Source organism: Zunongwangia atlantica 22II14-10F7, assembly GCF_002094855.1.
GTDB classification, from domain to species: Bacteria; Bacteroidota; Bacteroidia; order Flavobacteriales; family Flavobacteriaceae; genus Zunongwangia; species Zunongwangia atlantica.
The window spans coordinates 1-57,671 of sequence record NZ_ARYN01000016.1; the positions used below are offsets into that span (position 1 = coordinate 1).

Here is a 57,671-nt window from a genome sequence, read left to right on the forward strand (position 1 = left end):
AATAAATCCAGCGTATGTTTTTGACGTACGTGTGCTTCTTCGTGTTTTAATATTTCCTGCGGAATGCTTTGCGATTTAAAAGCTTCTTTTTCTACAAAAATATACCTGAAATATGAATACGGAATTTGTTGAAATGGCAGTAAAATCTTTGTGCTTAGTGGTTCTTTTACTTTTTCGTATTGCTGAATAAGTTTTTTTAAATGCTGAAGGTTTTTTAAAAATCTTATCAAAAAAACTACAAAACCAATACTATAAATAGTCCATAAGATTTCCGGAAGATGATCTTTCCAGGAAGTTGTTTTAACTTCTTCGACATTAGTGATAGTCTCTGGCAATAAAATACCAGTTTGCTGGATGGCCTGCGCTTCTATCTTATAAGTTATGGTAATTAGCGGAATAATCACAGAGGCTAACAGCGCAAACAATAAGTAAAATCGCTTAAACCCGTGATTTTTTTCGTTTTCTAAGAATAATCTATAAAACGAATATAGAACCAAAAGACAACCGGTAAATTTTAGAATATAAAAAAGCATAGGCTATTACTGATTTTTGATTCTTTCGTCTATAATTTTTCTGAGTTCTTTTAACTCATCTTCAGATAGATCTGTTTCTTCAGTAAAGAAAGAAGCAAACTGCGCAGCCGAATTATTAAAGAAATTTTTTATTAGTCCGTTCATTTGTTTCGAAAAATAATCTGTCTTTTTCACCAAAGGAAAATATTCTCTGGAACGCCCATATTGCACAAAATCTACAAAGTTTTTATCGCGCATTCTTTTTAATAAGGTTGCTACGGTGGTACTTGCCGGTTTTGGCTCTGGATAAGCATCAATTAGATCTTTCATAAAAGCTTTTTTCTGCTTCCATAAAATTTGCATCAATTCTTCTTCGGCGTTTGAAAGTTTCATTTCTCTACAATATTAGAATTACCTCTACAAATGTAGAATTATATTTTAATTCTACAAACATAGAACTCATATTTAACAAAAAACCGCCATAATTTTATGACGGTTTAGACTTGAATGAAATTATGGCTTATTATTTCTTTTTAAAAGACTGTATAAATTCTGGTAACTGCTTAATGTAAGCTTGCTCTTTTAGAAAAGAGCGCACCTCTCTTGCAGGTGTTCCCCAATAAACATTCTGGTTTAAAGTCTTCGTAACACCCGTTTGTGCCATTAGCACCGTTCCTTTTTTGACTACTAGATCACTAACAATACCAACCTGTCCCCAAATGGTAACTTCATCTTCAATAACCACACAACCGGCAATACCAACCTGAGAAGCGATAAGACATTTTTTGCCAATTACCGTATCGTGCCCAATTTGGATAAGGTTATCTAATTTAGCGCCTTCTTTTATTGTTGTATCCCCGCTAACACCACGATCGATAGTACAATTACAACCAATTTCAACGTTATTTTCTATCACCACGCGCCCGCTGGAAAGTAAACGATCAAAACCTTCTGGCCTGTTTTTGTAGTAAAATGCATCGCCACCAATTACGGTTCCCGACTGGATAATTACATCATCTCCAATCACAGTATAATCATTAATGGTTACATTTGCACCAATTATACAGTTTTCACCAATACTTACATGATTTCCAATAAAAGCAGTAGGTTGAACATGACTTCCTTTTCCTATTACTGCGGAATCTGAAATTGATTTTTCGGCTTTTAGAAATGGCTTAAAATATTTTGCAAGCTTATTAAAATCTCTAAAAGGATCGTCTGAAATTAAAAGTGCTTTACCTTCAGGACATTCAACTTCTTTATTAATTAAAATAATTGTTGCTGCAGATTTTAATGCTTTATCATAATATTTTGGATGGTCTACAAATACAACATCTCCCGGTGTAACTACATGAATTTCATTAATCCCTTCAACCGGAAAATTTTTATCTCCTACAAAATCGCAGGAAATAATTGTCGCAATTTGTTCTAATGTATGAGTTTGTGGAAATTTCATTTTAAAAATATCTATGTAAACTACCCCGGGACAAGCCTTGGAGGTATTCGTTGGAAACAAATTTTTAATTTCAAGGCAAGCCTTGGGGTATTATACCCTTTGGCGGTGCCAATAAAAAAAGGAAAGATAAATTTACCTTTCCTTTTTCAATTATTCAATATAAATCTTATTCTTTAATTCGTTCTTTATAGGTACCTTTTTCGGTCTCTATTCGAATTTTATCCCCCTCGTTAATAAAAAGTGGCACATTTACCTCAGCTCCTGTTTCTACTGTTGCAGGCTTTGTAGCATTAGTAGCAGTATTTCCCTTTACACCAGGCTCTGTATGTGTTACTTCTAATACCACACTTGCAGGCATCTCTGTAGAAAGTGGCATATTATCTTCAGTATTAATAATTACGGTAAGTACCTCTCCTTCTTTTAATAATTGTGGCATATCTAATGCACTCTCTAAAAGACGAATTTGGGTGTAATCTTCTACATGCATAAAGTGATAAAACTCACCATCCTGATACAAAAACTGGTATTTATGAGTTTCTACACGAACATCTTCGATTTTATGCCCTGCTGAAAAGGTATTATCGATTACTTTACCTGTAGTAACACTTTTAAGTTTTGTTCTAACAAAAGCAGGACCTTTTCCTGGTTTTACATGAAGAAATTCAATAATCTTAAAAATATCGTGGTTGTATCTTATACAAAGTCCGTTTCTAATATCACTTGTATTTGCCATTTTTAATTATTTAGTTTGAACTGAAGTATCCCTTCATGATACCTCGCTGAGAGTTTTTAATAAATTCTAATATTTCGTCACGCTCTGCTGTTGCCTGCATTTCTGCTTCAATAATCGCAACGGCCTGAGAGTTATTTAAATTTTTCTGATATAAAATTCTGTAGATATCCTGAATCTCCCTGATCTTTTCAGTAGTAAAACCTCTACGTCTTAGACCAATAGAATTAATACCTACATAAGATAATGGCTCACGCCCAGCTTTTACAAATGGCGGTACATCTTTTCTAACCAAAGATCCTCCGGTCACAAAAGCATGCTTACCAATACTACAAAACTGTTGTATGGCTGCCATCCCTGCTAAAACTACATGATCACCAACATTAATATGTCCTGCAAGCGTACTGTTATTTGAAAAAATACAGTTATCCCCTACAATGCAATCGTGGGCGATATGGCAATACGCCATAATCCAGCAATTTTGACCAATAACTGTTTTCATACGATCTGTAGTTCCTCTATTAATGGTTACACACTCTCTAATGGTTGTGTTATCACCAATAATGGTTACTGTATCCTCATCATCAAATTTTTTATCCTGCGGAATAGCAGAAATTACCGCACCGGGAAAAATACTACAATTTTTACCAATACGTGCACCTTCCATAATGGTAACGTTTGAACCTATCCAGGTTCCCTCACCAATCACCACATTATTATGAATCGTTGCAAACGGCTCGATCACTACATTTTTTGCGATTTTCGCTCCTGGATGCACATATGCTAAAGGTTGATTCATTCTTCTTTATTTTGATTTTACAATTTGTGCCATAAGCACCGCTTCTGTCGCCAATTTTCCGTTTGCATAAGCATAGGCCTGCATTTGGCAAATTCCTCTTCGTATTGGCGCCAAAAGTTCTAATTTAAAAATTAAAGTATCTCCTGGTACTACCTGTTGCTTAAACCTTACATTATCGATTTTCATAAAAAACGTAAGATAATTTTCTGGATCTGGTACAGATTTTAAGGCTAAGATCCCGCCGGTTTGGGCCATTGCCTCAACCTGCAATACTCCTGGCATCACTGGTTTTCCTGGAAAGTGTCCTACAAAGAATGGCTCATTCATTGTTACATTCTTTACACCTACCACAGTAGAATCTGTAAGCTCATAAATCTTATCTACTAATAAGAACGGAGAACGATGCGGAAGCGTATCCATAATATCGTTAACATCCATGATTGGTTTGGCACTAAGGTCTATTTTAGGAACTTTATTACGCTTCTCTTCCTTTATAAATTTAGACAGTTTTTTTGCAAACTGAGTATTAACGTAGTGTCCTGGTTTTGTAGCGATTACTTTACCACGAATTCTTGTTCCTACCAAGGCAAGATCTCCTAAAACATCTAACAATTTATGTCTTGCCGCCTCATTAGGATAATGCAAGGTAAGATTATCTAAAATTCCGTTTGGTTTTACAGAAATTTCTTCCCTGTTAAAAGCTACTCTTAACTTTTTTAAAGTCTCTTCACCAATTTCTTTATCTACATAAACAATTGCATTGTTTAGATCACCACCTTTTATAAGTCCGTGTTCTAAAAGTGCTTCAATTTCGTGAAGAAAACTAAAGGTTCGGGAATTTGCAATATTGTCTTTAAATTCTGAAACGTGTTCTATAGAAGCGTTTTGTGTTCCTAAAACTTTTGTTCCAAAATCGACCATTGTGGTCACTTTATAGGTATCTGCAGGCATTACGACGATCTCGCTACCAGATTCTTCATCGCGGTAACAAATCACTTCGTTAATTACATATTCTTCCTTTTCAGCTTCCTGTTCTTTAATTCCTGCTTCTTCTAAGGCCTGAACGAAATACTTTGAAGACCCATCCATAATTGGAGGTTCTGAAGCATTTAATTCAATAATGACATTATCGATTTCTAAACCTACACAAGCTGCAAGAACATGCTCTGAAGTTTGAATTTTAACTCCGTTTTTCTCAAGGTTTGTCCCTCTTTTAGTATCGGTAACATAACTTACATCAGCCTCGATAATTGGCTCTCCTTCAAGATCTACACGTTTAAAAACATAACCAGTATTTTCGGGCGCTGGTTTAAAGGTAAGTTTTACTTGTTTCCCGGTATGAAGCCCTACTCCCTCTAAGGAAACTTCATTCTGAATAGTTTGCTGCTTCAATACTTTTTCAGCCATTCTTATTTACTTTTTTATCCAACTGATGCAATAAATCAACAGTTTTTGGTAAGTTTTTAAAATGAATAAAAGATTTGTTATAATCTGAATATCCTATCGCTGGTGAGCCTTGTAAAACTTCATCGTCTTTTACATTTCGGCCAATACCACTTTGTGCCTGTATCTTTACACGATCACCAATAGTGATATGCCCTACAATTCCAACCTGGCCACCAATAATACAGTTTTTGCCAATTTTTGTAGAACCTGCAACACCAGTTTGCGCTGCAATAACAGTATTTTCACCTATTTCTACATTGTGAGCTATCTGGATATGATTATCTAATTTTACACCTTTTCTAATAATCGTAGAACCTAAAGTAGCTCTATCGATTGTGGTACCAGCACCAACATCTACATTATCTTCTATAATAACATTTCCTATTTGTGGTACTTTAGAATATTCTCCTTTTTCGTTGGGACTAAACCCAAAACCATCTGCCCCAATAATCGCACCGCCATGCAAAGTTACATTCTCCCCTATCACAGTTTCTGAATATACTTTTACTCCCGCAAAAAGTGTTGAATTATCACCTATTACAGTATTATCACCAACATAGGCATAAGGGTAAATCTTTACATTTTTACCAATCTTAACATTTTCTCCCAAATAAGTAAATGCTCCTAGATAAATATCTTCTTCATATTTTGCAGAATCTGAGATATAGCTTGGTTGCTCTATTCCGCTTTTGCGAAGTTTTACCTGATTGTAATATTCTAATAAAGTAGAAAAGGCTTTGTAGGCATCTTTTACTTTAATTAGTGTAGTACTTACAGGTTGATCTGCCTCAAAACTATCATTAACGATAGTGATTGATGCCTGGGTGCTATAGATATATGATGTATATTTAGGATTACTTAAAAATGTAAGTGATCCTTCTTTTCCTTCTTCGATCTTAGCCAATTCTGAAACCTCTGCATCGGGATTTCCTTCTATGGTTCCCTCGAGAATTTCGGCTATTTGTGATGCTTTAAATTTCATTCTGGCAAAAGTAAAAAAAATGCGCTAATGTTTAGACTTGGGGTAACAGATATAATATTTAGTCACTGTTTTAGACAATGCTTTTAAATTTAATTGGTCTGAAACCTTTATAACATCATTTATCTTTCCGTTTTTGTGAAGAATATTGATATTATTTTTTTCTCTTGTATACGCTAAGTTTGAAATCTCTCCTGTAAAAACAAAATAGGATGCCTCTTTATCACTAAGCTTATGTTTTTGTTTTAGCTGATCTAAATGCTTTTCTATTTTAGCTTTTGCAGGTTTCTTTTTCTTGATCTTTACCTTTAAAAGATCACGATTAATCACCATTTTACATAAACTGCTTAAAACATAATCTTCATGATTTGCCCATTCTTTCATAGCCAAAACAATATCGTAATCATCCAGGCAGGAAAATACCTTTAGGGTTTCAGCATTAAAACTTTCTTCGGTTACCTTATTATTTAAAAAATAGCTTAATGCCGTACTTGCCCTAAGTTTGGTTCCTGCAGCAATTAATTCTTTTGCTCTTTTTAAAACCCTTATTAAAAGCTGCTCGGCCACCATACTGGTTTTATGCAAATACACCTGCCAATACATTAACCTTCTAGCTACAAGAAATTTTTCTACAGAATAAATAGCTTTTTCTTCAATAACCAACTCGTTATCCACCACGTTTAACATGGTAATTAAGCGGTCGCTATTTACATTCCCCTCTGTAGTTCCTGTATAAAAACTATCACGCTTTAGATAATCTAACCTATCCATGTCGAGCTGACTGGTAATTAGCTGATGCATGAACTTTCTTGGGTATTTCCCGGTAAAGATCTCGATAGCCAGCGTTAAACTTTGGTTAAAAACAGCATTCAATTCTTTCATAAAAAGAAGTGAAATCGACTCGTGATCTACACCTTCTACAATGCTATGTTCCATCGCATGAGAAAAAGGCCCATGCCCAATATCGTGCAATAAAATAGCGATCTGTAAAGCTTCTTCTTCATCTTCACTTATCTCAACTCCCTTGTAACGAAGCACTCGCACTGCTTTCTGCATTAAATGAACGCAACCAACAGCGTGATGAAATCTTGTATGATGAGCCCCAGGATAAACCAGATACGACAATCCCATTTGTGAAATTCTTCGTAATCTTTGAAAGTACGGGTGCTCTATTATGTTAAAGATACGCTGACTAGGTATGGTAATAAATCCGTAAATTGGATCGTTTAAAATATTGAGTTTGTTTTGTGAAGCCAAGCTTTATTAAATTAATGATACAACAAATGTAAACATTGATTGCCTTTTGAAAATTTTTATCGTCAAAAGAATCAATTTTTATTAAAAATATAAATTTTTAACCGAACATGAATAAGATCAAAATATTATGGGTAGATGATGAAATCGACCTTTTAAAACCACATATTATATTTCTTGAATCTAAAAACTACGAGGTTTCTACCTGCCAAAGCGGAACTGAAGCTATCGAAAAGATAGACGAAGAACGATTTGATATTGTGTTTTTAGATGAAAATATGCCCGGCTTAACAGGTTTAGAGACTCTATCTGAAATTAAAGAAAAGCAGGCTAATATTCCTATAGTAATGATCACTAAAAGTGAAGAGGAATATATTATGGAAGAAGCCATAGGCTCTAAAATTGCCGATTATCTTATAAAACCGGTAAATCCAAACCAAATCCTGCTTTCAATAAAAAAGAACTTAGATCACTCCAGGCTTATTTCTGAAAAGACTACATCTAACTATCAGCAGGAATTTAGAAAAATCGCGATGGATTTGATGAACGTGAATACCTACGAAGATTGGGTAGAAATGTATCAGCGTCTTATCTATTGGGAACTGCAGCTAGAAAATATTGAAGACAGCAGTATGTTTGAGATCCTGGAAACTCAAAAACAGGAAGCAAATACTCAGTTTTGTAAGTTTATTGATAAAAATTACCCTGCATGGTTTGAAGATGGCGAAGATGCTCCTACCATGTCGCATACTTTGTTCAAGAGAAAAATTATTCCTGAAATTAGCAAAGATCAGCCTACATTATTAGTGGTAGTAGATAATTTACGTTACGACCAGTGGAAAGCTTTCGAGCCTATTGTTTCTAATTATTATAAGAAGGAAAAAGAATATCCTTATTGTAGTATTTTACCAACCGCTACGCAATATGCCCGTAACGCCATCTTTTCTGGACTTATGCCGAGTGAAATGGAAAAACTATATCCTCAATACTGGAAAAATGACACTGATGAGGGTGGAAAAAATAATTATGAAGCTGAATTTTTAGCCGAACAATTAAAAAGGTTAGGTAAAGATATTAAGCACGAATATCATAAAATTAGTAACCTAAAAGCCGGAAAAAAACTTGTTGAAAACTTCAAAACTCAGAAGAATAACGATCTTACTGTGGTAGTTTACAACTTTGTAGATATGCTTTCGCATTCTAAAACTGAAATGGAAGTTATTAAAGAACTGGCATCAAATGATAAATCTTATCGTTCCCTTACTGAAAGTTGGTTTAAAAACTCTCCATTATTAGAAATTATTCAGCAGGCACAACAATTGGGCTTCAAACTTATTATCACTACAGATCACGGAACGATCAATGTAAAAAATCCTAGTAAAGTTATTGGTGATAAAAACACCAGCTTAAACCTAAGGTACAAAACTGGTAAAAGTTTAACCTATGATAAGAAAGATGTACTAGCGGCTACGAAACCCAAATCTTTACATCTTCCAACTATTAATATGAGTAGTTCGTTTATATTCGCCAAAAGCGACCTTTTCTTTGCATATCCTAATAATTACAACCACTACGTAAGTTATTATCGTAACACTTATCAGCATGGTGGTGTGTCTTTGGAAGAGATGATAATTCCGTTTAGCGTACTTTCTCCTAAATAGGGAAAATTCCGCAAGAATTTTCTTTCACGATAATTCCTACAAGCCTTTGAAACTAAACCTGATAGTCATATCAGGTTTTTTTTTGGTATATTTGTACATTAAATTTTTTGTTAATCATGGAGTTTGAATACCGTTTATCGAATATCGATGAAGCTATTGAATTCATTTTAAAGAATGCCAAAAGTAAAACTATTCTTTTCTACGGAGAGATGGGTGCAGGCAAAACTACCCTAATTAAGAATCTTGTAAAAAAATTAAATATTGAAGATCGAGTAGCAAGCCCAACTTTTTCGCTTGTAAATGAATACAGATCTGAAAATGAAAATATATTTCACTTTGATTTTTATAGAATTGAAGATGAAACTGAAGCTTACGACATAGGATTTGAAGATTATATAGACCAAGATGGATGGAAATTTATAGAATGGCCTCAAAAAATCCATAATCTAATTCCTTTGGATCATCAAAAATTGGAATTAGAGAAGAAAGATTCGGAAACAAGAATGTTAAAGTTAAGTTAAAGAAATGTGAAAACTAACGTTTTTAGTCTAAAAAAATCAAGATTTTAAGTTAGAAATATCGTAATTTTACTAACAAAAAAAAGCATTTTACAGCTTAAAACTTTTAAATTTTAAACATAACAGTTAAAATAGTACACTTTATTGAAAAAATTACGGAAATAAGTGCATTCTCCCAAGGGAGCGCAAAAGTACAATTAATGTCTTTACTAATAGCAGGTTATCTCGTAGTACGTTTGTATCAGAAAACAAAACGAAATACGATTTAAAAATATTAATAAGAACAAAACAAAACCTACTATTATGAAATTAAAAGCATTATTATTCGGAGCAGCTATTTTTGGAGCATCTTTTTTCGTAACTTCAACATCTGATGACAATGGACAAGACCCAATTAAAAAGCAAGCTGTCGAAAAATCAAAGATCAAAATACCTATTAACGGGTAGTATAATAGCTATTATTGTAGCTTTTTCACCATACATATTTTATTTATACGAAATTTTCCCAAGCGGTCCTGTTTGGGAAAATTCGTTATTTACATACGAGAGTAAATATTATGAAGATGTCGCTACGGCTGCATGGACCTATTTTGGAAAAATCACCCCTCTATTACTATTACTTATCTGGTTTTTCACCTGTAAACATTGGTGGTACCACGCAATTTTAGTACCTACAATCATGTATGGATATCAATTGGTAACAGCAGTTTATCAGGATATATATATGAATATTGATGTTATTGATACTGACCAGCTCATTTACTTAGCACCTTTTTTTATCATTATTATTTCATTTGTATATCTAATTCGAATCAAAATATTCGATAAGATTTATGGTATCGATTTAAGTGAGATCGAAGAAACAAATATTTCGGTTTTTTCTAATATTTCAGATAAAGAGTTAGAAGAAATGGAAGACCTAAAAGAGTCCAATACAACCGAGGAAGATTATTACGCTAAACTTTAGAAAATCCTTTCTTGCCTTTTCAAAAATAATTGTAATTTACCTTTTCTAATCAGCTGAAAAGATAGTTATGACCAAACAGGTTTCTCCTTTTACTAAAGAAGAGCTTATTCCGCAGGAAGAAAAACTTGAAATTTTTAAAAATAAAGGAGAACTTTTTATAGGTATTCCTAAAGAAACCTCATACCAGGAAAAGCGAATTTGCTTAAGTCCAGATGCAGTTGGAGCCATAACTGCACATGGTCACCGGGTAATGATTGAATCTGGTGCCGGGAATTATGCGAATTTCAGCGATAAAGATTATTCAGATGCTGGTGCTGAAGTCACCAAAAATACTCAAAAGGTATTTTCCTGTCCTACAATTTTAAAGGTTGAGCCGCCATCCATCTCTGAATTGGAGATGATGAACCCACAAACTATATTAATCTCTGCGCTTCAAATTAAAACGCAGAGTAAAGCTTATTTTCAAAAACTGGCTTCTAAAAGAATTACTGCATTAGGATTCGAATTTATAAAAGACGATGATGGCAGTTACCCCATAGTTAGGGCTTTAAGCGAAATTACCGGAACCGCTTCTGTGCTTATTGCTTCTGAAATTATGAGTAATAATGGTGATGGAAACGGACTATTATTTGGGAATATTAGTGGCGTTCCACCGGTAGAAGTTGTTATTCTTGGTGCTGGTACAGTTGGCCAATTTGCTGCAAGATCGGCTATTGGTCTTGGCGCAAATATCAAAGTGTTTGATAGCTCAATCACTAAGCTAAGAAACCTTCAATCTTCATTAGGACGAACTTTTTACACCAGTACAATTCAGCCTAAAAACCTTACAAAAGCCCTTAAACGTTGTGATGTGCTGATTGGTGCGGTGCGTGGGAATAACCGTTCACCGGTTTTAGTGACCGAAGAAATGGTCGCCTCAATGAAACGAGGTGCGGTTGCTATCGATGTAAGTATTGATGTTGGTGGCTGTATTGAAACCAGCGAAATTACGAGCCATGAAAATCCGATATTTACCAAACATGATGTAATTCATTATTGTGTTCCAAATATTCCTTCACGTTACGCGAGATCGAGTTCGTTATCCTTAAGTAATATTTTCACTCCATATTTATTACATATTGGCGAAGAAGGCGGATTAGAAAACACGCTTCGTTTTGATCGCGGATTGCGAAATGGTTTGTATTTTTACCACGGAGTTTTAACCAACAAATCTATTGCAGACTGGTTTGATCTTACTTATCGAGATATTAACCTCTTGATTTTCTGATCTCCAGACTCGATTTTAGCTATTTTCTATGAATATTTTTCAGCGTCTTGGATATTTTTCAGTGGGACTTTTTATGGGAATTATTATTCTCATTTTCTTTTTAAGTGGTAAAAAAACGAGTTGTTCCTATTTTCCGAACGCCCGAACTTTAAAAAGTATTCGAGTTAAAGAGCGCCATTTTGATGCTAATGCGATGAAGTTTTTTACTGAAAATAAGATCGATACCAGCAATATCTCTTCAATTTTAGAAAATGGTGAAGTTCACTTTGGTGAAAGTATTACCGATAGGGATTCCTGTAATGTTTACCTGATTTCAGGAGAAACCACAACAAAACCAATTCAATTTAAAGTTGAAAACTGCGACAGTATCGCTACTATCCAGGAAGTTGATTTTTATTCTGAAAATTAAAGAACCTCGGGGTTTATTCCCTTTAGCGCTGCCAACAAAAAAGCCCGCCAAAATTATATAATTTCAGCAGGCATTATTTTCAAGTTCTTCAGAATTAATTCCGAAGAAAAAAACTTATTCAGAATTTATAGAATCTGGGCAGCGTGATCTTTGGTTTTTACTTTACCGATCACCTCCTCTATTTTACCATCTTCATCGATTACAAAAGTTGTACGGTGAATCCCATCATATTCTTTTCCCATAAACTTTTTAGGTCCCCAAACACCATAAGCGTTTATCACTTCTTTTTCTTCATCGGCTAAAAGCGGAAAAGGAAGTTCATTCTTTGCCTTAAAATTGGTTTGTCTACGCTTAGAATCTGCGCTTACTCCCAAAATTGCGTAACCTTTTTCCTTAAAAACCTCCCAGTTATCTCTAAGATTACAAGCTTCTGCCGTGCATCCAGGCGTGCTTGCTTTTGGATAGAAAAATAAAACCAGTTTCTTTCCTTTAAAATCTGAAAGTTTTACTTCGTTGCCATCCTGATCTTCTACCGTAAAATCTGGCGCTTTATCTCCTGCTTTTAATGTCGTCATAATTCTTATTTTTGCCTAAAATTAAAGCTTTATGGACAAACAGCAAAAAGTGCAATTTGTAATTGATACTTTACAAAATATTTATCCTGAAATTCCTATTCCGTTAGATCATAAAGATCCATACACATTATTAATTGCTGTTTTACTTTCTGCCCAAAGTACCGATGTTAAGGTGAATCAAATTACTCCACTTCTATTTGAAGTTGCCGATACGTCACAAAAAATGGTAAAACTAAGTGTTGAAGAAATTAGAGAAATAATAAAACCTTGCGGATTATCACCAATGAAATCTAAAGGAATACACGGACTTTCTGAAATTCTCCTCGAAAAATATAATGGGCAAGTCCCTGCAGATTTTGAAGCTTTAGAAAGTCTGCCGGCTGTTGGCCATAAAACGGCAAGTGTAGTGATGGCACAGGCGTTTAATGTTCCTGCATTCCCGGTTGATACTCATATTCACCGATTAATGTATCGTTGGAATCTCTCTAACGGAAAAAACGTTGATCAGACTGAAAAAGATGCTAAAAGATTATTCCCAAAGGATCTTTGGAATGATCTTCATTTACAAATCATTTGGTATGGCAGGCAATATTCACCAGCCAGAGGATGGAATCTTGAAAAGGATATTATTACAAAAACAATTGGTCGAAAATCGGTTATCAAAGAATACGAAGCAAAATTGGCTAAAAAGAAAAAGTAATTTTTCGATTCAGTTTCAATTTCTAAAAAACTAAAAAGCTCCGAATTATCGGAGCTTTTTAGTTTATCAATATTGGTTATTTTAAGCCTTTATTTTTTCAGCAACACTTAATGTTCGCTTTACCTGTGCTTTAATGGCTTTTTTGTCTTTTTCGTCTAATTCTTTTCCTGCTACAACACTAAAGCCATATGGATTTCCTCCTGTTTCAAAAATAATAGGATCTGTAAATGCAGGATTTGCAACAATTGCTCCCCAGTGCATCATCGCTTTATAAATAGAGTGTAATGTTCCTTCTTGTCCGGCGTGTGGATTTGCCGCGCTGGTCATTGCACTTACCACCTTGTCTACTAACTTCCCTTCTTGCCAAAGTGGCCCGGTGGTATCCATTAAACTATTAAATTGTGATGGTAAATTACCATAACGTGTTGGTGCAGAAAAGATAATTGCATCTGCCCAATCTAAATCATCGGCTGAAGCAACGGGAATTTCTTTCGTAGCATTATAATGCTTTAACCAATCTTCATTGGTTTTAATAATATCTTCTGGAACGGTCTCTTCTACCCTTAAAAATTTGATCTCCTTAACTCCGAGATCTTTCGCTGCTTCTTCAGCTGCTTTAGATAATTGATAGTTGGTGCCGGTTGAGCTATAATAGATTATAGCAAGTTTTACATTTTCCATAATTCATTTTTTTCTAATTTAAACTTATTAGAAGAGAGCTACAGAAAAACAAATTTTAAAATTTTTATAATTCTGTCTAAAATGAATAATGGCAATAAAAAAGCCTGCTTTTCAGCAGGCTTAAGTTTTTAATTTAGAAGCATCTCAAAGTCTTCCTTTTCACCAGGTAAGACCTTTAAGGCTTTTGAATAATCTAATAGAAACTTTATTGTTTCTTCTTTAGGATTCAAGTTTTTAAGTTTTTCTTCTTTCGAAGTTTTTTCAAAGTAAAGGTTCCCCATTAATTACACTATTATGATTTATATCTTAATAACGCAGGATTAAAGGGAATAGTATAAACTTAATTTGTTAAAACTAAATTATGCTTTTCGATGATCTTTCTTAAATTGATAAGCGCATATCTCATGCGGCCTAAAGCCGTATTTATACTAACTCCTGTTCTATCTGAAATTTCTTTAAAACTCATCTCTTTATAGATTCGCATTGTTAAAACTTCTAATTGATCTTCAGGAAGTTCTCTAATTACCTCACGCAAATCACTTTCGATCTGGTCTTTTATAATTTGCTTTTCAGCATTTAAACCAGAATCACTTAACACTGAAAAAATATTAAAATCTCCACTATTATCGAATTTGGGCATTCTTTTATTTTTTCTGAAATGATCGATTACAAGATTATGGGCTATTCGCATTACCCACGGTAAAAATTTACCTTCTTCGTTATACTTTCCTCGTTTTAATGTATTGATGACTTTGATGAATGTGTCCTGAAAGATGTCTTCAGCAATATCTTTGTCAAATACCTTGGAATAAATGAAACTGTAAATTCTGTGTTGATGACGGCGAATAAGTTCTGAGAGAGCAAGCTCGTTTCCGTTAATGTAATCTTTAACCAAAACGGCATCTGTTACCTTAGTTTTTTCCATACAGTTACTTTTAAAGGGCAAGGCCCTGTCTTAGATTAGGTTATTTAGATATAAAAGTAACAGTATACTATAGGCAATTCTATTTTTGAGTTCGGTTCCAAATATAGTAAACTAAATCTGAGAAATACAAATAAAAGCTTAAAATTTTAACAATACTATAGGATTTTAATGGCTTTTTGCACTGCTTTAGATTGAGTACCTTTGCATACTTATTGCTAGAAAGTGAACATGAACATCGATTTAGAAAAGATAAACCCAAAGGAAAACATTATCATTAAAGGTGCAAAATTGCACAATCTTAAAGATATAAATGTTGTAATACCTCGTAACAAACTGGTAGTAATTACAGGACTTTCTGGGTCTGGTAAATCAAGTTTGGCTTTTGATACACTTTATGCTGAAGGACAGCGTAGATACGTAGAAAGTCTTTCTTCTTATGCTCGCCAGTTTTTGGGCAGATTAAATAAACCCAAAGTAGATTATATTAAAGGAATTGCTCCAGCCATTGCAATCGAGCAAAAGGTTAATTCTACAAACCCAAGATCAACAGTAGGAACTTCTACCGAAATTTATGATTACCTAAAATTACTATATGCAAGAATTGGTAAAACCTTTTCTCCTGTTTCAGGCAGAGAAGTAAAAAAAGATTCGGTTACCGATGTTGTAAATTTTGTAAAGGAATTTCCAGATCGTACCAAATTGCTTCTCCTCGCTCCTATTTATGTTGAAGAAGGTCGAGATCTCGATGAAAAAATTAAGATTCTTGCCCAGCAGGGATATAGCCGAATTAAAGTTGACGATGAAGTTTTACGTATCGATGAAGCAGATCTAACCAAAGCGAAGCCAGAAAACACATCTTTGGTTGTAGATCGTGTGATCACAAAAGATGATGAAGATTTCTTTAATCGCTTAGCCGATGCTATTGAAGCTGCATTTTTTGAAGGAAAAGGAGAACTTTACATAGAAACACTTGCAGATAACAAATTACATCACTTCAGTAATAAATTTGAATTGGATGGGATGAGTTTCCTGGAACCCAATGTGCATTTATTCAGTTTCAATAATCCTTATGGTGCATGCCCAAAATGTGAAGGATACGGTGATGTTATTGGTATAGATGAAGATTTGGTGATTCCTAACACCGGACTTTCAATTTACGACAACGCAATTTATCCATGGCGTGGCGAGAGCATGAGCTGGTATCGCGATCAACTGGTAAATAATTCGCATAAATTCGATTTTCCTATTCATAAACCCTATTTCGAATTAACTCAGGACCAAAAGGATTTAGTTTGGAATGGTAACAAATATTTCGAAGGCTTAAATCAGTTTTTCGAATTTCTGGAAAGTAAAGCTTATAAAATTCAGAATCGAGTAATGCTTTCTCGTTATCGTGGTAAAACAAAATGTTCGGCCTGCCAGGGAAAAAGGCTTCGTAAAGAAGCAGAATACGTTAAAATAAACGGCACAAGTATTACCGAGCTTGTTGTTAAACCTTTGGATAAAGTAAGAGCTTTCTTTGCAGATCTTGAGTTAAACGAACACGACGCACAGATCGCTAAACGATTACTTACTGAAATTAATAACCGACTTAAATTTTTATCTGAAGTTGGTTTAGATTATCTAACGCTTAATAGAAAATCGAATACACTTTCTGGTGGGGAATCGCAACGTATAAACCTTGCCACATCTTTGGGAAGTAGTCTTGTGGGATCGATGTATATTTTAGATGAACCTTCTATTGGTTTGCATCCAAGAGATGGTGAACGTTTAATCGGCGTGCTTAAAAATCTTCGTGATCTGGGTAATACGGTTATCGTGGTAGAACATGATGAGGAGATCATGAAAGAGGCAGATGAAATCATCGATATTGGTCCAGAAGCAGGTACTAACGGCGGCCATGTGGTAGCGACAGGAACTTTAAAAGAGATTTTAAAATCAGATTCGCTTACCTCGCAATATCTAAATGATAGAAAACGTATCGAAGTTCCTAGCAAACGGCGAAAATGGACAAAGGAAATAAACATTCTTGGGGCCAGAGAAAATAACCTTAAGAATATCGATGTGATGTTTCCGCTGGGAATATTTACAGCGATCACAGGAGTTTCAGGTAGTGGTAAAAGTACATTAGTTAAAAAATTACTTTATCCCGCCGTACAAAAACAACTGGGTGGTTATGGCGAGAAAGTGGGCCAATTTAGCGATATAAAAGGAGATTTTAAAAATCTAGGTTCGGTTGAATTTGTAGATCAAAATCCTATTGGTCGTTCTTCCAGATCTAATCCTGTAACCTACATCAAAGCTTATGACGATATCAGAAATTTATTTTCTTCTCAGAAATTATCCAAAATTAGAGGATATAAGCCAAAACATTTTTCTTTTAATGTAGATGGCGGTCGTTGCGAAGTTTGTAAAGGTGAAGGCGAAGTAACCATTGAGATGCAGTTTATGGCAGATGTCCATTTGCAATGTGAAGCTTGTGATGGTAAACGATTCAAGAAAGAGATTCTGGAAGTTAAGTTTAAAGAAAATAATATCGATGACATTCTGAATATGACGATCGACGATGCGATTATATTCTTTGACGAACATAGCGAAGATAAAATTGCAAATAAGCTACAACCTTTACAGGATGTAGGTTTAGGCTATGTGCAGTTAGGACAAAGCTCTTCAACGCTCTCCGGTGGTGAAGCGCAGCGTATAAAACTTGCTTCATTTTTAGTGAAAGGAAACACTAAAGATAAGGCCTTATTCATTTTTGATGAACCTACCACCGGACTTCATTTTCATGATATTCAGAAATTATTAAAATCATTTAATGCATTAATCGACAAAGGCCATAGCGTAATTGTAATCGAACATAACATGGATTTAGTGAAATGTGCAGATTATGTGATCGATTTGGGTGCTGAAGGTGGTGAAAATGGTGGATACCTGGTTACTCAGGGAACACCAGAGCAAGTGGCTAAAAACAAAGATTCTTATACCGCGATTTATTTAAAACCAAAATTGAAATAAAAACTATTTATTTTAAATCATTTAATTTCAATTTATTAACTCGTTTTAGCAAATCTTAGAAAATTACTTACAGGAGCCTCTAAAAGGCTCCTTTTTCTTTTTTGGCATACGCTTTGTTTCTGTAAAGGTGTAGATAGCTACTACTTCAGTATTAATTTAAAAATAAAGCCATGAAAAAATTTTCCCTAATATTTTCGATTTTGTTTCTAAGCTTGGTCAATGTTGCCAAAGCAGACGAAACAACCAGCAGATATGGCTATAATGATTCTTTCATCTTCATCGAAGGTGGCGTTGAATTTTCAGTTTATCCTAATGGGGAATTCGACTTTTATTATAACCCCGCATTTAGAAGATCTAGTGTTGTAAATATATCTGTACCACACGTAAACATAAGTTTTAACTCTGGTTATAACTATGATCCTTATATTCAGTACGATGACTATGGTGCTGTTATTCAGGTAGAAGATGTTCCAATTTATTATGATTATTATGGTAGAATTACCCAGGCAGGTAATATCATAATTAACTACGATAGATATGGCTACGTGGTAAACATAGGTAACTTATTTGTAAATTATGATCCTTACCACAGAATTGCAGGATATAGAGGATATATCAACTCTTATAATAGAAGTTATGTTTATCGCCCATGGCACAGATATTATAGAAGACCAAGAGCTAATTTCAGCATTGTTTTTAATAGACCTTACAGAGCCTATTATCAACCAACACGTGTTACTTATGTAAATCATGTTACCTATTATAACACACATCATAATCAAAAGGCATATAAAAATTTTTATAGACCTGGCCAAAGGGTGAAAAGTTATAATCGCGGACAAAGAGTTGCACAAAAAAGAGATATTAGATCAAATAACACTAGTGCAAGACGTAGCAATGTCGCTACCAGAGGCAGAAGCACTACAAATTCTAATAGTAGAAGAAGCGTAAATAGAGCTACTAGTGGGCGTAAAAGAGATAATGTAGTTATTGGGGCTAGAAACGCAAGAAGTTCTAATTCTAGAGATGGCGTTATAAATACCAGAAATAGCCGTTCTTCTAATAACGCGGTAATATCGAATAGAAAAGCGGTGGAGCGAAGTAGAAATACCAGGGCCACTACAAACAATAATAGAACACAAAGAGCAAAAAGCAGAGTTTCATCTAGCAATAGAAATACAACTTCTGCAAATCAAAGAAAGGCAGCGGTTCAAACTTCTAGAGCACAGAATAATGCCAGAACGCAGAGAACAGTAAAAACTCAGCGTCCTACACAAAGTAAGCAGGTAAAAAGAACTGCTCCAAGCAGAAGTCAAAATAGTGCTGCAAGAAGCTCTAGATCAAACAATAACGCTAAGAAATCTACAAGATCACAAAATTCGGCACGAAATGTGAGAAGTAGAGATTAGAGTTCATAATTTAATTTTTTGGTTGGTTAGTTGGAAAACCCCCAGCGGCGAAAGCCCGGGGGTTTTCTTTTTTAAAATTCTTCAATTTATACTGAAAAAATCTTATCTGAATTTAGCTAAAATCGACTTTAGCATTGCATTTATTTCTTCGGAAAAATTTAAATAGTAAATAGCAGAAATATATAAGATTGAAGTAATTCCGCCCTTTAAAGCAATACTTAAAATCGGATGAAACGGGAACTCCCAAAAATAAAATACAAGTGTAAACAAAAGACTTAAACCAAATAACAGAAAGCTTTGTTTCGCAAAAGGATTCATTTTAAATTTCTTCTGAACCAAGATAAGTTTTGAAGTGTTGTAGATAAAAAAAGCGATAAAAGTAGCCATCGCTGCGCCTTCTATTCCAAATCTTGGAATAAAAAATAAGTTCAGTAAAAAGGCCAAAATCACTAGTAAAACTCCAATAGCCAACACCAATCTATAATAATCTGAATTAAAAAGAATACTATTATTTATCGCTAAAACATTGTCGTAAAGCTTTACCAGAGAAATTAAAAGAACAATTAAAATACTTAACGAATATTCTTCAGGAATTAGTTTGTACAGCGTATGCACGTTGGTAATGATCAGGACAAAAATAAGCGCACTAACAATCGATAAATTGATCGAGCTTTTTTTATATAAGTCTTCAAGTTTTTCGAAATTTCGGGTATTTAAATATTCGGCAGTTATGGGATTAGTGATTTGATGCATCGCTTTTTGCGGCACCGAAATTACAGTAGCAATATAAATTCCTATTCCATAGATCGCCACATTCTCGATAGGCAAATAAGATTCGATCATCACCTTATCTAAATCTAGCAAAGCGGTAGCGACCGATGCTGCGATTAGAATTAGAGCGGTATATTTTAAAACTCTGCTTAAATTAGAAGGAAAGCTAAATTTAAAAGAAGGTCTGTGTAATTTAAAAGCGTATGCGCCCATCACCAATAATCGAAAAAGGAACACCACTCCTACCCCATACATAAAATTATCGGCTTCCAGCACTTCAAAATAAACTAGAAATAGCAAAATTGTAGTACCCAATCGATGCACTACTTCTTTCATAAAATTTCCAAAAACGCTTTTGTAATAGATCTTTGCCCAGGCAAAAAAGATTTCGAAATACGCCGTTGCAATCGCCAACAGATAGATTAACCACACATAAGGTTTTACCAGTTCATTTCCGTCAGAAAAATAATCCAGTAAAAATTCATACGTAAAATGACCAATTACACCAAGAATAAGTGAAATCGCCAAGGGAAGAATCAACGCAAGATTCAGTAATTTATCCTTTTCTTCTCTCGTTTTGTAGCTGGAAAAAAACTTTACGATAGTGCTATGAACGCCAAAGGCCATAAATGGCCACATCAAATTTGCGGCAGAAAGCAGAAAGCTTACCAATCCATAATACTGCTGATCTAGAAAATAGGTATACAAAAAAAGCGTATTCAATGCACCAAGCCCAAACCCTGCATAAGTGGTCATCATATTTTTGACCGACTGGTTAATAATCACGCCCATAAACTAATTTTTGATCAATTCCGCTAGCTTTTTTGTGAGGTTTTTGCGGTGATAATCCTCGATATTTTTGCTATCCGAAATTAGTTTGTTTTCCCGATATTTTTGATAAGAACTCAAAATATATTCTTTTAGCGCCAATTCTTCCTGATACTGAAAACTTTCTCCAGAATTTGTTTCTTCTATAATTTTCGCTACATCCCACTCTGATGGTCCAATAGCTAATATTGGACGTTTTGCGGCTAAATATTCGAATAGTTTCCCGGCGATTATGCCTTTGGTTTCTTCGGAATTTATTTCAATTAACAATAATAATTGAGATGATTTTTGAATAATTAAAGCTTCAGAATGACCTATATAACCTCCTAAAAGCAAATTCTTGTCCAAACCGGCTTCTTTTATACTTTGCACCACTTCATCACTAACCGCTCCGTATAATTTCAATTTAAGCACATTTCTGAAATCTTTATTTTCTGCGGAAATTTCAGCTATAACCTTCCAAAGTGAGTTAGGATTTCTACCTGAAAGCAACGAACCGATATGAGAAATACTGAAGTTTTCATCTAATTTAGATATTACAGAAGGTTCATTAAAATCCGAATCAAAACCATTAGTGATAACTTCAATAGGTTTCGATGTTTTTGAAGCAAATTCTTTTTTCGTGGTAAAACTTGTGGTAATGATCTTATCGGCCGAGTTCAAAACTTCCTTTTCTAATCTTTGATGTTTTTTAGCTGAATTTTTAGTGAGTTTCAGCTCTTTTTGATAACCAATCTGAGTCCATGGATCCCTAAAATCGGCTATCCACTGCAATTGAAGTTCTCTTTTTAGTCCTAAACCAATAAGATGCAAACTATGCGGCGGCCCTGTTGTGATCACAGTATCGATATTGGCAGATTTAAGGTATGATTTTAGAAATTTTACCGATGGTTTTATCCAAAACTTTCTGGCATCCGGAATAAAAAAATTCCCCCGAATATAAAGCATAAGCTTTTGCATAAAACTTTGCTTATCCTTCTGCTTGATAATTCCAGAACTTATGGTTTTTGTATCCTTTTTGGATAAAAAAGAAGCTAATTTATAAGGTTCAAAAATTGATCGCTTAATGATCTCGATATCCTCTGGGACTTCATTTAAAAAAGATTCATCTACCAGCGGATAGTTAGGATCATCAGGAATATAAACCACAGGCTCGATTCCAAAATCCCTAAGATATTTAACGAATTTCAACCAGCGCTGAACACCGGGACCACCAGCCGGCGGCCAGTAATAGGTAATAATCAGCACTTTTTTCATAAACTAGGCTTTTTTGCGATAGGCAAAAACAAATCCGCCCACGATAAGAATCACCAAAACAAGCGTACTTGCTAAAGCAATAGTTCCACCAGTTTGAATTACTTCTGGCTCAAACTTAAAAGTTACCGTATGTTCTCCCTGCGGAATATTCATCGCTCTAAGTACGTAATCTGCCCGAACGTGATCTACTTTTTCACCGTCGATGTAAGCATGCCATCCTGGTTGATAGTACATTTCAGAAAAAACAGCTAATTGCCTGATAGAAGCTTTTGTTTTATAAACCAACTCGTTTGGTTGCTCACTTACCAGTTCGATCGTTCCCACTTCATCATAAACAAAGTCCATTTTTATAACGTCCTTAAAACTATTATCGATAATGGCAGCATCTTTTAGATCTGTTTCTTTAATGGCTAATATTTCAGCATTTGCATCGTCTACCCATTCTACATCTCTAACAAACCACGCATTACCATAAACTCCCGGGTTTTGCTGTGCCTGCACACCTTTTTCAGTAGGGATAATAAAGTACTTCACGTTTAACATGTTTAAAACCTTCATGTTATTTTGTGAAATATAGAAATCGTATAAGTCCTGTAATCTACCTGGCTTAGCACCGTGATAACCACCAATACTATTGTGAAAATAAGAAGCTCGAGAACTTGTTAAAGGATCACCACTAAGATCGAAAACGCGATATCTTGAAGTGTCCTGCATAATTTGCTGATCGGCCGAATTTGGTTGATAAGGCTGCTCCATTTTACGAGCATTCACAAAATCGTCTCCGTTTACATAACGTCTGGCCACCGGAACTAGATCCGCTAAAAATAGGAGCGCAAAACCTCCAATAATAAGTTTTTTAGATATTTTTTCCTGAAGATAAAACCAGATAAGAAAAACACTTAATGCAACAAAAATAAAACTTCGAATAGCGTCACCAACAAGCATCGACTGGCGATCTTCTTTTAGGGCATTCATTAGATCCATCCCTAATTGCTGGCGTAATTGTGCATCTCGAAGACCACTAAAATCAAATAGCACCGAATTGAAGAGGATTAAAATCAAAGCCAATCCTGCAGTTACGATAGAACTCCATTTAAGAGCTTCGATCTTCTCTTCTTTGGTATGTTTATTAGCAAAAAGACACGATAATCCAACGATCGCTAATAACGGAACACAAAGTTCTACAATCACCTGAATAGAAGATACCGCTCTAAACTTGTTGTAAAGTGGTACATAATCGATAAAGAATTCAGTAAAAAACCCAAAATTCTTACCCCAGGAAAGTAAAAGTGTAAGTACAGTTCCGCCAACAACCCACCATTTTAATCGCCCTCTAATTAAGAATAGCGCAAAAACGAATAGAAATATAATGGTGGCACCAATGTATGCCGGGCCGGCAACAATAGGTTGTTGTCCCCAATACGTTGGTGCATTTTGAGTAAAATTCTTTGCCTGAACAGGAGAAGCTCCCATTTTTTGCAATTCAGAATACAATTCAGAATCCTCGCCTACATCTTCAGCACCGCTTCCTCCCATAAAGCCCGGAATAAAAAGATCTAAAGTCTCTGATATTCCGTAGCTATATTCGGTAATATAATCATAGGTTAAACCAACTTCAGGTTTATCGTTACCATCTGGTTTAATGGTTAAACCGGTATCACCACGGGTACTGTGGCTGGTATATTCTTGTGTCGCAATAAGATTAGTTGCATTTGTTCCTATCGCCAGGATAACTGCAACAACCATCACGCCTAAAGCTTTAAAATACTGCGGAAGTTTTTTCCTTTTAAAAGCATCAATTAGATAAACAATTCCAAGAACGATGACCAATAACAAAAGATAATATGTCATCTGAAAATGGTTTGCCTGAATTTCTAAAGCCATCGCAATAGCAAGCAAACTAAAACCGCCAATAAGTTTTTGTCTAAATGTGAGGATAATTCCGCCTAAAACCATTGGCATATAAGCAATAGCATGTGCTTTGGCATTATGACCCACACCAAGTATAATGATAAAATAAGTCGAAAACCCAAAGGCAATCGCACCAAGAAAGGCTAATTTATAATCTATTTTTAAACATAACAGCAGGATATAAAATCCTATAAAATAAAGAAACAGGTAATCTGCCGGCCTTGGTAAAAATCGTAAAACAGAATCTAATTTTTTGATGTAATTATGAGGATAATAAGCTCCTAATTGATAGGTAGGCATTCCACCAAAAGCAGCATCTGTCCAATATGGTTCCTCCCCAGTTTCTGCTCTAAAGTCAGATTGTTCTTTCGCCATCCCGATATACTGAACAATATCACTTTGAAAGATTTCTTTTCCCTTTAAAACCGGATTAAAATAAAAAAGAGCGATAACCACAAATCCCAGTAAAACCAGAATATGAGGAAGAAACTGTTTTAATTTAGCCATTTACAGATTATTTTTTGTTTCCTGAATAAGGAAACGCACATATTTAAGAATCCCGAAATTAATCAATTTCTTCGTAATCGATATACTCACCAACCTCTTTGTTTGATTTTCTACGATTTCGTGGCTTTTTATTTATGCTAACGTTAGCTTCTTTTGTGGTATTTTTATTTTGCGCACCTTGTTGTGCTGCGTTGAATTGCTGATTAAACTGCTGTTCAAACTTCCTACCCATTTTTTTCATTGCATATTTCAGCAACATAGGACCAAAGTATCGAAGTAATATTTTGAAACCGAAGTATACTAATAAAACAATAAGGATCGTTTTTATTACTCCGGAAAAATCTGCCTGAATCATAAAATTCTAATTTCAGCAAAAATAAAAATTAAGGTTCAGAATCGGAATCTATGTATCTTAAATAAACAATAAATTCAATTATATTTGAATAGAAAAACCCATAATCTATGCTTAAATTAAAGGTCTTTGCTTTTGTATTCATTACAGGTACTATTATCGCAAACGCTCAGTTTACTGAAACGATCAATTCTAACCGGCCAGGACAATCTCAGGGAGCTTTTGCAGTTGGAACTGGTGTTTATCAACTTGAAGCAGGTGGGTTTTATGGTAACGATACCCATGAACTTAGGCAAACAGATACCGATCTTTATGGTGCTAATTATATGATTAGAGCAGGACTTCTAACAGATATCCTGGAGTTAAGTATTAAAGGAAGATATCAGGTTGAAGAAACTATGATCTATCAGGGAGGCCAAAATCGAACTTACGAGAGGAAAAACTTCCCATTTAATACCATAGGAGCAAAAGTACTGTTGTACGATCCTAATAAAAATGGCGATAACCGCCGCGAAATAAATATTAGAAGTTGGGACGCTAACCAAAAATTTGACTGGAAAAGACTAATCCCTGCTGTTTCTCTTTATGGTGGAGCTAATGTTACCATACAAGATGAAAATCCTTATCGTTTTGAAGGAGAAAGTAAGTATACGCCACAAGTTACGCTTATCACCCAGCACAATTGGGGACGATTTGTTTGGGTAATGAATTTTACTGCTGAAAAGTTTACTGAAACTTATGATAACTACGAATTTATAGGCACGTTAACCCATGCTTTCAATCCTAAATTTGCAATATTTGGCGAATACCAGGCAATTATTGGTGACTTGTATGCTGATGATATTTTTAGAGCTGGTGGTGCCTATCTTATAACAGATTATTTGCAGGTAGATGTTGCAGGATTAGCTAATGTTAAGGATACACCATCAAGATGGCAGGTACAAGCAGGATTATCTGTTCGATTAAATTTTCATAAGGATACCGAATTTAAAAATCTTTCTAAAGAAGGCGACCAAAGAAGAGCCAGAACAGACCAGCAATATAATTTCTAAAATTCGGTAAAATATAATTGCATAAAAAAGCCGCTAAAAAATTAGCGGCTTTTTTATGCAATATTGATATTTACTACTTAAGCTTTATTAGCCATCGCAGCAGCTACAGAAGCTGATAATCTTTTATATGTTCCGTTCTCTAAACGCTCTCTAATTGAAGAGAAAGCTACTAAAGTTTCTTCTACATCCTCTAAAGTATGAGAAGCCGTAGGGATCATTCTTAATAATATTAATCCTTTTGGAATTACCGGATACACCACGATCGAACAGAAAACTCCATAATTTTCACGAAGATCTTTTACTAGCGCCATTGCTTCAGGAATACTTCCCTTTAAGTAAACCGGAGTTACACAGCTTTGTGTTGTTCCAATATCAAAACCACGATCTTTTAATCCGTTTTGAAGTGCATTCACATTCTCCCATAGCTTATTTTTAAGCTCTGGTCTAGTTCTTAGCATTTCAAGACGTTTAAGTGCGCCCACTACCAATTGCATTTGTAGCGACTTCGCAAACATTTGTGATCTTAAGTTATATTTTAAGTAATCGATAATTTCTTTATCTCCGGCGATAAATGCACCTGTACTTGCCATAGATTTAGCAAAAGTAGCAAAGTACACATCAATATCGTCCTGTACTCCCTGCTCTTCTCCTGCTCCTGCTCCTGTTTTTCCTAAAGTTCCAAAACCATGAGCATCATCTACGAATAAACGGAATTTATATTTTTTCTTAAGCTCTACAATTTCCTTAAGTTTTCCCTGCTCACCACGCATTCCAAAAACACCTTCAGAAATCAAAAGAATTCCTCCTCCGGTTTGCTCAGCAATTTTAGTTGCTCTTTGCAGGTTTTTTTCGATACTTTCCATATCGTTGTGCTTGTAGGTAAAGCGCTGTCCTAAATGAAGACGAACACCATCAATAATACAAGCATGAGCATCTACATCGTATACAATCACATCTTGTTTAGATACTAAAGCATCGATAGTAGATACCATTCCTTGATATCCAAAATTTAAAAGATAAGCGGCCTGCTTGTGTACAAAAGAAGCCAACTCGTCCTGAAGTTTTTCGTGTAGACTTGTATGACCACTCATCATTCTTGCGCCCATTGGATAAGCAGAACCCCACTCGGCTGCAGCCTCGGCATCTACTTTTCTAACCTCTGGGTGATTAGCAAGACCTAAATAGTCGTTCACACTCCACGTGATCACATCTCTCCCTCTAAACTTCATTCTATTAGAAATAGGTCCTTCCAGCTTTGGGAATACGAAGTATCCTTCTGCCTGCTCTGCCCATTTTCCTAAAGGCCCTTTATCTTTGTATATTTTGTCAAACAGATCTCTCATTGAATATTTTTTATACGAACCGCAAAAATACTGAAATTCGGTTCAATTCTACAAAGTATTTTGTATAGCTTTTAAAAAAGAAAGCATCCTTAGCTAAGGATGCTTTAAATTATTATTTATTTAAAAAACAATGCAAAATATTATTTTATAAATTCTATAGCTTTAACCTCAGCTTCATTTTTGGTATCAAAAAAGCCTTGCTCTTCCATCCAATCGTCGCTATAAATCTTACTCATATATCGGCTTCCGTGATCTGGGAACATAATAACAACCTTAGAATTTTCATCAAACTCTCCTTCTTCAGCCAATTGTTTTACTCCCTGAGTTGCTGCACCACTTGTATAACCTACAAACATTCCTTCAGTCTTTGCAAGCTCTCTAGCAGTGTGCGCACTTTCTTCATCAGTAACCTTAACAAAGCGATCTATTGCATCAAAATCTGTAGCTGTAGGAATTAAATTCTTTCCTAAACCTTCTATTCTGTATGGATAGATTTCTTCAGAATCAAATTCTCTGGTTTCGTGGTATTTTTTTAATACTGAACCATAAGCATCGATCCCAATAATATTTACGTCTGGATTTTGTTCTTTTAGATATCTTGCAGTTCCAGAAATTGTTCCTCCGGTACCACTACAAGCAATAAGGTGGGTGATTTTACCTTCTGTCTGGTTCCAAATCTCTGGCCCAGTAGATCTATAATGAGCCTCTGTATTTAAATCGTTGAAATACTGATTAATATATACAGAACCTTTAATCTCTCTATGAAGTCTTTTGGCAACCTCGTAATAAGATCTTGGATCGTCTGCTGCAACGTGAGCCGGGCAAACATAAACCTTAGCCCCCATAGTTCTTAGCATATCGATCTTATCTTTCGATGCTTTAGAACTTACAGCAAGGATACATTCGTAACCTTTTACCTGGCTAACCATTGCGATACTAAATCCTGTGTTTCCAGAAGTTGTTTCGATAATGGTATCTCCAGGTTTTAATATTCCTTTTCTTTCTGCTTCTTCAATAATATATAAAGCAATTCGATCTTTAGAGGAGTGCCCCGGATTAAAAGCTTCTACTTTAGCGTAGAAATCTCCTTTGAAACCTTCAGTGATCTTATTAAGCTGTACTAGCGGTGTCTTTCCTATAAGTTGTAGAACATTATCGTACACCTGCAAATCTTCTTTCATAAATGAAGTTCTTTACGTTTTAAGGTTGGCCTTTTGAAAGCCGGGAAAAATGTTTCAAAACCGTTCAAAGTTAAGGCAAATTTTTTTAATTATTCCTTAATTCCAACTAAATCGAATAAAAATGCATATTCTTCTGCCACTTCTTTTATAGCTTCAAACCTTCCTGAAGCCCCACCATGACCGGTATCCATATTTGTATGTAATAATAAAAGATTATTATCTGTTTTTAATTCACGTAATTTGGCTACCCATTTTGCTGGTTCCCAATACTGTACCTGAGAATCATGTAAACCTGTAGTTACCAACATATTAGGATAATCCTGAGCAACTACATTATCGTATGGCGAATAGGATAACATATACTCATAATAATCTTTTTCATTAGGATTTCCCCACTCATCATATTCACCAGTTGTTAATGGAATGCTATCATCTAACATGGTTGTTACTACATCTACAAAAGGAACTGCAGCAATTACTCCTTTGTAAAGCTGTGGCGCCATATTAATTACCGCTCCCATTAATAAACCTCCTGCAGATCCTCCCATAGCGAATAATTTTTCTTCGGAAGTATAATTTTCTGCAATAAGATGTTTAGAAACGTCTATAAAATCTGTAAACGTATTTCGTTTGGTAAAAAGTTTACCGTCTTCGTACCAGTTTCGCCCCAAATATTCACCGCCTCGAATATGTGCGATCGCGTAAACAAAACCACGATCCAATAAACTTAATCTTACTGTTGAAAAATAAGGATCGATTGTAGAACCATACGATCCATAAGCATACTGAAGTAAAGGATTAGTTCCGTCCTTTTTAATTCCTTTTCTGTATACTAAAGAAACTGGAACTTTTGTTCCATCTTCAGCTGTGGCCCAAATACGTTCTGAAGTATAATTCTCTTTATCAAATTTTCCGCCTAAAACTTCCTGTTCTTTTAACACGGTTTTTTCTTTAGTAACCATATTAAAATCTACTACTGAAGTTGGCGTCGTCATCGAGTTATAGGTATAACGAAGCACCTCTGTATCAAAATCTGGATTTATAGAGGTATATGCCGTATAAGTTTCATTATCGAACGGAATAAAATAATTGTCACTTTCGTCCCAACGAATAATTCTTATTTCATTAAGTCCGTTTTTGCGTTCTCCAATCACCAGAAAATCTTTAAAAATATCGATATCCTCTAAAAGAACATCCTCTCGATGTGCAATCACATCTTCCCAATTTTCCATTTCTGTTGCTGAAGTTGGTGTTTTCATCAACTTAAAATTCTGGGCTTCATCTTTATTGGTAAGAATATAGAAATACTTCCCAAAATGAGAAATACTGTATTCTAATCCGCGTAGCCTTGGCTGAATCACTTTAAATTCACCTTCAGGCTTATCGGCTTCCAACACACGATATTCTGTAGTTAATGTACTATGTGAGCCAATTACGATATATTTTTTAGATTTCGATTTATACACATAAGTATTAAAAGTTTCGTCATCTTCCTGAAAAACCAGCTCATCCTGTGCAGGATCTGTACCTAAAATATGCTTATAGATCTGAAAGCTTCGCAAAGTCTGCTCGTCTTTCTTCGTATAATATAAAGTCTTATTGTCGTTAGCCCAGGTAGAACCACCGGTGGTATTTTCAATTTTTTCCGGATACAATTCCCCGGTTTCCAAATTCTTGATCTGGATAGTATATTTTCTTCGGCTTACCGTATCGGTTCCAAAAGCCACCATTTTATTATCGGGGCTCACATTTAAACCGCCTAAACGATAATATTCGAAACCTTCAGCCATAATGTTTACATTAAACATCACTTCTTCCGGCGCTTCCTGAGTTCCTTTTTTTCTTGAAAATATTGGATAATCTCCACCTTTTTCAAATCTCGTGATATACCAGTAACCATTTAAACGATAAGGAACAGATTGATCGTCTTCTTTGATCCTTGCTTTCATTTCTTCAAACAAACTCGCCTGAAACTCTTTGGTATGCGCAGTTTGTATATCATTATATTCATTCTCAGCATTTAAATAAGCAATTACCTCGGGATCTTCACGATCGTTCATCCAATAATAATTGTCGATTCTTACATCGCCATGAATTTCTAATTCCTTCGGTATTTTTTTTGCCTTTGGTGGCTGCACTTCTTTATTCAAAATCAATTCAATTTTTTAACGTGCGCAAAGGTAAGGCTTCAAATCTAAAATCGTAATTACAGATTCACAATTTCTTAGAACAACTTCAACTTAGATTTTACTAATTTTGCAATTCTAACTAAAAAAGAAACCGACTATGTTTGGAGATATGATGGGTATGATGAATAAGATCAAAGAAGCCCAGGACAATGTAGAAAAAACTAAAGAACGCCTAAAAACGGTGCTTATTGATGAGCAATCTAGTGACGGACTATTAAAAGTGACCGTTTCTGCTGCACGCGAAGTGAAAAGTATCGATATCGCAGATGAGCTTTTAGAGGACAAAGAGCAACTAGAAGATTATTTAGTGCTTACACTTAATAAAGCTATCGCAAAAGCTTCAGATATCAACGAAAGAGAGCTTGGAGCAGCTGCAAAAGACGGAATGCCAGATATTCCTGGTCTTGGTGATATGTTTAAGTAAGATTTTAGAGATTAGATCTGAGAAACTAGATTTTAGATTTGAGCCATTAGATTTTTGATCATTTTTAAAAATCATATAAAAAAACCTGCAATATCGATATTGCAGGTTTTTTGTTTCTATTTTTTATGAATCTATAAACTAATATTCGTTAAAACTGAAAGGAATTTTTGGTGCATCTCTTTAGTATAATCTAAATGCGTTACGATTCTTAACTTTCCTTTTCCTAAGGCACTAATTCTTATATTATTTTCCTGAAGCATTTTATTGAATTTCTCTTCATTTGAAGCATCCTTCAAACTAAAAATAATTATATTGGTTTCAACCGGCTCTACTTCACCAATATAAGATTGCGCATTAAGGGTTTCAGCAATTTCAGCAGCTCTTTTATGATCTTCGGCTAAACGATCTACATGATTGTCTAATGCATAAATTGCGGCTGCAGCCATAAAACCTACCTGCCGCATTCCGCCTCCTAAAACTTTACGAACGCGCATCGCATTTTTCATAACATCTTTGTTGCCGATCAAAACTGATCCCATTGGCGTTCCCAATCCTTTAGAAAGACATACCGAAATCGTATCGAAAAGCTTTCCATAATCTTTTGGTGATTCTCCTTTTGCCACCAGCGCATTAAATAATCTTGCGCCATCTAAATGCAAACCAAGACCATGCGAATTACAAACTTTTCTAATCTTTTTAATCTCTTCGATATCGTAACAAGCGCCGCCGCCTTTGTTGGTCGTGTTTTCTAAGCAAACTAAAGTTGTAAGCGGACTATGATAAAAATCTGGCGGATTTATATTTTCTTCTACCTGCGCAGCAGTGATCATCCCGCGATGTCCATCTACCAGCTTACAACTTACGCCACTATTAAAACTGGCGCCACCACCTTCGTAATTATAAACATGCGCCCATTTATCACAAATTAATTGATCGGCTGGTTGTGTATGCAACTTTATCGCTGCCTGGTTGGCCATACTTCCGGTAGGAAAAAATAAAGCCTCGTCTTTCCCAAAAAGTTTGGCTAATTTTTCTTCTAATGCATTAACCGAAGGATCTTCTTTATAAACATCGTCACCAACCTGGGCATTCATCATCGCCTTTAGCATTCCTTTGGTTGGCTTGGTTACCGTGTCACTTCTTAAATCTATTTCGCTCATAAAATCTATGTGGTTTTTCTATAATCCTGTACACATAAAACTCCCAATTGGGGAACCATCTGGAATTTTAGGTGCATCTGGCATTGGTTCAAATTCGCCCGGTTTATCAAAAAACAGTTCTATTTCTTCTAACATTTGCTCATAAATAGCATCGTCCTGCTCGTCTAACCAGTCTTCTAATTCGGCTAACTGGTAATTAACCTCAGCTTTCACCAATGGCGTACTCTTTTTACTTGCGGCTAAGTTAAATAAATGCTGTAGCACATTATAATTTATAGTGTATTGTGCTGCAAGCAAATAAGAATCTTTAGGCTGATATTGGATAGTTTCAGCGATTAATTTTTCAAGTAGATCCTCTAAGCCTAGTTGCTTTTTATCTAATGATTTTTGCTGAACCAATCTGGCCATACGCTCCGGGTTCAGTAATAATCCTAAGGTCATATCGCTTGCTGTGGCCGGTGCTCCCAAAGCATCGAACGCCACTCCCGTATTACTTTTGAAGGATTCGCGCGATCTCCCGTAACCAAAAGCTCTTGGTGGGAAAAGCGCTAATTTTTCCTGCGGAATAGCTAAGGTTTCTGCTTTTAAAGTTTTGATCAAAGCATCCAAAGCTGATTTTTGACGTTTTGGCGATAAAGTTTCTACCACTTTTTCAGAACCACCTTTCACGGCAAAATTATAATCTAAACCACCAACTAATTTGCTTACCGCTTCAGTTTGATATCGATGGAAGAAGTATAAAGGCACAAAAACATCTTCTAAAACCGAATAAGGTTCGTTAGTTCTAAAATTATCTTCAGAAAAATTTGCTATCGCTTTTTCACGAATTTCAAGAACATCATTTAATTCTGCTGTTACATCTTTTCCATTATCCCATAAATGTGCATTTACATGAGCTCCACTTTGCGCGCGTGCATCACTATCACTTATAAATTGAATTCCCTGATCGTAAGTTTCCTGAATAACAGCATTTAAATAGGCTCTTTCTGAAGCTTCCTTCGGAATATCAGAATATGCATATTTTACGATCAATTTATCCCATTCTCCAATATTGGTGTCGTAAGCATTTGCAGTGGTAATTTCTCCGTTTTCGATGCTAAATTGCGGATGAGGATAATCCATTACTGAAGCTCTATCGCTAACGCTGGCCGCAAAATTATGCGCAAAACCTAAAGTGTGACCAACCTCGTGAGCCGAAAGCTGTCGGATTCTGGCAATCGCCATTTCCATCATTTCCTCATGATTTTCGTCACTTTCAGCAAAAGGTTTATTAAGCAAAGCCTGGGCGATCATAAAATCCTGGCGAATTCTTAAACTTCCTAAACTAACATGCCCTTTAATAATCTCTCCCGTTCTTGGATCGACAACGCTGGCACCATAGCTCCAACCACGTGTAGAACGGTGCACCCATTGGATCACATTATAACGAACATCCAAAGGATCTGCATCTGCTGGTAACATTTTTACCTGGAAAGCATCCTTGTAACCTATACTTTCGTAAGCCTGGTTCCACCAACTTGCTCCTTCTAACAAAGCTGATCGAACAGGTTCTGGCGTACCAGGATCTAAATAATAAATTATTGGCGCTACTGCTTCACTAGCTTCGGCTTCCGGGTTTTTCTTTTCTAATCGGTGACGAACAGCATATCTTTTTAAAATTGGTTCGTAAACCGGTGATGCATAATCGTAATACGAAATTGAATTTACTCCGCTACGAGGATCAAAAAGTCGTTTTTCATAATTATCATCTGGTAATTCTACAAAAGAATAATGCTGAATTACGCTAATGTTAGCTGCATCTGGAACTACACTTCTTACTGTTCCGCTTTGCGGAGAACCTTCAAACGTCAACAAACTTTCAAACTCAACATTCTTAGGAAATGCTTTGGTTCTGTCTAATTGTAAGGCGCTCTTATTTTTACTTATTTTATAACTTCCGTAGTTACCACGTTTTAAACGCTCTGCAACACCATGCGCGTCTTCCATAATAAAAGGCGTAAGATCGATAATAAACTTATCATCTTTTTCCTCTTTAATTTCGAAACCATAGATCACAGATTTTGCAAAAGCTTCTTCGATACTTTGTTTTTCCAGTTCGTTATCGGTAACTGCACGATATCTTTGGTTAGGTTCAACCAATAATAATTTATCACCGGCACGTTGAAATTTTACTACTGAAGCGCCTCCTAACTGGCCACGATCCAAACCTATATCGTTACTCCCTACTCCGCTTCTCAGCGCGTGATTGTAAAGAAATAATTCATCGATTTTATCAACTTCAAGGTAGATTTCATCGGTCTTTTGATTATAATAGAAATCAAAATAACCTTCGTATTTCTTTAGATCTTCTTTTTTCTCCAGGAACTGGCAAAATATATTCTGTGAAAACAGTAAAATAAGTAGTAGTAATTTTTTCATAAGGGTAGTTTAGATGTTGCTCAAATTTATAGAATTTCTGCTACGGAAGCTATTTTAGATAAATTTGAAGCCTATTTCTTTTAAATACGGAGTATAAACCGAGTTGAACTATCAATTTATCAAAAGAAACAGCCTAAAAAGCCAAATTTTTCTACAGAATATTAATCTAAAGACCTTTGTAAAAGAATATTTTGTATCGATACTGGATATTTTTTGGATGTATTTTTTAAACCAAAAGATCGATAAGTTTATTTACAATTGCTCTAACTTCTTGTTTAAGCCTAGGATTGTTTAAATTTGTCTATTCTAATAAAAACAGTGACAACCGACTAAAATTTTTACTGGATTCTGTTTAAAACAATTAACAAATCCTTCAAATTTTAATTACACAAAAAGAAGTATACTGCACTAAATTAAGATATATGATTACTACCGATCAGGTAAAAGATATAACATCCAGAATTGATAGTTTAAAAGTTCATTTAAATATTGAGCAAAAGCTGATTGAGATTCAGAATGAAGAGGAAAAAACCTTCGATCCTAACTTTTGGGATAACCCATCTGAAGCTGAAGTTTTTATGAAAACCCTTAAAGGTAAAAAGAAATGGGTAAATGATTACAAGGCATCTAAAAGCGGATTGGAAGAATTACAGGTATTACTAGAATTCTATAACGAAGGTGAAGCTGAAGAAGAAGACGTTGTAAAACAATACGAAAAAATATTAAGTATTGTTGAAGAACTGGAGTTTAAAAATATGCTTTCTGAAGAAGGAGATGATTTAAGCGCTGTTTTACAAATTACTGCCGGTGCTGGTGGTACAGAAAGCTGCGATTGGGCGCAAATGCTAATGCGTATGTATTTAATGTGGGCAGAAAAGCAAGGCTATAAAATTAAAGAGTTAAACTACCAGGAAGGTGACGTCGCAGGAATAAAAACGGTCACCTTAGAGATTGAAGGTGATTATGCTTTTGGATGGCTTAAAGGCGAAAATGGGGTACATCGATTAGTGCGTATTTCACCATTTGATAGTAATGCCAAAAGACATACTTCTTTTGCTTCAGTTTACGTATATCCATTAGTAGATGATACGATAGAGATAGAAATTAATCCTGCAGATATCGAAATTACCACTGCAAGGTCTAGTGGTGCCGGTGGACAAAATGTAAATAAGGTAGAAACAAAAGTGCAATTAGTTCACCATCCTACCGGGATTCAGATTTCCTGTTCAGAAACACGTTCGCAACATGATAACCGTGAGCGTGCCATGCAAATGCTTAGATCGCAATTGTATGAAATAGAACTGGAAAAACAACGTGAACAACGTGAAGACATTGAAGCCAGTAAGAAAAAAATTGAATGGGGATCGCAAATACGAAATTATGTAATGCATCCTTACAAACTGGTTAAAGATGTAAGAACTGCTGAAGAAACCGGAAACGTGGATAGCGTAATGGACGGGCATATAGACCAGTTTTTAAAAGCCTATTTAATGATGATGGGACAAAAAAATGAAGATTAATATTGTATAAAATTAGATTATATTTTTTCAGATTTTGATAAAACTCAATCTTGAAGTTATCAAAAAATGTTGCTTAAACAGCTTTTCAAAGCTTTAAAGGATAGCATAAAGTTGACTAATAACAAATATCTGAGATTTAAAATCTGGATTATCGAATAAAATTTGTTTATCTTAAAGAAAAAGGAGAAAAAATGATTACGATTTATCATAATACTCGATGTACAAAATCGAGACAAGGATTAGAAATTGTAGAAAACTCGGGCAAAGAATTTCAGGTAAGACAGTATCTAAAAGAACCTTTATCTGAAGAAGAATTAAAAGCTTTATTAACCAAACTGAACATGACGGCTATTCAGTTAGTTAGAAAAAATGAGAAAATATGGAAAGAGAACTTTAAAGATAAAGATCTTAGTGAAAACGAATTGGTACGAATTATGGTAGAAAACCCTAAGTTGATAGAACGACCAATCGTAGAAAATGAAACTGAAGCTGTTGTAGGAAGACCTCCACAGGATATCAATAAAGTAATCTAAAGAGTACTTTCTTACTAAAAACCAAAAACATGAAACTTACACTAAACCAAAGAATATCATTAATAAGTCTGGCAGGAATGCTAGTAACAGGATTTGTGGTCTCACAAATTTATATGAATAGGAAAAGTCGTGAAGAAATAAAAGATATTGCTGAAGAACTGGCACTTTTATGGAGAGATCGATTATTTCTTGACGACGAGCAAACCAGTAAAATGGAAGATCTTATTATCGAATATACACTTAAGAAAAACGAGATTATTAATAGCAGCATGAATCCTATTGCACAGGTTAGAAAGCTTAAAGGCATACAAAAGTCTGAGCATCGAAACCTTGCAAAGTTGCTATCTAAAGATCAATTTGAAAAATATCTTAACATAAATAAAGAAATTCGAAAAAAATCTTAGCAACTAAGGTTCAATGGGTAAAGCTTCAATTTAACAGGTTTTACGGGCTTCTTTAACGCAAGTTTAACCAATAGGCTTTAAACCTTTTCGATTAAGGGCGGTCATAGAAGAAAAAGTTTTAATGACCGCCAAATTTAATTTTAGACAGAGTTTAGCGCTTTTATTTTTTCTAAGCCTAAATATCACTCTATTCGCGCAGAGTGCAGATTATACCGTATCGGGTAAAGTTATTGATAATGATTTAAAAGTTCCGTTAGAATACGCTACGGTAAGTATTATTGATGCCAACAATCCCAGCAAAGTAACAGGAGGAGTTACCGATATAGATGGTAATTTTGCTATTGAAGTTGCTGAAGGGACTTACAATATCAAAGTAGAGTTTATCTCCTACGAAAGCAAAAATTTTAATAATAGAAAAGTAAATTCAGATCTTAATCTTGGTACTATTGCCTTAGGAGTAAGTTCTGCAAGTCTTGATGAAGTTGTTGTAAGAGCAGAAACCACTCAGGTTGATGTAAGATTAGACAAAAAAGTATATAATATTGGTAAAGACCTTACCACTGCCGGTGGAACTGTAAGTGATGCATTAAACAATGTACCTTCGGTTTCTGTAGATGTAGAAGGAGGAATTAGTTTAAGAGGTAACGAAAATGTTAGAATCTTAATTAATGGCAAACCTTCAGCAATGGCCGGTTTTGGTTCTACAGACGTATTAAGCCAGCTTCCTGCAGATGCTATAGAACGTGTAGAAGTAATTACCTCTCCTTCTGCAAGATATGATGCTGAAGGTACTGCGGGTATCTTAAACATCATTTTAAGAAAAGACAAAACCTTAGGATTTAACGGTTCTCTTACGCTTACTGGTGGTGATCCTGCAAATGCTGGTGCTTCAGCAAATATTAACTACCGTACAGAAAAATTCAACCTTTTTAATACTACAGGTTATCGTTATCGCAAAAGCCCAGGTAATGGTTTTAATGATACCGAGTATTTTGAAGACAGAGAAATTCCACTTTTAGAAGATATTTTTTACGATCGCAATATCGAAGATCGTGATATGGATCGTGAGAATAAAGGTTTTAATACCAACTTAGGTTTAGAATATTACATAAACGACCAATCATCTATTACAGGGTCTATTTTTTATAGAAACGGAGACGATGAAGATCTAACAACAAATATTAGTCAGTATTTCCTAGATGGAGCAGAAAGCCTAGGGACTACAAGAAGTGAGTTAGAAACTGAAGATGACGAAAGTTACCAGTTTGCCGTTAACTACATTAATAAGTTTAATGACGAAGGGCATCAGCTTACTGCAGATTTTCAGTACGATATTAATAAAGAAACACAGGCAGCTTATATTTCAGAACTTGTAGATTATAACAATACAGGTGTAGACGATATTAGCATTCCTAGAGAAGAAACAAATACTTTAGAAGATAGAACTGAATATTTACTACAGGCTGATTATGTTCTTCCTCTTGGTGAAAATTCTCAATTTGAAGCTGGATACCGTGGTAACTTCGAAAATACAGTTACAGATTACGAATTACGCCAGGAAAACGATAATGGAGTGCTTGCTATAAACGAAAATCAAACCAATATTTTTGATTATACTGAAAATGTACAGGCGCTATATACTCAGTATGGCTCTAAATTTGGTGATTTTAGCTTCCTTTTAGGTTTACGTTTAGAAAACACTAATCTTAAAGGAAATATCGATTCTCAACTTACTGAAGAAGAGTTACGTGAAGAATTTGGTTTTCAAATCAACACAAACTTCGATAATAACTACTTAGGATTATTCCCAACGGTAAACCTTATTTTCGAACTTGGTGAAGAAGAAAACATTACTTTAGGATACAACCGTAGGATTAACCGCCCACGTGGATGGTTTATCAATCCATTCCCTTCAAGAAACAGTAGAACTAATATCTTTCAGGGGAACCCTAACCTACAACCTGCGTTCTCTAATGCATTCGATATTGGTTATCTAAAGAGATGGAAAAAATTAACTTTCACTTCTTCTGTGTATTTCCAAAGAGAAACAGACGCTTTCCAAAGAGTACAGGATAACATTACTATTTCTGGCCCTAACGATACCGAAGTTGATGTTATTAGAACTTTACCTATTAACCTTGGTACTAACGATCGTTTAGGTGCTGAACTTGGTTTCTTATACAATCCTGCATCATGGTTAAGATTAAACGGTAGCTTTAACTTCTTCCAGTTTAATATTGAAGGAGAATTTGAAGGTACAGATTACAGCCAGGAAAACAACAGCTGGTTTGGTAGATTTAGTTCTAAAGTAAGTTTACCACTAGGGGTAGATTGGCAAACAAATGCGTTCTACATGGGACCTTCAGACGAGATCCAGGGACAAAGAGACGGGATGCTTTCTATCGACCTTGCACTTAGTAAAGATATCTTTAACGATAACGCAACGATCTCGGCTAACGTAAGTGACCTTTTAAACTCTAGAAGAAGACAGGGAACTACAACTACAGATATGTTTACTCAGTATAGCGAATTTCAGTGGAGACAACGCCAAATTAATGTTTCTTTAATTTACAGATTCAACCAACAAAAGAATCAGCAAAGAAGAGAAAATAGAAATATGGAAGATAATGATATGGAAGGAGATTTTTAATCTCCTTCTTTCCTATTTTTAGATAAAATAGGGCATAAAAAAAGGGACTTTTAAAAGTCCCTTTTTTTATGCTTTTTGTTCTTTGGCAGCTTTTCTTTTTGCTTTTTTCTCCTTAAGAAGATCCATTATAGAACCACCTAACCAATAAGGAACGATCACCGCTGTAAGGAAGATCATTAACCAAAATCCCATTGTTAGAATAGTTAAAAACGCCAAAAAACCCAGAAATTGATCGAAATCGAACATCATAATTTTTAGTATTTGGATTACAAAGATAAAATTTATAAAGCGCCCGCCACAATTAAATTGCTAATTTTTGAACAATCCTATTAACAATAAATATTATCGCTCATTTTCAACCAATTTTAAAGCTTTTTTATACCGTAAAAGTTAGTGAAACCTTAAATTTGTGTAACAATCAATATTTAAATTATGGACTTTAGAATAGAGAAAGATACCATGGGGGAAGTTAAAGTTCCTTCAGATAAACTTTGGGGTGCACAAACCGAGCGCTCACGTAATAATTTTAAAATAGGTCCTGCGGCTAGCATGCCTCTAGAAATTGTTTATGGCTTTGCTTACCTTAAAAAAGCTGCTGCGTATACCAACTGCGAATTAGGTGTTCTTGCTGAAGAGAAAAGAGACCTTATTGGTAAAGTTTGTGATGAAATTTTAGAAGGAAAACACGACGATCAATTTCCTTTGGTAATATGGCAAACTGGTAGTGGTACGCAATCTAACATGAACGTTAATGAGGTAATCGCTAATCGCGCTCATCAAATTGCAGGAAAAACTATAGGAGAAGGTGATAAAACCCTTCAGCCAAATGACGATGTAAACAAATCACAATCATCTAATGATACCTTCCCTACCGGAATGCATATCGCTGCTTACAAGAAAGTGATCGAAGTTACACTTCCGGGAGTAAAACAATTAAGGGATACTTTAAAGAAAAAATCTGAAGATTTTAGAGAAGTAGTAAAAATTGGCCGTACTCACTTTATGGACGCTACTCCGCTTACTTTAGGGCAGGAATTTAGTGGTTATGCCACGCAATTAGACTACGGAATTAAAGCACTGGAAAATACATTACCTCACCTTGGAGAATTAGCTTTAGGTGGAACAGCTGTTGGAACCGGACTGAACACTCCTGAAGGCTACGCCGTAAAAGTTGCTGAAAAGATTGCTGAATTTACCGGCTTACCTTTTACCTCTGCTGCCAATAAATTTGAAGCTCTTGCTGCTCACGATGCATTAGTAGAAACTCACTCTGCTTTAAAGCAACTAGCCGTTTCGTTAAATAAAATTGGTAATGACATTAGAATGATTGCCAGTGGTCCTCGTTCAGGAATCGGAGAAATTAATATTCCAGCTAACGAACCTGGTTCTTCTATTATGCCAGGAAAAGTAAATCCTACACAATGCGAAGCCTTAACAATGGTTTGTGCACAGGTAATTGGTAACGATGTTGCTATTAGTGCCGGTGGAATGCAGGGACAGTTTGAGCTTAACGTTTTTAAACCTGTAATGGCTGCTAATTTGTTACAAAGTGCAGAATTAATTGGTGATGCCTGTGTTTCTTTTGATGTAAATTGTGCTCAGGGAATCGAGCCAAATCATGCCAGAATTCAGGAGCATTTAAATAATTCATTAATGCTGGTTACTGCTTTAAATACTAAGATTGGATATTATAAAGCTGCCGAGATTGCAAATACCGCACATAAAAACGGTACTACACTAAAAGAAGAGGCCGTTAATCTTGGTTACCTAACCGCCGAAGAATTCGACGAATGGGTACAACCAAAAGATATGGTAGGAAGCTTAAAATAAGTTTTTATAAAAATTAGCTTCAATTTTATACAAAATCAAAAGGCTGTCTAATTTAGACAGCCTTTTTTATATTCAATTCCTAAGAAATAAGGAAAAAATAAGAATGTTTAGATTCGTTCTTCTTTTTTCTCTTTGATCTCTTTCTTAGCTTTTTTCTTGTAGTAAATACTATATCTCCAATAAGAAACAGCTCCTAATATCGCAACTACAAGCAAGGCGTAATAAACAAATGTTGGAGTAATTACTTTATCACCACTGGCATAAGAGTGTAAACCTGTTAGGTAGAAATTCACTCCAAAATACGTCATCATAATCGAAGCATACGCCACAACTGCCATAAAGTTAAAAGTCCATCGACCTCTTAAACCAGGTACCAAACGCATGTGAATTACAAAAGCATAGACCATAATACTAATCAGCGCCCAGGTTTCTTTTGGATCCCAGCCCCAATAACGTCCCCAACTCTCGTTAGCCCATTGTCCACCCAAAAAGTTACCAATAGTAAGCATCACCAATCCTACGGTAAGTGCCATTTCTGTCACTATGGTAATTTCTCGAATGCTTAGTTCAATTCGCTTTTTGCTCTTTTCTGTGGTCATTATCATTAAAAGTAGCGAAACTACTCCCAGGATCATTCCTAAGGTAAACGGCCCGTAACTTCCTACGATAACCGAAACGTGGATCATTAACCAATAAGAATTTAATACAGGAACAAGATTTGCAATTGCAGGATCCATCCAGTTCCAATGTGCAACCATAAGAATCATTGAAGCTACAAAAGCGGTTGAAGCAATCGTTAAATTACTTTTTCTACCAAAAGCCAATCCAAAGAACATGGTTGCCCATCCTACATAGATCATCGATTCGTAAGCATCACTCCACGGTGCATGGCCAGAAATGTACCATCTAAATCCTAATCCAGCTGTATGCAGTGCAAAGAGTATAATAATGGCTGCCGTACAAACATTAATAACCATTCTAATGGCTTTGCGATCCTTTAATATTTGTGCCACTACAAGCACCAACATTACCAAACCTGCAAGCATGTACATCCAGAAAAGGTTTCTAAAAATATCGTATTTATTATACAGAATTTCAGCATTTATTTTGTCTTCAGAAGGCAATACATCAGATCCAAATTTTTGCTGATAGTCTTTTATACTTTGTAGATATTTATTGGCCTGCTCGTAATCATCTGTTTGCCTAGCCAGCTTAAGTGCATTCATGTACAACGGAATGATTTGTTGTGTATACACTGAATCCATTCCTTTTAACAAACCAGAATCCTGAGCTTCTTTATGAGAAATCCATTTGTTATTCTCGTCTCCCGGTACAGGAAAAACTCTTAGAATATTCCCATCCAAAGCCTGCCATAAAAGATTTACACGCTTATCTGCTTCTATAAAATCTTTCTGAAACTGGTTTGGTACCGGTGCTCTATAGGCTTCCTGTAAATAAGGTGAAAGTTTATAACTTCCCTCATCATCCATAAAATCAAGCAGACTCAAATATTTTTTCTCTTCTGGTACCCCGGCAATGTGACGAATACTATCATTGTATTTTTTCACATAAATAAGCGGAATATCGTACCAGTAAAATGGACTTTCAGACATTGATAAAAATACCTGATCTGAATTCAAACCTTTATAATCGTCCTTTTTACTAAGCTTTCTTAATAATTCCGAAGAAAAAGTATTAGCAGGTTTCATTCGTCCACCAGCGTCCTGAATGATCAGTCTTCCAAATTTTGCTGCATGTTCTTTGCTTACGGCATTTGCAAGAATTACAGAATCCAGTTGCTCTTGCGTGGTTTGGATGTGTGAATGATCATCCTGAGTTTCCTGAGCGAAAGCGCCAAAAGTAGTACCGAAAATCGCTAAAATTAGCCCTAAAGTTTTTTGCTTAGCTTTTACTTTATCCAGCATTACTTTTACTTTTCCGAATCGAGAACCTTTAGCAAACATAATCCACATTAAACCAATATATAATAAGAAATAACCAATGTAAGTGATCCAGGTTCCCCAAAAATCATGGTTTACAGAAAGTACAGTTCCGCTTTCATCTGGCATAAAACTAGACTGAAAAAAACGATAGCCCTGCAAATCTAAAACGTGGTTCATAAAAATCTCGTAAGGTCTTGGCTCTTTGCCATCTTCGATAATTTCGATCTTACTTTTAAAAGAAGAATAACTATTCTCGGTTCCGGGATATTTTTCAGCAATAAAATCGTCCAGTTTTAAAGAAAAAGGAAGCTCCATTTCTTTAGAACCATAATTAAGATAAATATCAATCCCTCCTACCGAGATTTTCTCTGGCTCGTTGGCAATTCCTTTTGCGCCCATTAAGGTCACATTTTCTGATTCGCCATTACTGCTAATTTTTAAACTCACCGCGTCTGGCTGATTCTTTTCTTTCTGCGGTGTTGCCATAACATCGTAACTTCCTCTTACTACAGGATCTGGGATTACAAATTGCATATTCCCCATGGTGTAAAGCGATCTTAGCATTAAAGGTTGAATAGAATCTGCTACTAAATTCCCTTGTTTTTGATCTGCCATTCGCATATAATCGGCCTCAAAAGGAGAATCGATTAAATATTCACCATCTTCTGTAAGTTGAATATTAATGGCACCTTCGGTTTCATTATTTAAAGAGAATAAAACATTATGGATGCTACTAACTTCTCCTTCTTTTAAATAGTGCTCGTGACGCGAACCACCACCAGCTTCAACTATTTTTAAATAGTTATCGCCATTAGGGTTTTCAATCAATTTTTCTTCAGCTCCGTAGATAAAATTAGTAAGCTCAAATTTTACCGGCTGGCCGTTATAATCTGTATTCAGGATATATTCATTATCATACTCTGGCCCAAAAAGCACAGGCTCTTGCAAAACTCTACGTCTTGGCTCGCCATTTATTTCACCATCCAGAAAAAAGGTAAAATAAGTCTTTTCTGAAAGGAATTTATTGGTGGTTTCGCCTTCCTGAATTGGCATTACACCTTCGTAACTAATATATCTTGTAACAAAAGCACCAATTAAAATAAGAATAAAGGAAAGGTGCAATAAAAGTGAAGACCACTTTTCTTTTTTGTGTAGATTGTATCGTTTAATATTTCCTAAAAAGTTAATAAGGAAAAATACCATTATGGCTTCGAACCACCAGGTATTATAAATCATTAAACGTGCTGTTTCTATACTGTACCAGTTTTCGATAAATGTTCCTAACGCCATTGCGATTGCAAAAACGACGAACAACACTGCCATTATACGAGTGGAAAATATGACAGAAGCAATTTTTTTCTGCATGAAAAGATAATCTTTGAAATGGCTGCAAATTTAAGGATTTTGTATTAGTTAATAAGTCTTAAATCCAAGCAATATCCCGATTCAAATGTTAATTTTGCCCGAGTTATTTTTTTAATAATTTAGCGAAATGATGAAAGTCGTACTTCTTGGCGCCGGAAACCTTGCTTATCACCTGTTTAGGGTTTTTGAAGCCAGTGTAGGTGTAGAAATCGTTCAGGTTTTTAATCATCGCCAGGAAAAATTAACTGACTTTGCAGATAAAGTTGCTACCACGACATTAATTGCTGAAATAAAAGAAGCCGATTTTTATCTAATATCAGTAAAAGATGATGCTATTGCTGAAGTTTCTTCAAGATTAAGACCGAAAAACGGAATTGTTTTACATACTTCAGGCGCTATAGAAATTAATGTTCTAGCTGAACATCACAATTTTGGTGTTTTTTATCCTTTACAGAGCTTTTCCAGAGAAAAAGAAGTCGATTTTCAGCAAATTCCGATTTGCATTGAGGCAAATTCCGAAGAAAACTTAGAGAAGATTAGACAGCTGGCTTTACAAATTTCAGCTTCAGTTCATAAAATTTCATCTGAACAACGTAGAATATCGCATGTAGCCGCGGTTTTTGCAAATAACTTCAGTAATTTTATGTTCTCAACTGCTTCTGAAATTTGCGAGAAGCATCAAATCCCATTTGATATTTTAAAGCCTTTGATAGCAGAAACTTTTCAGAAGATCGAAAAAGTTTCTCCTAAAGAAGCACAAACTGGCCCTGCCCGAAGAAACGATAAAGAAACGATGGCAGCGCATTTAAAATATTTAGACGAAGACCAACAAAAATTATATAAAACAATATCTGAAGCAATACTAAAAAGCTATGGAAAAGAGTTATAAAGAATATCTAAACGACATCACTACTTTTGTTTTCGACGTAGACGGCGTGTTAACCAATGGATCTGTGCAAGTAACCACGGAAGGGGACTTAATACGAACCATGAGCGTTAAAGATGGTTATGCGCTTAAACAGGCGGTAAAAGCTGGTTATACCGTTTGTATTATTTCCGGAGGAAAAAATGAAGGTGTTCGCACCAGATTAAGAGAACTGGGAATCACCGATATTTATCTTGGTATCGATGATAAAGTAGAACAACTAGACGAGTTTTTTGATATTTACGATATCAAAGCAGAAAATGTACTTTATATGGGAGACGATATTCCAGATATGTATCCCATGAAATTAATTGCTTTACCAACCTGCCCACAAGATGCCGTACCAGAGGTTAAAGAAGTTTCTAAATATATTTCTCACAAAAATGGTGGCGATGGTTGCGCTCGCGATGTAATCGAACAGGTGATGAAAGTACAGGGTAAATGGATAGAACAATAAACCTAAACAACGTTAAAGATATTTTATGCCATATTTAAAACTGGTACGATATGGCAATTTGCTGTTTATAGCTTTGTGCCTTTTGCTTATTCGGTTTGGTTTTTTCAACCAGTTCGATGCCAGTACAGCGCTAAGTAATACCCAATTTATTTTACTGATCATTGCGGTAGTTTGTATCGCAGCATCGGGTTATGTGATTAATAATATTCTGGATTACGAGGCAGATCGTATTAACGCTCCCAAGCGACTGGTAATACGAGAAAAGATAAGTGAAAAATCGGCTTACAATCTGTTTTTTGCACTCAATATTATTGGTGTGGGGATTGGTTTTTATATCGCAAACACTATACAATCGCCGGCATTTTCTGCGATTTTCATCTTTACTTCTGCCCTGCTCTATCTTTATGCCACGTATTTAAAACATATCGCAATTGTAGGTAATTTAGTGATCAGTTTTCTAGTAGGGCTGGTGGTTTTACTGCCTGTTATCTTTGATCTTTATCCAAAAATCACTTCCCAAAACATCCAAAATCAGCGCCTATTATTTGATATTTTAGTCTATTATTCACTTTATGCGATGTTGCTGAATTTTGTACGAGAGATTATAAAAGATCAGGAAGATATTAATGGTGATTACAAAACGCAAAGCAACACCTTACCATTGCTTATTGGGCAAAAAAGAACAAACATGTTCGTTTTTATCTTTTGCGTTTTTTTATTAATTTTTAGCGTCATTTTTTTAGGCGAAGACCTTTACAGTAATACAAAAGCCGTAGTTTATGCACTGGTATTTATTATTGCTCCTCTACTCGCTTTAATCGCCGGAATCTTAAAAGCAGACTCTAAAAAAGATTATTCAAAATTTAGTCTTATTTTAAAATGCATGCTGTTTTTTGGATTGCTTTCTTTAGGATTTCCAGAATATTTAATGTCCTGATTTTTTTATGCTGAATGAAATTTTAAAAAATAAACAGATCATTTTGGCTTCGGGTTCTCCGCGAAGACAAGAGTTTTTTAAAGATCTACACATCCCTTTTATTGCTGATGTTAGACCGGTAAATGAAGTTTACCCAGAACATTTAAAAGGTACAGAAATCACCGATTATCTGGCCAAACTAAAGGCTGAAGCTTTTGATGATCTTAGCAAAGATCAAATCTTAATTACCAGCGACACGATTGTTAGTAACGATGGTGTTGCCATGGGAAAGCCTAAAGATGCAACAGAAGCTAAGCAAATGATCGCATCGCTTTCAGGAAAAACACATAGCGTTGAAACTTCGGTTTGTTTTACGACTTTAAAAAACCAGGAAAAAGTTCAGGAAATTGTTCATTCTTCAACCAAAGTGACCTTTAAAGATCTTACCGAAGAAGAGATCGATTTTTATGTTTCTAATTACAAACCTTTTGATAAAGCTGGTGCTTACGCCATTCAGGAATGGATTGGTTTTATTGGCATTACGCATATCGAAGGGAGTTATTTTAATGTTGTTGGCCTACCAACGCATTTGGTTTACGAAACTCTAACTAAACTGGCTTCTATTTAAAACTTTTACACGATTATCAAATTTTAATAATCTGAAGTTTATCTTGATTGAATTACCTTGGGGCAAGCCCAAGAAGCATTCATTGAAAACAATTTTTTAATTTCTAGGCAGGCTTCAGTGTTTTTATACCTTTTAAAGGTGCCCAATAAAACTTGTTTTGCTTTTAAAAAACTGAAAGTGAATATTAAAGTTGTTTATTTTTAAAAGAAAAAAAAGATGCTTAAAATATCCAAATTCGCCATAATACTCTTCTTGATTTTTATTGGATGTGATAAAATTCCAGATCCGCCACAAGACCGAAAATTATCTTCGGAATTTAAAGAATATTGGTTTGATGGCACTGCTGAAATTACCTCTTACAACCTGGAACAGGCGCGTTATGGCGAAATGCGTGAAGGAACCGCCGTAAAAATCTTTGTAAAAGAAGATTTTCTTCCTGAAGAGCAGGTAAAAGCCAATGAAACTTCAGAAAGAACTTTCCCTATTTTAAAACTGAATAGTACCAAAGAATTTATTACCGGTATTTACCCATATTCGATAATGGAGAGCAGTTTTTTTCCGCTTCATAAAGAAGGCCACGCTACAAAAGTTTCGGCTTCGATCCAGGAATGGTGCGGGCAGCAGTTTATTCAGCTAAACAATCGCACTCATTTCGAAATGAATTCTCATTCTTATTTTGAAGGTGAAGCCGATAAACAATTTAATCTTCCAAAAGCGCATTTAGAAAACGAAATTTGGAATTTAATACGCATCGATCCGGCAGAATTACCAACCGGGGAAATAGATATGATCCCCTCTTTTGAATTTCTAAAACTAAATCATCGGGAAGCAAAAGCTTATAAGGTTTCAGCAAAAAAAGATACAGAGGATTCGCTTTCTACATACACATTAAATTATCCTGATCTAAACCGAACTTTAAAGATATTTTATCAGAAAGATTTTCCATACGAGATCGAAAAGTGGGAAGAAATCATTCCGTCTGGCAGCGGAGAAAATACAAAAATGCTGACTACAAAAGCTATAAAAAATAAGCGCCTAAAGATCGATTATTGGAACAAAAATGGCAAGAATGACCTATCTTTGCGCGAAAAATTGGGCTTGAAAAAATGAAGATTCTGGAACTAACCTACACCTATCAATTATTCTACACAATTCTTACGCTAATTGTGTTACTGGTTATCAATATCATTCTTAAAAAAACAGCCAAACGTATTGGAGACAAAGGCGAAATTCATATTACCAGGATTCGATTAATGTTTCGTTACATTAATATTTTAATTGTGTTTATCGCAATATTTTTACTGGCCATTGTTTGGGGAATGGATCTTGGCGATCTTGCCTTAATTTTCTCTTCGGTATTTGCGGTTATTGGCGTTGCGTTATTTGCAATTTGGTCTATACTTAGCAATATTACTTCAGGAATAATCATGTTCTTTAACTTCCCGTATAAAATTGGTGATAAAATTAGAATTCATGATAAAGACATGCCAATTGAAGCACTGATCGAGGATATTAAAGCTTTTCATCTTCATTTAAGAACAGACGATGGTGAACTTATTACCTATCCTAATAACCTTATTTTACAAAAAGCGGTTTCTTTAGTACAAAAAGATGTTTTTTTGGATGAAGGGAAAAATGCCCTATAAGTTTTAACTTGCCATTTTTATAGAATTCGGTATAAAACACTACCATTCGCACGGTAAAACCTTTATATTTGGTTTTGTATAAAATACGCCATAAAAATGCGCAAAATCCTACCCTTTTTATTTTTATTACTATCATTAAATATAAATGCACAGTCACCCCAAAAACTAAGTGCATCAGAAATTTACGAAAAGATCGAAAAACTGAATTTCTTAGGTTCGGTTTTATATCTGGCAGCACATCCAGACGATGAAAATACTCGACTAATCTCTTATTTTTCGAACCAAAAACATGCAAGAACGGCTTATCTTTCTTTAACAAGAGGTGATGGTGGCCAAAATCTAATTGGCCCGGAAATTAGAGAGCAATTAGGTTTAATTAGAACTCAGGAGCTTCTTGCGGCGCGTCGTATTGATGGCGGACAACAATATTTTAGCCGAGCCAATGATTTTGGATATTCTAAAAATCCAGATGAAACCTTAAAAACATGGAATAAAGACGAAGTTTTAAGCGATGTGGTTTGGGTAATAAGAAATTTTAAACCCGATGTAATTATTAATCGTTTTGACCATCGTACGCCGGGAACCACGCACGGTCACCATACATCTTCGGCGATTTTAAGTGTTGAAGCGTTCGATATTACCAAAGACAAATCTATTTATCCAGATCAACTGGAATATACCAGCACCTGGCAACCAGAGCGAATGTTCTTTAATACTTCCTCGTGGTTTTTTAGCAATCAGCAGGCTTTTAGAGAAGCGACTAAAGACGAAAAATACCTGACGTTTGACACAGGAGTATATTTCCCTTTAAAAGGACTTTCTAATCCTGAAATTGCCTCGCTAAGTCGTAGTCAGCATCAATCACAAGGATTTGGAAGCACCGGTTCTCGTGGTAGTGAAATGGAATATTTAGAGCTTGTTAAAGGTTCTCAACCAGCTTCCAGAGAAGATGTTTTTTCGGGAATAAACACTAGCTGGACACGTGTTGAAGGTGGAGCTAAAATTGGTGAAATTTTGGGTGATGTACAGCAAAATTTCGACTTTACCAATCCTTCTTCAAGTTTACCGCAGCTTTTAGAAGCTTATAGTTTAATTCAAAAATTAGAAGACGAGTACTGGAAAAGCATTAAATCTGAAGAAATAAAATCGATTATCGAGGCTTGCGCAGGTCTTTATCTTGAAGCGGTATCAAATTCAGAATTTGTTTCTCCGGGTGATCATATCCGTCTTAATCTTGAAGCTATAAATCGTAGTAATGCTGAAGTTGAATTAAAATCTATCGCTCTAAATCCGCAAAATCGTATTGAAGAGATCGCTACTGTTCTACGCGATAATGAAGATTGGCAAAAATCTTTTGAATATAAAGTTCCTGATGATGCCTCTTACACTTCGCCATATTGGTTAAACAAAGAAGGTACGGTAGGGATGTATCGTGTAGATAACAGAAAACTTATTGGGAAACCAGAAACTCCGCATACCAGTAGCGTAACATTTAAGATCAGTATTAACGGCACTTATATTCCGTTTGAGAAAGAAATCGTTTATAAATACAATGATAATGTAACAGGCGAGAATTACGAGAACTTTGAAATTATTCCGCCGGTATCTGTTGGGTTTCTTGACGATGTGATTCTTTTCCCTAATCAGGAAAGTAAAAACATCAGGATAAAAGTTACTGCTGAAAAAGATAATACCAAGGGAACACTAAAATTAAATTTACCTTCAGGATGGCAAATATCGCCAAAAGCTGAAGCAGTAGATCTTCCGCAGAAAGGAAGCAGTATTACCTATACTTTTAAAATTACGCCACCTTCAGCGCAAAGTGAAATATGGGTGAATCCTGAATTTGAAACTTCAGAAAAAACATACCAAGATGAAGTTATCACTATCGAATATCCACATATTCCAACACAAACTTTGGTAGTCCCTTCTAAACTGAAATTAGCAAAGATCGATATTCAGAAAAAAGGAGAAAATATTGGATATATTGCCGGTGCAGGTGATGTAGTTCCAGAAAGTTTACGACAAATTGGATATAATGTAAGTGTGCTTAATCCTGCATCGGTAACTGCGGAATCTCTAGCAAAATATGATGCTGTGGTTACCGGAGTTAGAGCTTATAATGTTTTAGAGGAACTGCGCTATAAAAATGACGAATTATTAAAATATGTTGAAAATGGTGGAACGTTGGTTGCTCAATACAATAAAGATCGCGGTATTACGGTAAGCCAAATTGGACCTTTTCCATTCAAATTATCTTACGATCGTGTGACTGAAGAAGATGCTGAAGTTAATTTTGTAGCTCCAGATTCTCCTGTTCTAAATTCGCCCAATAAAATCACCAAAACCGATTTTGAAGGCTGGGTACAAGAACGCGGATTGTACTTTCCGCACACCTGGGACGAGAATTACAGCACTGTTCTATCGATGCACGATAAAAATGAAGCATCTACAGAAGGTAGTCTTCTGGTGGCTAAATATGGTAAAGGACATTATGTGTATACCGGATTAAGTTTCTTTAGACAATTTCCTGCAGGAGTTGCAGGATCGTATCGCCTTTTTGCTAACTTGCTTTCTTTAGGAAAATAATGGAAGAAAAGCCAGAGAAATACGAATGGAAAATGCGTTACACCGCAGTACTTATTGCTAACGCTATCTATATTATTGCCTTTTATTTTATAATGAAATCTTTCGCCTAGCATGCAATTAATTGACTGGATAATTTTAATAGTTACCATAAGTTCGATTGTTTGGTATGGTGTTTACAAATCCCGTGGTAGTAAAAACGTACAGGATTTTATAAAAGGTGGTAACGATGCCCAATGGTGGACAATTGGATTATCGGTAATGGCAACACAAGCCAGTGCTATAACATTCTTATCTACACCGGGACAGGCTTTTAATGACGGAATGGGATTTGTGCAGTTTTATTTTGGGCTGCCTATCGCTATCGTTATTATCTGTATCGTTTTTATTCCTATTTATCACCGTTTAAAAGTTTACACCGCTTACGAGTATTTAGAATCCAGATTCGACCAGAAAACCCGCGTCTTAACCGCTTTACTGTTTTTAATTCAGCGTGGATTGGCGGCAGGACTTACAATTTTTGCACCGGCAATTATCCTTTCTGCAGTTTTAGGTTGGGATCTTACCACGCTTACTTTATTGATAGGTGTACTGGTAATCATTTATACGGTTTCTGGAGGAACAAAAGCTGTTAGTGTAACGCACAAACAACAAATGGCGGTGATCTTAACAGGTATGATCGCTACTTTTTTTATCATTTTATATTACCTGCCAGAAAATATAACTTTTACCAAAGCATTAGAAATTGCCGGAAGCGAGGGCAAAATGAATGTGCTGGATTTTTCCTTCGATTTTAATAATCGCTATACTTTTTGGAGCGGAATTATTGGTGGTACATTTTTATCGCTTTCTTACTTTGGAACAGATCAAAGCCAGGTGCAACGCTATCTTTCAGGAAGAAGCGTAAGGGAAAGTCAGCTTGGGATGATCTTTAATGGATTCCTGAAAGTGCCATTGCAATTCTTCATTTTACTTGTTGGGGTAATGGTTTTTGTTTTCTATCAATTTAATGATACTCCGCTAAACTTCAATCCAGCAGCGACTGAAGCGGTTTTAAATTCAGATTATGCCCAGCAGTACGAAGATCTAATGGTAACTCATCGTGAACTTCAGGAACAAAAGCAAAAACTAACTCTAAATTATGCCGATAAACTCGATAATATTTCTGAAACCGAAAATCAGCAATTTAAAGATCAATTGTCAGCATTAACCAATAAGGAGTTTGAAAATCGAGAAAAAGCAAAGATGTTTATCGATGCCGCAAAAACCAATGCCGAGAGCAATGATAAAGATTATGTGTTTATCCATTTTATACTGAATAATCTACCACGAGGTGCCATTGGTCTTTTACTGGCGGTAATTTTATGTGCTGCAATGTCCTCAACGGCATCAGAACTTAATGCGCTGGCTTCTACGACCACAATGGATATTTACCGTAGAAACTTAAAAGAAGAAAAAAGTGAAGAACATTATTTAAGTGCTTCAAAATGGTTTACCTTAATGTGGGGCGTATTAGCTATAATTTTTGCCAGCGTGGCCGATCTTTTTGATAATTTAATTCAGCTTGTAAATATTATTGGTTCAATTTTCTACGGAAACGTGCTGGGTATATTTTTACTCGCCTTTTTTATCAAATTCGTTAAAAGCAATGCTGTTTTTATTTCAGCAATAATTACCCAAATAATTGTAATCGCAGTTTATTTTTTCGATATTCTACCTTACCTATGGTTAAACGTTCTGGGCTGTCTTTTAGTAATTAGTATTGCATTGCTACTGCAAATGACCAGAATTCAACCTAAAAACGCATAAAATGAGTAAAAAGATAAACTGGGGCATCTTAGGACCGGGAAAGATCGCCAAAAAATTTGCTTTAGGATTAGAGCATGTTGAGAATGCGAATTTGTATGCAGCAGCCAGCCGTTCTTTGGAAAAAGCCAGGGATTTTGCTGAAGAAATGGGTGCCGATAAAGCCTACGGAAATTATACTGAAATGCTTAATGATCCCGAAGTAGATGCAATTTACATTGCGACTCCTCATGTTTTTCATCACGAGCATACGCTGCTTTGCCTGAAGCATAAGAAAGCTGTTTTGTGTGAAAAACCTTTTGCCATGAATAAAGATCAGGTAAAAGAAATGATCGATTTTGCACAAAAACAGGATACATTTTTAATGGAAGCTATGTGGACGCATTTTCTTCCTCATTTTAAATATACTACTGAAATTATCAAATCTGGGAAATACGGTAAAGTTCTTTCGATGGAAGCCGATTTTGGATTCGATGCACCTTTTAATGCTGAAAGCAGGATTTACAACAAATCTTTGGGGGGTGGTAGTTTACTAGATATTGGTATTTATCCCATTTTCGCGGCACTAAGCTTTTTAGGGAAGCCAAAAAAAATTGAAGCTACGGCTAAAATGACCAAAACTGATGTTGATGCGCGATGCCATGCTACTTTTATATATCCAGAAAATGTAAAAGCAGAGCTTTATAGTTCTGTAGATAAGACTACTCAAGTTTCAGCTACCGTAAAATTAGAAAAGGCTGAAATTTATATAAAGCCAAGATTTCACCAGCCAAGCTCGGTCGTGTTCACTACTGAAAATGAAAGTTTCACGAGAGAATTTGGCGTAGAATCGAACGGATATAATTTTGAAGCCGAACATGTAGGCCAAATGTTATTGGAAGGCAGAAAAGAAAGTACAGAAATGACTTTTGCTAAAAGTTTAGAACTCATCGAAATGCTGGATAGCGTTCGGGAAAAAATTGGTTTAGAATATTGATAATATCGACACTATAGTAAACTACCTCGAGGCAAGCCTCGTGGCATTATACCCTTTGGCGGTGCCAATAAAAGAAAAAAGCTGTTCTCCCGAACAGCTTTTTTCTTTTATTGTTTGCTTTAGAGCTTAATTATTTTGCTCCCCATTCTGCTAATGAATCTTTGTTCATTTTTACGTAATCTTTATTGCCGGCTTTTTCAGCAGCGGCTAAAGATTTTTTTGCAGCTGCAATAGCTTCATCTTTTTTACCAAGATCTGCCGCGATCAAAGATTTCTTTCTTAGCATCCAGTAGGCATTTGGATTAGCTTCAGTCGCTTTATTGATCCAATCCCAGGCTTTGTTCAAATCTTTATCGGCATCATGATAATAAGCCGCTGCAGCGTAAAAATCGCCTGCTCCAGGACCGCTCATTACTCTATCGATACTAGCCATCGTTTTAGCATCTGTAGGTACGGAAAATTGAAGATATGCCACCGTATTTTCCCATAAGAAATTTAGGTTTGCGCCATCGTCTGTAAGCTCATCGATAAGGATAGTAAAACTTTGCATTTCCATTGGCATTTCAACAACCTCAGCTTTTGCTTTTAAAGCAACCATACTATCATCCCAGTTTTGAGGATTTCCCCAGTTATTGGTCGATTTATAGAACATAACATCCCAGCTATCTTTATTTGGTATCGTATAAATAGCATATTTTCCCGCTTTTAACGTTTGTCCCTGGATTTCTACATCATCAGAAAAACCAATAACCGTGTTTTCGTTAGCTCCTGTTCTCCAAATTTCACCGAATGGTACTAAGTCCCCAAAGATTGTTCTACCTCGCATAGCAGGACGAGAATAATCTAATGTTACAGTTGTTAATCCTACCACCTGCTCTACTTTTGCAGACGGACTTGGTTGCGGTGCCTGTATTTGTGCAGATACAGATATACCTAAAATTAAAATAAATAATTGTAGTAGTTTTTTCATTATTGCGTAAGATTAAGTTTTGTTAAAGATAGAAATAAAAAATCATAGCTTCTTTGAAAAAATTAATCTACCATGAAAGTCTTATATAATGAAACAGCTTCGCCTTCTTTAGTGAATCCCTGTATTGAGATTTCAAATTTCCCCTTTACATCTGATGTATAAAAATCGAAAGAATTATCAAAGTCTAGTTTTAAATTTGGATCCCAAAGTAACTGCGTTCTATAATCTGGCAACCTACTTTCTTTATTGTAAGTTTGTTTAAAATACGAACGTGTTATGTTCCCTGAGTTGATTTTTATATTCTTCACATAATCTGCTGCCTGGTTTTTCGCAAAATCTAAATCGAAGGTTTCAATAAGAACCACTCCTTTATAAAATCTTCCGCCTAAAAACTTTTTCTCCCTAATTACTTTTATCTTTTCTATCTTATCTGAACTATAGCTATCTACAAATCTACCTACATCCAAAATAGGTATACCATCAACGATTAAAAGCGCTTCTCCCCAAAATTCTTCATATGGCGGATAACCAAAAACATGAATTTGATAACTCTCATTTTCTCTACTCAACCTTGCGTAAGTTACCACCTCGATGAAAGTTTCTCTAACACTCTTAAATCTTTTATAATCGTCCAGGACAAAAGTTTCTTTTGCATCCCAATCGAAAATATTCTTCCTAATAGGAAGTAAAAGGGTATCTGGCTTTTTTATAAAAAAAGAATTTTCAATTTGATTATGAATGCTTCTTTTTAAAATAGTATTCTCCATTCCCCCTGTTATTCCGAAGTCTGAAAAACTAAGAGCTGTTTTTTCAAAAACTGGGAAACTATCAATTTTAATATTAAAATCTTGATTGCTATCAAGAACCTGTATGAAACCATCATTCCCAGAAAATGCTTCATTAATATTCAGAATGAACTTGCCTGTTTTGTCTGTTGTTGCAAAACTTAAATAAAACTCCTCTCCTGTTTCTTCTCGATCACTTAAAACAGGTATCGATAAAGCTATATTTTTACTTTGAAGATCATTTGTGGTAGATGCTAATTGCCCTTTAAGAATTTTACCTCGAGATTCTGGTGTGTGTTCTAAGGCTGTTAATTTTAAACTTTCTGGAGAACTCAAAAAAATCTGTACATAGTCTTCTAATGAAGTTAATTTTGGACTTGGGATGCTATCTAGTATTCGCACACTAACCGAATAATTACCAGCAGGAAGTCTAGCAATTCCCCTAACTTTTTCCCTTTTGCTGAAGCTATTTTTAGTTAATTCTATTTTAGAACTATTTAGAGAAGGATTCGCTGTAGGATCATCTAAATTTACTGTTAGAGAATCTTTCCAGATATCTTTTTGATTAGAAGTATAAGGATTTATAATGAAGATATCCTGTTCAAAAAACTGCTGTTCTTTATTATTCAGCATAAAACTGGAATATGCAATAAATTTATAATTTCCCGATGCTAGTGTTGTAGGAATGAAGAAATCGCTATACCCAGTATTCTCTGAAAGATATATTGTTTTTTTATAAACACTTTCAGCTTTATCATTCAGTAATTCTACATAGGCGATCTTGCTTAAAGCATCAAAAGATTTATCATTAGCTGAAAGACCGTATAACTTGTAGTGTAAATATTCGCCGGGAAGAAAGAGAGAGCCGTTTAAATGAGTGTAAAATGATTCTTCTGGCAACAAAGCTTCGCCAGCTCCCGTTTGAGCATATAAGCTCGCCCCCATTACTAAACATGTTATAACATTAATTAGCTTCTTCATCTTACTCTATCCAAAAATCTGGTTGTTCGTTTGATCCTAACTCTCTACAAT

49 protein-coding genes and 1 pseudogene (1 of these 50 running past the window's edge) are annotated in these 57,671 nt (G+C 35.3%); 24 read left to right on the forward strand and 26 right to left on the reverse strand.

The window, feature by feature from the left end:
- The 8 genes and pseudogenes from IIF7_RS16085 to IIF7_RS16125 all read right to left on the reverse strand — a co-directional run.
- Positions 1–533: pseudogene (locus tag IIF7_RS16085) on the reverse strand (M56 family metallopeptidase); the annotation flags it as partial.
- Between the two features lie 6 nt (positions 534–539).
- The gene (locus tag IIF7_RS16090; protein ID WP_084842728.1) at positions 540–905 is read right to left on the reverse strand and encodes a BlaI/MecI/CopY family transcriptional regulator; all 366 of its coding nucleotides are present in this window, start codon (positions 903–905) and stop codon (positions 540–542) included.
- A 130-nt stretch (positions 906–1,035) separates the two neighbouring features.
- A complete protein-coding gene (locus IIF7_RS16095) occupies positions 1,036–1,968 on the reverse strand; it encodes a UDP-3-O-(3-hydroxymyristoyl)glucosamine N-acyltransferase (protein WP_084842729.1) in 933 nt (310 codons plus the stop codon).
- A gap of 166 nt (positions 1,969–2,134) precedes the next feature.
- Entirely contained in the window at positions 2,135–2,701 is a 567-nt protein-coding gene (gene efp, locus IIF7_RS16105; RefSeq protein WP_013071792.1) for an elongation factor P, read from the reverse strand.
- Between the two features lie 10 nt (positions 2,702–2,711).
- Positions 2,712–3,497, reverse strand: a complete 786-nt coding sequence (gene lpxA, locus IIF7_RS16110) for an acyl-ACP--UDP-N-acetylglucosamine O-acyltransferase (RefSeq protein WP_084842731.1) — start codon at positions 3,495–3,497, stop codon at positions 2,712–2,714.
- A 6-nt stretch (positions 3,498–3,503) separates the two neighbouring features.
- On the reverse strand, positions 3,504–4,904 hold the full coding sequence (locus IIF7_RS16115; protein ID WP_084842732.1) for a bifunctional UDP-3-O-[3-hydroxymyristoyl] N-acetylglucosamine deacetylase/3-hydroxyacyl-ACP dehydratase: 1,401 nt from the start codon (positions 4,902–4,904) through the stop codon (positions 3,504–3,506).
- Positions 4,897–5,925, reverse strand: coding sequence for a UDP-3-O-(3-hydroxymyristoyl)glucosamine N-acyltransferase (gene lpxD / locus IIF7_RS16120; protein WP_084842733.1), 1,029 nt, complete (start codon positions 5,923–5,925; stop codon positions 4,897–4,899). Before lpxD ends, IIF7_RS16115 begins: the two co-directional genes overlap by 8 nt.
- A 24-nt stretch (positions 5,926–5,949) precedes the next feature.
- Positions 5,950–7,179 (reverse strand): HD domain-containing protein, encoded by a 1,230-nt coding sequence (locus tag IIF7_RS16125; protein ID WP_084842734.1) that lies wholly within the window; start codon positions 7,177–7,179, stop codon positions 5,950–5,952.
- Positions 7,180–7,286: 107 nt separating this feature from the next.
- On the opposite strand from IIF7_RS16125, the gene porX reads away from it, so the two are divergent.
- The 5 genes from porX to IIF7_RS16150 all read left to right on the forward strand — a co-directional run bounded on the left by porX (position 7,287) and on the right by IIF7_RS16150 (position 11,998).
- On the forward strand, positions 7,287–8,837 hold the full coding sequence (gene porX, locus IIF7_RS16130; RefSeq protein ID WP_084842735.1) for a T9SS response regulator signal transducer PorX: 1,551 nt from the start codon (positions 7,287–7,289) through the stop codon (positions 8,835–8,837).
- A gap of 116 nt (positions 8,838–8,953) precedes the next feature.
- Positions 8,954–9,358 (forward strand): tRNA (adenosine(37)-N6)-threonylcarbamoyltransferase complex ATPase subunit type 1 TsaE, encoded by a 405-nt coding sequence (tsaE, locus tag IIF7_RS16135; protein WP_084842736.1) that lies wholly within the window; start codon positions 8,954–8,956, stop codon positions 9,356–9,358.
- Positions 9,359–9,734: 376 nt separating this feature from the next.
- Complete coding sequence (locus IIF7_RS16140; protein ID WP_084842737.1) at positions 9,735–10,322, forward strand: hypothetical protein; 588 nt, start codon at positions 9,735–9,737, stop codon at positions 10,320–10,322.
- A 67-nt stretch (positions 10,323–10,389) separates the two neighbouring features.
- Positions 10,390–11,589 (forward strand): alanine dehydrogenase, encoded by a 1,200-nt coding sequence (locus IIF7_RS16145; RefSeq protein ID WP_084842738.1) that lies wholly within the window; start codon positions 10,390–10,392, stop codon positions 11,587–11,589.
- Between the two features lie 28 nt (positions 11,590–11,617).
- Complete coding sequence (locus IIF7_RS16150) at positions 11,618–11,998, forward strand: DUF4258 domain-containing protein (RefSeq protein WP_084842739.1); 381 nt, start codon at positions 11,618–11,620, stop codon at positions 11,996–11,998.
- Positions 11,999–12,123: 125 nt separating this feature from the next.
- On the opposite strand, the gene bcp is transcribed toward IIF7_RS16150, so the two are convergent.
- A complete protein-coding gene (gene bcp / locus IIF7_RS16155; RefSeq protein ID WP_084842740.1) occupies positions 12,124–12,573 on the reverse strand; it encodes a thioredoxin-dependent thiol peroxidase in 450 nt (149 codons plus the stop codon).
- A 31-nt stretch (positions 12,574–12,604) separates the two neighbouring features.
- Here bcp and IIF7_RS16160 point away from each other — a divergent pair, with 31 nt between their 5' ends.
- Positions 12,605–13,273 (forward strand): endonuclease III domain-containing protein, encoded by a 669-nt coding sequence (locus tag IIF7_RS16160; RefSeq protein WP_084842741.1) that lies wholly within the window; start codon positions 12,605–12,607, stop codon positions 13,271–13,273.
- Positions 13,274–13,354: 81 nt separating this feature from the next.
- Here IIF7_RS16160 and wrbA read toward each other — a convergent pair whose 3' ends face one another.
- The 3 genes from wrbA to IIF7_RS16170 form a co-directional block, all read right to left on the reverse strand.
- Positions 13,355–13,954 (reverse strand): NAD(P)H:quinone oxidoreductase type IV, encoded by a 600-nt coding sequence (gene wrbA / locus IIF7_RS16165; protein ID WP_084842742.1) that lies wholly within the window; start codon positions 13,952–13,954, stop codon positions 13,355–13,357.
- A gap of 128 nt (positions 13,955–14,082) precedes the next feature.
- Positions 14,083–14,235: a hypothetical protein gene (locus tag IIF7_RS20875; protein ID WP_176218979.1), complete on the reverse strand. Its 153-nt coding sequence runs from the start codon at positions 14,233–14,235 to the stop codon at positions 14,083–14,085.
- 59 nt (positions 14,236–14,294) lie between these two features.
- Positions 14,295–14,879 carry an RNA polymerase sigma factor gene (locus IIF7_RS16170; protein ID WP_084842743.1) on the reverse strand — a complete coding sequence of 195 codons (585 nt, stop codon included), beginning with the start codon at positions 14,877–14,879 and terminating at the stop codon, positions 14,295–14,297.
- A 228-nt stretch (positions 14,880–15,107) separates the two neighbouring features.
- On the opposite strand from IIF7_RS16170, the gene uvrA reads away from it, so the two are divergent.
- Together uvrA and IIF7_RS16180 are read left to right on the forward strand one after the other, a co-directional pair.
- Positions 15,108–17,897 carry an excinuclease ABC subunit UvrA gene (gene uvrA / locus IIF7_RS16175; protein WP_084842744.1) on the forward strand — a complete coding sequence of 930 codons (2,790 nt, stop codon included), beginning with the start codon at positions 15,108–15,110 and terminating at the stop codon, positions 17,895–17,897.
- Between the two features lie 170 nt (positions 17,898–18,067).
- Positions 18,068–19,306 carry a hypothetical protein gene (locus tag IIF7_RS16180; RefSeq protein ID WP_084842745.1) on the forward strand — a complete coding sequence of 413 codons (1,239 nt, stop codon included), beginning with the start codon at positions 18,068–18,070 and terminating at the stop codon, positions 19,304–19,306.
- A gap of 102 nt (positions 19,307–19,408) precedes the next feature.
- Here IIF7_RS16180 and IIF7_RS16185 read toward each other — a convergent pair whose 3' ends face one another.
- From IIF7_RS16185 to IIF7_RS16200, 4 genes are read right to left on the reverse strand one after another with little or no spacing between them, the layout of a single operon-like run.
- Positions 19,409–20,869, reverse strand: a complete 1,461-nt coding sequence (locus IIF7_RS16185; RefSeq protein ID WP_084842746.1) for an oligosaccharide flippase family protein — start codon at positions 20,867–20,869, stop codon at positions 19,409–19,411.
- A gap of 3 nt (positions 20,870–20,872) precedes the next feature.
- Positions 20,873–22,162 carry a glycosyltransferase family 4 protein gene (locus IIF7_RS16190; protein WP_084842747.1) on the reverse strand — a complete coding sequence of 430 codons (1,290 nt, stop codon included), beginning with the start codon at positions 22,160–22,162 and terminating at the stop codon, positions 20,873–20,875.
- Between the two features lie 3 nt (positions 22,163–22,165).
- The gene (locus IIF7_RS16195; protein ID WP_176218980.1) at positions 22,166–24,580 is read right to left on the reverse strand and encodes a YfhO family protein; all 2,415 of its coding nucleotides are present in this window, start codon (positions 24,578–24,580) and stop codon (positions 22,166–22,168) included.
- Positions 24,581–24,638: 58 nt separating this feature from the next.
- Positions 24,639–24,935, reverse strand: a complete 297-nt coding sequence (locus tag IIF7_RS16200; RefSeq protein WP_084842748.1) for a DUF4834 family protein — start codon at positions 24,933–24,935, stop codon at positions 24,639–24,641.
- A gap of 107 nt (positions 24,936–25,042) precedes the next feature.
- Between IIF7_RS16200 and IIF7_RS16205 the strand changes: the two genes are divergently transcribed.
- On the forward strand, positions 25,043–25,984 hold the full coding sequence (locus IIF7_RS16205) for a transporter (protein WP_084842749.1): 942 nt from the start codon (positions 25,043–25,045) through the stop codon (positions 25,982–25,984).
- A gap of 77 nt (positions 25,985–26,061) precedes the next feature.
- Here IIF7_RS16205 and IIF7_RS16210 read toward each other — a convergent pair whose 3' ends face one another.
- From IIF7_RS16210 to IIF7_RS16220, 3 genes are all read right to left on the reverse strand, one after another.
- Complete coding sequence (locus tag IIF7_RS16210) at positions 26,062–27,327, reverse strand: aminotransferase class I/II-fold pyridoxal phosphate-dependent enzyme (protein WP_084842750.1); 1,266 nt, start codon at positions 27,325–27,327, stop codon at positions 26,062–26,064.
- A 140-nt stretch (positions 27,328–27,467) separates the two neighbouring features.
- Positions 27,468–28,508, reverse strand: coding sequence for a PLP-dependent cysteine synthase family protein (locus IIF7_RS16215; protein ID WP_084842751.1), 1,041 nt, complete (start codon positions 28,506–28,508; stop codon positions 27,468–27,470).
- Between the two features lie 89 nt (positions 28,509–28,597).
- Positions 28,598–30,658: a S9 family peptidase gene (locus tag IIF7_RS16220; protein WP_139801348.1), complete on the reverse strand. Its 2,061-nt coding sequence runs from the start codon at positions 30,656–30,658 to the stop codon at positions 28,598–28,600.
- Positions 30,659–30,794: 136 nt separating this feature from the next.
- Between IIF7_RS16220 and IIF7_RS16225 the strand changes: the two genes are divergently transcribed.
- Positions 30,795–31,121, forward strand: a complete 327-nt coding sequence (locus IIF7_RS16225) for a YbaB/EbfC family nucleoid-associated protein (RefSeq protein WP_084842753.1) — start codon at positions 30,795–30,797, stop codon at positions 31,119–31,121.
- Positions 31,122–31,252: 131 nt separating this feature from the next.
- Here IIF7_RS16225 and IIF7_RS16230 read toward each other — a convergent pair whose 3' ends face one another.
- Both IIF7_RS16230 and IIF7_RS16235 read right to left on the reverse strand, forming a co-directional pair.
- Positions 31,253–32,281, reverse strand: coding sequence for a threonine aldolase family protein (locus tag IIF7_RS16230; RefSeq protein WP_084842754.1), 1,029 nt, complete (start codon positions 32,279–32,281; stop codon positions 31,253–31,255).
- 18 nt (positions 32,282–32,299) lie between these two features.
- Complete coding sequence (locus IIF7_RS16235) at positions 32,300–34,699, reverse strand: zinc-dependent metalloprotease (RefSeq protein WP_084842755.1); 2,400 nt, start codon at positions 34,697–34,699, stop codon at positions 32,300–32,302.
- Between the two features lie 422 nt (positions 34,700–35,121).
- Here IIF7_RS16235 and prfB point away from each other — a divergent pair, with 422 nt between their 5' ends.
- From prfB to IIF7_RS16255, 4 genes are all read left to right on the forward strand, one after another.
- A complete protein-coding gene (gene prfB / locus IIF7_RS16240) occupies positions 35,122–36,219 on the forward strand; it encodes a peptide chain release factor 2 (protein WP_084842756.1) in 1,098 nt (365 codons plus the stop codon).
- Positions 36,220–36,410: 191 nt separating this feature from the next.
- On the forward strand, positions 36,411–36,752 hold the full coding sequence (gene arsC, locus IIF7_RS16245; protein ID WP_084842757.1) for an arsenate reductase (glutaredoxin): 342 nt from the start codon (positions 36,411–36,413) through the stop codon (positions 36,750–36,752).
- Positions 36,753–36,781: 29 nt separating this feature from the next.
- Positions 36,782–37,156: a hypothetical protein gene (locus IIF7_RS16250; RefSeq protein WP_084842758.1), complete on the forward strand. Its 375-nt coding sequence runs from the start codon at positions 36,782–36,784 to the stop codon at positions 37,154–37,156.
- Between the two features lie 121 nt (positions 37,157–37,277).
- Positions 37,278–39,806 (forward strand): TonB-dependent receptor domain-containing protein, encoded by a 2,529-nt coding sequence (locus IIF7_RS16255; RefSeq protein WP_084842759.1) that lies wholly within the window; start codon positions 37,278–37,280, stop codon positions 39,804–39,806.
- Between the two features lie 66 nt (positions 39,807–39,872).
- Here IIF7_RS16255 and IIF7_RS16260 read toward each other — a convergent pair whose 3' ends face one another.
- Positions 39,873–40,052, reverse strand: a complete 180-nt coding sequence (locus IIF7_RS16260; protein WP_084842847.1) for a hypothetical protein — start codon at positions 40,050–40,052, stop codon at positions 39,873–39,875.
- Positions 40,053–40,238: 186 nt separating this feature from the next.
- On the opposite strand from IIF7_RS16260, the gene fumC reads away from it, so the two are divergent.
- Positions 40,239–41,636, forward strand: a complete 1,398-nt coding sequence (gene fumC / locus IIF7_RS16265) for a class II fumarate hydratase (RefSeq protein ID WP_084842760.1) — start codon at positions 40,239–40,241, stop codon at positions 41,634–41,636.
- A 107-nt stretch (positions 41,637–41,743) separates the two neighbouring features.
- Here the strand turns inward: fumC and ccsA are convergent, their stop codons facing one another.
- On the reverse strand, positions 41,744–44,944 hold the full coding sequence (gene ccsA, locus IIF7_RS16270; RefSeq protein ID WP_217806690.1) for a cytochrome c biogenesis protein CcsA: 3,201 nt from the start codon (positions 44,942–44,944) through the stop codon (positions 41,744–41,746).
- Positions 44,945–45,071: 127 nt separating this feature from the next.
- On the opposite strand from ccsA, the gene IIF7_RS16275 reads away from it, so the two are divergent.
- From IIF7_RS16275 to IIF7_RS16315, 9 genes are all read left to right on the forward strand, one after another.
- Positions 45,072–45,833 (forward strand): Rossmann-like and DUF2520 domain-containing protein, encoded by a 762-nt coding sequence (locus tag IIF7_RS16275; protein WP_084842761.1) that lies wholly within the window; start codon positions 45,072–45,074, stop codon positions 45,831–45,833.
- Positions 45,817–46,326 carry a KdsC family phosphatase gene (locus IIF7_RS16280; protein WP_084842762.1) on the forward strand — a complete coding sequence of 170 codons (510 nt, stop codon included), beginning with the start codon at positions 45,817–45,819 and terminating at the stop codon, positions 46,324–46,326. The genes IIF7_RS16275 and IIF7_RS16280 overlap by 17 nt, the downstream gene beginning before the upstream one ends.
- Before the next feature lie 25 nt (positions 46,327–46,351).
- Positions 46,352–47,263 carry a geranylgeranylglycerol-phosphate geranylgeranyltransferase gene (locus tag IIF7_RS16285; RefSeq protein WP_084842763.1) on the forward strand — a complete coding sequence of 304 codons (912 nt, stop codon included), beginning with the start codon at positions 46,352–46,354 and terminating at the stop codon, positions 47,261–47,263.
- 7 nt (positions 47,264–47,270) lie between these two features.
- Entirely contained in the window at positions 47,271–47,870 is a 600-nt protein-coding gene (locus IIF7_RS16290; RefSeq protein WP_084842764.1) for a Maf-like protein, read from the forward strand.
- Positions 47,871–48,086: 216 nt separating this feature from the next.
- Complete coding sequence (locus IIF7_RS16295; RefSeq protein WP_084842765.1) at positions 48,087–48,980, forward strand: septum formation inhibitor Maf; 894 nt, start codon at positions 48,087–48,089, stop codon at positions 48,978–48,980.
- Entirely contained in the window at positions 48,977–49,516 is a 540-nt protein-coding gene (locus IIF7_RS16300) for a mechanosensitive ion channel domain-containing protein (protein WP_084842766.1), read from the forward strand. Before IIF7_RS16295 ends, IIF7_RS16300 begins: the two co-directional genes overlap by 4 nt.
- 96 nt (positions 49,517–49,612) lie before the next feature.
- Positions 49,613–52,105 carry a PIG-L family deacetylase gene (locus IIF7_RS16305; RefSeq protein ID WP_084842767.1) on the forward strand — a complete coding sequence of 831 codons (2,493 nt, stop codon included), beginning with the start codon at positions 49,613–49,615 and terminating at the stop codon, positions 52,103–52,105.
- A 111-nt stretch (positions 52,106–52,216) separates the two neighbouring features.
- Positions 52,217–53,911, forward strand: a complete 1,695-nt coding sequence (locus IIF7_RS16310) for a sodium:solute symporter (RefSeq protein WP_084842768.1) — start codon at positions 52,217–52,219, stop codon at positions 53,909–53,911.
- A 1-nt stretch (position 53,912) separates the two neighbouring features.
- Complete coding sequence (locus IIF7_RS16315) at positions 53,913–54,884, forward strand: Gfo/Idh/MocA family protein (protein ID WP_084842769.1); 972 nt, start codon at positions 53,913–53,915, stop codon at positions 54,882–54,884.
- 130 nt (positions 54,885–55,014) lie between these two features.
- On the opposite strand, the gene IIF7_RS16320 is transcribed toward IIF7_RS16315, so the two are convergent.
- The 3 genes from IIF7_RS16320 to IIF7_RS16330 all read right to left on the reverse strand — a co-directional run.
- Positions 55,015–55,854, reverse strand: a complete 840-nt coding sequence (locus IIF7_RS16320; protein ID WP_084842770.1) for a DUF2911 domain-containing protein — start codon at positions 55,852–55,854, stop codon at positions 55,015–55,017.
- Between the two features lie 62 nt (positions 55,855–55,916).
- Positions 55,917–57,584 carry a hypothetical protein gene (locus tag IIF7_RS16325; protein ID WP_084842771.1) on the reverse strand — a complete coding sequence of 556 codons (1,668 nt, stop codon included), beginning with the start codon at positions 57,582–57,584 and terminating at the stop codon, positions 55,917–55,919.
- Between the two features lie 37 nt (positions 57,585–57,621).
- Positions 57,622–57,671, reverse strand: partial view of a DUF4249 domain-containing protein gene (locus IIF7_RS16330; protein ID WP_245801662.1) — the final stretch only. It continues 1,039 nt past the right edge of the window; the window shows 50 of its 1,089 coding nt (coding positions 1,040–1,089); the start codon falls outside the window, past its right edge — the gene reads right to left on this strand; the stop codon is at positions 57,622–57,624.

What these genes read in the sequence shown, in the direction of transcription:
- IIF7_RS16255 (WP_084842759.1), top strand. Translation starts at nt 37,278, where the DNA reads ATGACCGCCAAATTTAATTTTAGACAGAGTTTAGCGCTTTTATTTTTT.
- IIF7_RS16300 (WP_084842766.1), top strand. Translation starts at nt 48,977, where the DNA reads ATGAAGATTCTGGAACTAACCTACACCTATCAATTATTCTACACAATT.
- IIF7_RS16225 (WP_084842753.1), top strand. Translation starts at nt 30,795, where the DNA reads ATGTTTGGAGATATGATGGGTATGATGAATAAGATCAAAGAAGCCCAG.
- IIF7_RS16250 (WP_084842758.1), top strand. Translation starts at nt 36,782, where the DNA reads ATGAAACTTACACTAAACCAAAGAATATCATTAATAAGTCTGGCAGGA.
- IIF7_RS16190 (WP_084842747.1), bottom strand. Translation starts at nt 22,162, where the DNA reads ATGAAAAAAGTGCTGATTATTACCTATTACTGGCCGCCGGCTGGTGGT.
- IIF7_RS16235 (WP_084842755.1), bottom strand. Translation starts at nt 34,699, where the DNA reads ATGAAAAAATTACTACTACTTATTTTACTGTTTTCACAGAATATATTT.
- uvrA (WP_084842744.1), top strand. Translation starts at nt 15,108, where the DNA reads ATGAACATCGATTTAGAAAAGATAAACCCAAAGGAAAACATTATCATT.
- IIF7_RS16145 (WP_084842738.1), top strand. Translation starts at nt 10,390, where the DNA reads ATGACCAAACAGGTTTCTCCTTTTACTAAAGAAGAGCTTATTCCGCAG.
- IIF7_RS16230 (WP_084842754.1), bottom strand. Translation starts at nt 32,281, where the DNA reads ATGAGCGAAATAGATTTAAGAAGTGACACGGTAACCAAGCCAACCAAA.
- arsC (WP_084842757.1), top strand. Translation starts at nt 36,411, where the DNA reads ATGATTACGATTTATCATAATACTCGATGTACAAAATCGAGACAAGGA.
- IIF7_RS16210 (WP_084842750.1), bottom strand. Translation starts at nt 27,327, where the DNA reads ATGAGAGATCTGTTTGACAAAATATACAAAGATAAAGGGCCTTTAGGA.
- wrbA (WP_084842742.1), bottom strand. Translation starts at nt 13,954, where the DNA reads ATGGAAAATGTAAAACTTGCTATAATCTATTATAGCTCAACCGGCACC.
- IIF7_RS16180 (WP_084842745.1), top strand. Translation starts at nt 18,068, where the DNA reads ATGAAAAAATTTTCCCTAATATTTTCGATTTTGTTTCTAAGCTTGGTC.
- IIF7_RS16150 (WP_084842739.1), top strand. Translation starts at nt 11,618, where the DNA reads ATGAATATTTTTCAGCGTCTTGGATATTTTTCAGTGGGACTTTTTATG.
- IIF7_RS16305 (WP_084842767.1), top strand. Translation starts at nt 49,613, where the DNA reads ATGCGCAAAATCCTACCCTTTTTATTTTTATTACTATCATTAAATATA.
- IIF7_RS16160 (WP_084842741.1), top strand. Translation starts at nt 12,605, where the DNA reads ATGGACAAACAGCAAAAAGTGCAATTTGTAATTGATACTTTACAAAAT.
- tsaE (WP_084842736.1), top strand. Translation starts at nt 8,954, where the DNA reads ATGGAGTTTGAATACCGTTTATCGAATATCGATGAAGCTATTGAATTC.
- porX (WP_084842735.1), top strand. Translation starts at nt 7,287, where the DNA reads ATGAATAAGATCAAAATATTATGGGTAGATGATGAAATCGACCTTTTA.
- IIF7_RS16115 (WP_084842732.1), bottom strand. Translation starts at nt 4,904, where the DNA reads ATGGCTGAAAAAGTATTGAAGCAGCAAACTATTCAGAATGAAGTTTCC.
- IIF7_RS16095 (WP_084842729.1), bottom strand. Translation starts at nt 1,968, where the DNA reads ATGAAATTTCCACAAACTCATACATTAGAACAAATTGCGACAATTATT.
- IIF7_RS16205 (WP_084842749.1), top strand. Translation starts at nt 25,043, where the DNA reads ATGCTTAAATTAAAGGTCTTTGCTTTTGTATTCATTACAGGTACTATT.
- IIF7_RS20875 (WP_176218979.1), bottom strand. Translation starts at nt 14,235, where the DNA reads ATGGGGAACCTTTACTTTGAAAAAACTTCGAAAGAAGAAAAACTTAAA.
- IIF7_RS16275 (WP_084842761.1), top strand. Translation starts at nt 45,072, where the DNA reads ATGATGAAAGTCGTACTTCTTGGCGCCGGAAACCTTGCTTATCACCTG.
- bcp (WP_084842740.1), bottom strand. Translation starts at nt 12,573, where the DNA reads ATGACGACATTAAAAGCAGGAGATAAAGCGCCAGATTTTACGGTAGAA.
- IIF7_RS16315 (WP_084842769.1), top strand. Translation starts at nt 53,913, where the DNA reads ATGAGTAAAAAGATAAACTGGGGCATCTTAGGACCGGGAAAGATCGCC.
- IIF7_RS16285 (WP_084842763.1), top strand. Translation starts at nt 46,352, where the DNA reads ATGCCATATTTAAAACTGGTACGATATGGCAATTTGCTGTTTATAGCT.
- IIF7_RS16320 (WP_084842770.1), bottom strand. Translation starts at nt 55,854, where the DNA reads ATGAAAAAACTACTACAATTATTTATTTTAATTTTAGGTATATCTGTA.
- efp (WP_013071792.1), bottom strand. Translation starts at nt 2,701, where the DNA reads ATGGCAAATACAAGTGATATTAGAAACGGACTTTGTATAAGATACAAC.
- IIF7_RS16295 (WP_084842765.1), top strand. Translation starts at nt 48,087, where the DNA reads ATGCTTAAAATATCCAAATTCGCCATAATACTCTTCTTGATTTTTATT.
- IIF7_RS16290 (WP_084842764.1), top strand. Translation starts at nt 47,271, where the DNA reads ATGCTGAATGAAATTTTAAAAAATAAACAGATCATTTTGGCTTCGGGT.
- lpxA (WP_084842731.1), bottom strand. Translation starts at nt 3,497, where the DNA reads ATGAATCAACCTTTAGCATATGTGCATCCAGGAGCGAAAATCGCAAAA.
- IIF7_RS16200 (WP_084842748.1), bottom strand. Translation starts at nt 24,935, where the DNA reads ATGATTCAGGCAGATTTTTCCGGAGTAATAAAAACGATCCTTATTGTT.
- IIF7_RS16185 (WP_084842746.1), bottom strand. Translation starts at nt 20,869, where the DNA reads ATGGGCGTGATTATTAACCAGTCGGTCAAAAATATGATGACCACTTAT.
- lpxD (WP_084842733.1), bottom strand. Translation starts at nt 5,925, where the DNA reads ATGAAATTTAAAGCATCACAAATAGCCGAAATTCTCGAGGGAACCATA.
- ccsA (WP_217806690.1), bottom strand. Translation starts at nt 44,944, where the DNA reads ATGCAGAAAAAAATTGCTTCTGTCATATTTTCCACTCGTATAATGGCA.
- IIF7_RS16280 (WP_084842762.1), top strand. Translation starts at nt 45,817, where the DNA reads ATGGAAAAGAGTTATAAAGAATATCTAAACGACATCACTACTTTTGTT.
- IIF7_RS16325 (WP_084842771.1), bottom strand. Translation starts at nt 57,584, where the DNA reads ATGGGGGCGAGCTTATATGCTCAAACGGGAGCTGGCGAAGCTTTGTTG.
- IIF7_RS16170 (WP_084842743.1), bottom strand. Translation starts at nt 14,879, where the DNA reads ATGGAAAAAACTAAGGTAACAGATGCCGTTTTGGTTAAAGATTACATT.
- IIF7_RS16215 (WP_084842751.1), bottom strand. Translation starts at nt 28,508, where the DNA reads ATGAAAGAAGATTTGCAGGTGTACGATAATGTTCTACAACTTATAGGA.
- IIF7_RS16195 (WP_176218980.1), bottom strand. Translation starts at nt 24,580, where the DNA reads ATGGCTAAATTAAAACAGTTTCTTCCTCATATTCTGGTTTTACTGGGA.
- IIF7_RS16260 (WP_084842847.1), bottom strand. Translation starts at nt 40,052, where the DNA reads ATGTTCGATTTCGATCAATTTCTGGGTTTTTTGGCGTTTTTAACTATT.
- fumC (WP_084842760.1), top strand. Translation starts at nt 40,239, where the DNA reads ATGGACTTTAGAATAGAGAAAGATACCATGGGGGAAGTTAAAGTTCCT.
- IIF7_RS16140 (WP_084842737.1), top strand. Translation starts at nt 9,735, where the DNA reads ATGGACAAGACCCAATTAAAAAGCAAGCTGTCGAAAAATCAAAGATCA.
- IIF7_RS16310 (WP_084842768.1), top strand. Translation starts at nt 52,217, where the DNA reads ATGCAATTAATTGACTGGATAATTTTAATAGTTACCATAAGTTCGATT.
- prfB (WP_084842756.1), top strand. Translation starts at nt 35,122, where the DNA reads ATGATTACTACCGATCAGGTAAAAGATATAACATCCAGAATTGATAGT.
- IIF7_RS16090 (WP_084842728.1), bottom strand. Translation starts at nt 905, where the DNA reads ATGAAACTTTCAAACGCCGAAGAAGAATTGATGCAAATTTTATGGAAG.